Below are 57671 nucleotides of genomic sequence, written 5' to 3' on the forward strand. Positions count from 1 at the left end.
GCGATCGGCCTGTTCGCCGCCATCCCGGCGGTGGTTGCCTACAATCGCTACGCACACGACATCGATCGCCTCGCGATCCGCTTCGAGACCTTCATCGAAGAGTTTTCGAACATTCTGCAGCGCCAGGCGCATTAAGGAGTACTCGATGGCCGGCTCCACCAACCGTTCCAGCATGCGCGGCGGCCGCTCGCGCCGTGCGATGTCCGACATCAACGTCGTGCCGTATATCGACGTCATGCTGGTGCTGCTCGTCATCTTCATGGTGACGGCCCCGCTCGTCGCGCCTTCCATTGTCAATCTGCCGACCGTCGGCGGCGCGGCGCCGCAGCAGCAAACGCCGCCTGTCGTGGTCAACATCCGCGCGGACGGCAAGATGAGCGTCAAATACAAGGACGACTCGGGCGCGACGCAGCAGGAAGACATGACCCGGGCCGATCTGAACAGCTTCGTCACGGATCGCGAGCAGTCGCACCCCGACCAGCCGGTCGTGATCGCGGCCGATAAAACCGTGCAGTACGAAACCGTCATGAACGTGATGTCGGACCTGAAGGCGCGGGGCGTCAAGCGCGTAGGCTTGCTGGTCAAATCGCAATGAACCGGAAGAAGTCCGTTTATCCGTTTCGACCGCCGAAAGAGCGGGGCACGTGGCGAGCGTTCGGGCTCGCTGCGCTGATGCATGTCCTGCTCGGGCTGTTCCTGTATCACGGCATCCATTGGCAGAACAGCACGCCGGCCGGCGCCGAGGCCGAGCTTTGGACCGATGTCCCGAATACGCCCGCGCCCACGCCGGTTGTGACGCCACCGGTGCAGGTCGCGCCTACCCCGCCCGTCAAGGACGAGGAAGCCGACATCGCGCTGCAAGAGAAAAAACGCAAGCAGCAGGAGGAAGCGGCAGCCAAGGCTGCGCTCCTCGCCGAGCAGCAGCGCCAGAAGCTCCAGGCCCAGCAGGAAGCGGAGGCCAAGCGCCAGCAGCAGCTCGCCGAACAGCAGGCGGCGCAGTTGGCCGCGCAGAAAGCGGCCGCGGAAAAGCTGAAGCAGCAACAGGCGCAGGCCGAGAAGCTCAAGCAGCAGCAACTGGCCGACCAGGAAAAGCTGAAACAGCAGCAGCTCGAGCAGCAGAAGGCCCAGCAGCAAGCACAGCTCGAAGCGCAGCAGAAGGCTGACGCGGAAAAGGCCGCGAAGGCGAAGCAGCTGGCTCAGCAGCAAGCGGCCAAAAAACAGCTCGATCAGGAACGGCGAGCGCGCCTCGCGCAAATGCAAGGCATGGCCGGCGGCGAAAGTTCGACCGGCAACGGCCTGGCCAAGAGCGGCACCGGCAGCGGCGCGGGCGGTACGGCGACATCGCCGGGCTACGCGGAGAAGGTACAGCGCCGGGTGCGTCCGAACATCGTGTGGGCAGGTGACACACAAGGTCTGGAAACTGTGATTTCGGTACGCTGCGCGCCGACCGGCACGCTGCTGTCCGCGACGGTCCAGCGCTCCAGCGGCAACCCGCAGTGGGACGACGCGGCGTTGCGCGCCGTCCAGCGCTCGGACCCGATGCCGCTCGACACCGACGGCCGCGCGCCTGCAACGTTCTTGATCACGATGCGTCCGGCGGCCTGACCCGAGTCCCCTGCCCCGCTCCGGCAGGGGTCGTACGGGAACGAATCGACGGTTTGCCGGTCTCTTTGCTGTTATGCAGTGGTTGTTACATATCGTTATTCGGGAATATTTAAAGCATGAGTTTGATGACGAAGCTAGGCCTGAGAACACTCGTGGCGTCGTGCCTGATTACGGCGGGCGCCGCCGCCCATGCCCAACTCAACGTCCTCGTGACGGGCGTCGGTTCTACCCAGTTTCCGATTGCTACGGCGAATTTCGCCAACGAAGTGAATTCCCCTCAGCAGATCAGCACGATCGTGCGCCAGGATCTGGCCCGCAGCGGCAAGTTCACGAATATCGACGCCGGCAGCGCGCCGGTATCTGAAACCGATTCCGTCGACCTCGGTGCCTGGAAGGCCAAGGGTGCGGATGCGTTCGTCTCGGGCAGCGTCACGCGCCTTGCGAACGGCCAATACGAAGTGCGCTTCAAGCTCTACGACACGGTCAAGCAGCAAAGCCTCGGCGGCCTGTCGCTCGTGAGCCCGGAAAGCGGGCTGCGGATGAGCGCGCACAAGATCGCCGACTACATCTATCAGCAGCTGCTCGGTTCGCGCGGCGTATTCGCGACGCGCCTGTCGTACGTGATCAAGAGCGGCAACAAGTATCTGCTGCAGATTTCCGACTCCGACGGCCAGAACGCACAATCCGCGCTGACGAGCCCGGAGCCGATCATCTCGCCCGCCTGGTCGCCCGACGGTACGAAAGTCGCGTATGTGTCGTTCGAAAAGAAAAAGCCGATCGTCTACATTCACGATCTGCCGACCGGCCGCCGCGTGATCGTCTCCGACCAGAAGGGCAACAACAGCGCGCCGGCCTGGTCGCCTGACGGCCGCACGGTGGCGGTCGCCCTCTCGAAGACCGGCAATACGCAGATTTTTGCCGTCAACGCCGACGGAACCGGCTTGCGTCGCCTCACGCAAGGCAGCTCCATCGACACCGAACCTTGTTACTCTCCCGATGGGCAGTGGATTTACTTCACCAGCGACCGCGGCGGCCAGCCTCAGATCTACAAGATGCCGGCCCAGGGCGAAAGCGCCGGCGCCGCGCAGCGCGTGACGTTCAACGGCAACTACAATACGAGCCCGCGCATCAGCCCCGACGGCAAGACGCTTGCCTACATCTCCCGTGTGGGCGGCGCCTTCAAGCTGTACGTTCAGGATCTATCGAGCGGCGTGGCCACGGCGCTCACCGACACGACACATGACGAATCGCCGAGCTTCGCGGCGAATGGTCAGTACATTCTTTACGCCACTCAGGTGAACGGCCGTGGCGTGTTGGCCGCTGTATCGACCGATGGTCGGACGCGGCAGGTCCTGTCCGTTCAGGGCGGCATCGTGCGCGAGCCGTCCTGGGGCCCGTTTATGCAATGACACACAAGGAGAGTCAAAAAATGATGTCCAAATTTCGTATGGCGTTTGCCGTGTTGCTGGTTGGTGCTTTGGCTGCTTGCAGCTCTGGCGTGAAGAAGACCGAGAACGCGAATCAAGGCGCGGTCAGCACCCAGCCCAACCCGAATGCGGTGGCGCCGGTGGTGGTCGACGAGCTGAACAACCCGAACAGCCCGCTCGCCAAGCGCAGCGTGTACTTCGACTTCGACAGCTATTCGGTCAAGGACGAGTACCAGTCGCTGCTGCAAGTCCACGCGAACTACCTGAAGAGCCATCCGGAACGTCACGTCCTGATCCAAGGCAACACCGACGAGCGCGGCACGAGCGAGTACAACCTGGCACTGGGCCAGAAGCGTGCTGAAGCCGTCCGTCGCGCCCTGTCGCTGCTCGGCGTGCCGGATTCGCAAATGGAAGCCGTGAGCCTCGGTAAAGAAAAGCCGCTGGCAACCGGTCATGACGAAGCGTCGTGGGCACAAAACCGCCGCGCCGACCTCGTCTATCAATAACGGATGATTAGGCGTATGACGTACCGTTTCTCCTGGCTGCGGATTGCCGCAGCCGCCTGTGTGGCCGGGTCGGCGCTCGTTGCGGCGCCAGCGCACGCCGGCCTGTTCGACGACGATCAGGCGCGCCAGGCGATCCTCGATCTGCGCACCAAGACAGACAGTCTCACTAGCCAGCTCGCGGCCGCCCAGCGCACGATCCTCGATCAGTCCAACCGGCTCGACCAGCTCAACCAGCAGGTCGCCACGCTGCGCGGACAGAACGAGGACCTGACGAACCAGGTCGCCACCCTGCAGAAGCAGCAAAAGGACTACTACACCGACCTCGATACGCGGCTCAAGAAGTTCGAGCCGCAGCAGCAGACGGTGGATGGCGTCCAGGGCACGGTGCAGCCGGGTGAGACGGAGGCGTTCAACGCCGCGTCGCAGCAGTTCCGCAACGGCGATTTCAAGAACGCGGCGGCTTCGTTCCGCGATTTCATCCAGAAGTATCCGCAGAGCCCTTATCAGCCGACCGCGCAGTACTGGCTCGGCAACGCGCTATATGCACTGCGCGACTACAAGGGCTCGACGGCCACCTGGCAGGGCGTCGTGAAGAACTATCCGCAGCATCCGCGCGCACCGGAAGCGCTGCTGGCGATTGCGAACAATCAACTGGAACAAGGTCAGAAGGCAGCTGCCCGCAAGACCTTGCAGCAGATCGTCGACCAATACGGCTCGTCGGAAGTTGCACAGACGGCACAAAACAAGCTCTCGCAGATCAAATAGACGGAGCCGTCACGCGCATGTGGATCCAGTAGCACAAGGCGCGCCTCTCGCTGGAAAGCCCGGAGCATTGACGCTCCGGGCTTTCTTTTTTTTGGCGGGCGAAACTCGCGCCGACAAGCCGTTGACAGACGCAACAATCCGTCGCTATAATTTTCCCTCTTTGGGTCGTTAGCTCAGCTGGTAGAGCAGCGGACTTTTAATCCGTTGGTCACAGGTTCGAATCCCGTACGGCCTACCAAAGACATCAAAGGGTTACATGCAAGCTTGCATGTAACCCTTTTTCGTTTCCGGCGACGTGTCAATCACGCTCGCTCGTCGTCTTGCTTGCTCGCAGGCAGCAGGCCGATTCTCGTCATCGACGGTCACGGCATTCCGGCGCTCGCGGCACCTCCCCCTCATCCCTTCGTGCACAATATCCCGGCCGCCGCTTAAACCGAAAACACATGAATTCGTCGAAAGGGATTTTGCGAAAACTGGGCCTACGCGATTCGATCCAGCGCTTCGTCCGTCGCGCATTCGCACCTGCGCTGCGAAACATGCAATATGCCGAGAAGCGTTTGCGCCCGTTCGCCATTCTGGCGATCGTCGGCTTTCCGCTTTACTACTATGTCTGGCATAACGTTTTTCCGCAGCACTACGAGAACTTGACGCTGCGGCTCGTCGGGTCCGTGCTCTTCGTTCCGATCTTGCTCCACCGCCATTGGCCGGCTGCGGCAAGACGCTATCTTCCCCACTATTGGTACGCCGTCGTTTTGTACGCGCTGCCTTTCTTTTTCACCTTCATGCTGCTGAAGAACGACGGCTCCGAAGTGTGGGTGGAGAGCGCTTTGATTGCGGCCTTCGTGATGGTGCTGCTGCTCGATTGGCTCATGCTCGTTCTCAGCTTCATGGCGGGCGTCGGTATCGCCGTGCTCGCCTATTGCTTGACCGCCGACCCCGTCAATCTCGGATCGCCCTACCTCGCGCATCTCGCCATTTTTTCGTTCGCGATCGCCATCGGCGCAATCGCAAACTACGACACAGCACGAATCCAGGTCGAGCAGGAGCGGGCCATGCTGGCCACGGCGGGCAGCGTCGCGCATGAGTTGCGCACGCCGATGCTTGCGATCCGCGCGGGCGCAGCGGGACTGAGCCGCTTCCTCCCTGTGCTGCTGGACAGCTACGATCTCGCGAAGCGCAGCGGTCTCGACGTTCCTAAAATCCGTCTTGCGCATCTGTACTCCATGCACGGCGCTCTCGAGCGCATCGAGCACGAAGCGTTGCTTTCGAATTCGGTGATCGACATGCTGCTGGTGAACGCACGCTTCACGGGCGGATATACCCAGCATCCCGAACAATGCTCGATGGCACACTGTGTCAACGTGGCGCTTCAGCGGTACCCGTTCAGAGAACTCGAGCGAAGCCGCATTCAATGCGATCTCGCCGACGACTTCCCGTTTCAGGGTTCCGACACGCTGATGGTCCACGTCCTGTTCAACTTGATCAAGAATGCGCTGCGTTTCATGCGCAGCATCGACGACGCGCAGATTTCGATTCGCCTCGCGCGCTCCGGCAAAGCCAACCGCTTGTTCTTCCGGGACAACGGCGCCGGCATCGAACCTGACGCCCTTCCCCATATCTTCACTCGCTTCTATACTTCCTCGGCGATCACTGACGATATCTCGCTCGGTGCCGGAATCGGGCTGGCGTTTTGCCGCGACGTCTTGCGCGAGATGGGCGGTACGATCGAATGCACATCAACGAAGAACTCGCACACCGAGTTCGTATTGACTTTCCCGTTGCCATGACAAGCGCCATGATCCAGCCGTTCTCGTTTCCCACGACCGTAGGCTTCGTCGACGACAGCGCAGCCTTTCTGGCCAATCTGAGCCTGCAGCTCGACTCTCAGCTCGCGTTCCGCTTCTTCAGCTCCGCCGAACGCGCGCTCAGCACGATCAATCAGGAAGAGAGCCACGCATCGATGACTGAACGCTTCTTCTGCCGCTATCGCGACCGCGGAGAGGAAAGCGATGCCCAGGAAGTCATCGCGATGAGTCTCGACGTCATTTGGCGACAGGTCCACAACGAACGGCGCTTCGAACACACGTCGGTCGTCGTCGTCGACTACGACATGCCAGGACTGAACGGTCTGGAAATGTGCCGGCGCATTGCGAACCCGGCGATCAAAAAAATCGTTCTGACGGGGAAGGCGGACGAACACCTCGCGGTACAGGGCTTCAACGAAGGCATCATCGACCGCTTCATCCGCAAGCAGGATGTAGGCGCCATACCGGCACTCAATCAGGCGATCGGTGAAATGCAGCAGGCGTACTTCAAGCAGACTCAGCACAGTGTCGTCGATACGCTCACGCTTTCCACATTCCAGTTCCTTGCCGATCCGGCGTTCGCAGCAAAAGCCTCTGAGATCTTTCGTACGCTCGGCATCGTCGAGCACTATCTGTGGTCTCGTCCAGGTGGCCTGCTCATGCTCGACAGCGCGGGCACACCCTATTTGCTGCTCGTCTTCTCTGAGGAAGCGCTGCGCGCCACGCGCGAGATCGCTGTCTTGCAAGACGCGCCCGCTGACTTTCTCGCCGAGTTCGACAGCCACGGCAGCGTCCCTTATTTCTGGGATTCGGAGGGCTACTACCCGTCCGGGTGCTTGTCGTGGCAGCGTTACATGCATCCGGCAACGGCAATACACGGCAAGGACACCTATCTTTACTCGGTCATCAAGAACCCGCCTGGTCTAGAGCTCGATCCCATCGTCTCCTATGACGACTATCTGGAGCGTCTCGACCAGGACTTGCACGCGACGTGGGGTTCACGACCGTGAACCCCACGGTGACCGGAAGCTACCCGGTCACGCCGCCCGCTTCACGACACTCAGGTCATCGGCCGCCTGCGGATCGCGCTGCATTCGCCGTGTCGACGGCCAGTTTCCGAGATCGACTCGCTCGCGAATCGCACCGCAAACATCGGCGATTCTCTCGATCTGGATGTCAGTTAGCGACGCGTTGATGGACAAGCGAATCAACGCACGGTTCTTAGCCGTAGCCGGCGCACAAAAGACCGAACCGAAGATACCGTGCGATTCAAGCGCATCGCGCAACTCGATCGTGCGTTGTTCCGTTCCCGATTCCAGCGCGATGATCTGGCTGCCGCTGCCGTTCAAGTTGTAGCCCAGACTGCTCAACCGGGTACGAAGGAATTGCGCATTCGCGGCGACCCGCGTGCGACGCCAGCCCTCCTTTTCGATCACACGAACGGTGGTATCGAGCGCCGCCACTTCATACGGCAGCAGAGTCGAACTGAAGATCGCCGGCAGCGACTCGAACTTGAAATACTCCTGAAATCGCCTGGAGCAACTGATCAAACCGGCACGACCCGCAAATGCTTTCGCGAGACTCGCCGTCCGGAAGTGCACCCGATCGGTCAATCCCAGCTCGACAACCAGCCCCGCGCCTCCCGGGCCATGCGTGCCCAAAGAGTGAGACTCGTCGACGACCAGCACGCAACCCGTAGCTGTTCCGATGTCCACCACCTCTGTCAGCGGACATAGGCTGCCGTTGGTGCTGTAGATGGAATCCACGACGATGACGCCTGGCCCATGACGGCGAATCTGCCGCTCGAGATGGTCGACGTCGTTATGGGAAAAAGCGATCGCCTTCGCGCCGGCGCTGCGAATCCCCTCCCAAAGCGACATATGCGCCATCATGTCCGCGTACACGGGCGTTTCCGGAGAGGCGATCGATTGAATCAGGCCCGTATTGGCCGCATATCCGGACTGACACAGCACGCTCGCTTCCGAGTGCATGAAGCGCGCGAAACGCTCTTCGAGTTCGAGCTGCGGGCACTCGCCATGCAGAAAGATGCCGGACATCAGCATGCCGTTTCCTTCCGAGCGAATGCTCGTGCCCATCGCTTCCAGAATCTCCGGATGCCGCGCAATCGAGAGGTAATCGTTACTCGACAAATGCAGCGCGTCCGGTCCGGGAGATCGCCCTTTCATGATGTGTCCGCCGTTCCAAGTTTCCTGGACGCGCTCGCGATAATAGCGGTCGACGCGCGCGGCCAGAAAATCCGGCAAATGGGCGTCAGGCATCTTCCAATCGGTTTTCCGATCGATGGTTTCGTACATTATTGGCTCCTTATGAATTGCTGCGACTCCCCGCAGCATTTCGATAATGAGCTACGCGTTTGGCATGAGCGAAATTATGGTTTTGCCTTTATCGGTAAGGACTTCGCAAAGACGATCAATCTCGCCGTAAGGCACGGCGAAAAGTCGGGCAACCGCGCCGCGATGCCACTCCGCGTTTGTTTACAAGCGGCCGAAGGCGAAATTCGAAATCCGCCAAAATCGGACAAAATCGATTACATCGTGGCGTTTAATGGCTATAAATCGGGCATATTACGAATCTTAAAAATCGCCGGATTATCGGGTCAGCAATTGAAACAGCCGTTCCGACAACCGTTTAATAGAGACACGCGAATCAAGCATCACGTCTGTGATCCTGCGGGTGTTCGTATCCGAGATGGTCCCGGGGTTCGATCTGTATGCGCTGGTGATCGAGGACGTGACGTCTTGATCGAAGCGGCTCGACGCGTCTGGACTCGAGCCCGGCCTGCTGCCCCTTGCAACACGGAAGAGGACTCCGCCCCCATTAATCCGCCCCTGCCAGCCACGCATTTGAAATGCCTTTGCAAGCTAACAAATGCTTGCATTGTGCGTCGCACCATACATGCCGTTTTCCGCTAATATGGGAGACAGGACTTCAATCCTCCAGATCGCAACGGGCACCTCAAGAGGCATGTTCATGGGATCTGCTGCCCGCGCGCCAAACGGCGCCCAGACAAGGAGAGATCCCAATGTTCGACGCCGAAATCGCAGCCACACTTCTCAACCGTTGGATAGGCCAATCATCGACCACCGACCTCGAGACCTACCTTGATTTGTTGCGCGAGGGCAACCTCGAATTCTTTCGCCAATCGGGCCGCGTAGTCGAAGCGGTCGATGGCGGCACGTTCCATGTCGAGTCGCTGGTGTTCGTCGACGGCTCGCGCACGTTGCGCGTCAAAGCGCCCGATCTCGCGCCGCATTGGACGCGCTGGACGGCCGTCGAGCCGCCCCAAGCGTTCAACCCGGACGCCGTGGAGTCACGCTTGCCGTTCACATCGTGCTGAGCACGTCCCGCCCCACGCACCGTCAACCGTGTGACGGCGCTTCACACCCGCGCGTCGGCGCTCAGGCACCGCGCCGCACATCCACGCGATAGCGGGTCACCTGCCGGTATCGCGTACCGGGACGCACGATCACGCGCTCCTGATCGTCCATATTGACTTCGTTCGGAAACGCGCCCGCTTCGAGACACATCCCGGCGTGACGCTGGTATTTCACGCCGTTGCGGCCGACGACTCCCTCTAGATAGTTCCCCGTGTAGAACTGCAGGCCGCGCTGATCGGTGAAAACCGTCAGTTGCCGTCCGCTTGCCGGATCGTAGGCGCAGGCCACCTGCCTGACGTTCGGCTGCGGGGAAGCCTCATCTGCCGCAGCCGTCGTTGAGTTCAGCACGTAGCAGTGGTCGAAGCCCCTTGCCTGCACGAGCTGAGCGTGAGGCCAGTCGAGCCGTGCGCCGATCGGCGCGCTTTGGCGGAAATCGAACGCGTTGCCCGCGACTTCCGCAAGCCGGGTCGGAATCAGCGACGCATCGACTTCGAGAAACGCGTCAGCATCGATCTCCATCATGTGGCCGCGAATGTCGGTACCCGCTTCGCCCATCAGGTTGAAGTACGCGTGGTTCGTGAGGTTGATCGGCGTCGGCGCGTCGGCGAGCGCTTCATAGTCGATCGACAGCGTGCCGTCGTCATCGAGCGTGTAGCGCACTTGCACCGAAACATTGCCTGGAAAACCCGCGTCGCCCTCGGGTGAATCGAGCGTCAACACCAGCGCACCGTTCTCTTCGGCCGCGTTCCAGATCGCGCGATGAAAGCCGCTCGCGCCGCCGTGCAGCAGGTTCGCACCCTCGTTCCGATCGAGCGTGTACTCGATGCCGTCGAGCACGAAGCGAGCCTCCTCGATGCGGTTCGCCCAGCGGCCCACTATCGCGCCCATGTACGCCGTCGCCGCGAGGTATTCGGCGGGCGTGTCGTGGCCGAGCAGAATGTCGCCGAGACGGCCGGCGCGATCCGGCGCGTGCCACGAGACGAGCGTCGCGCCCAGGTCGCTGATCGCGACCTTCATCCCTTGCGCGTTGCGCAACGTGAAAAGGCGGACCGCGTCGCCGCCCGGCAACGTGCCCCAGGGTTCGCAAGACAGTCGTGCGGTAGTGATCATGTCGTCCAAAAGCAAAAAAGATGGGGAAGCGGCGGTCATTGCCGAGACGTCGAGGGGCTCACGCGCTCCTGATACTCGCGCGGCGTGCAGCCGAGTTCCCGCTTGAACACCGCGTACATGTATTGCAGCGATGTGAAGCCGCAGCGGATCGCAACCTCCGCGCTCGCCGCGTCGCGCTTCGCGAGCAGCGCCTTCGCCGCATCGAGCTTATGGCGCAGTATCTCCTGATGCACGGTGCACTGCAGTTCGCGCCGGAAATACTCTTCGAGCGACGAACGGGACACGCCGACATAATCGGCGACCTGCTCGGTCTTGATCCCCTGGCACGCGTACTGGCGGATGAAGTGGCGCGCGCGCATCACATACGGGCTCGCGAGCGGCTCGTGCTTGGTCGACTCGAGCACGTTGATGCCGACCGGCGGCACGAGAATGCGCCGCCCCGGAAAGCGCGCCCCGCGCAACATCTGATGCAGCAAGTGCGCCGCCGTGCGCCCCATCTCCTCGGTTCCCTGAATCACCGACGACAGCGGGATGCGCGTCAGCGTACGCGTGAGCGGGTCGTTGTCGATGCCGATGATCGCCACCTGCTCCGGCACCGGCGTGCCCGAGGTCAGGCACGCCTGCAGCAGCTGCCGCGCACGGGCGTCGGTGACCGCGATGATGCCGACGGGCTTCGGCAGCGTTGCGAGCCACGCGGTGAGTTTCTCGATCGCTTCGTTCCAGGCGGGCGCGCTCGTCGGCAGGCCCCGGTAGATTTCGGCTTCATGGCCATCCGCGGCGCGCAGGCGCGTGAACGCGAGTTCGCGCTGCTGCGCCCAGCGATTTTCCGGCGCTTCGGGCAGGCTGTAGAGCGCAAAGTGTTCCAAGCCCGCGCCGATGAGGTGCGTATAGGCGAGCGAGACGAGCTTCGCGTTGTCGGTGGCGATGTAAGGCAGATCCGGCGGATAGTCGGCCAGGTCCTCATACGACGAGCCCACTGCGACCACCGGCAGCGGACAATCGGAAAGCGCTTCGCAGACGGCCGGATCGTCGAAGTCGGCAATGATGCCGTCGCCGGCGAAGCGTTCGATGCCGGCCAGGCGGCAGCGGAAATCCTCTTCGAGAAACAGGTCCCAGGCGACGCGCGTCGACAGCAGATAGTTGCCGATGCCGGTAATGATTTCGCGGTCGTACACCTTGTTCGCGTTGAACAAGAGCGCGATTCGATGCGGCGTGAACGGCATGGCTGGCGTAGGCGGCATAGGGGCGCGGGTCATCGCAACGGTGGGCACGCGGCCGACGAACCAGCCGCGCGTTTCTTAAGCGTCCGATTATTTTAGGCCGCGAATCCACCCGACGTGTCTATGCTTTCACGCAGGCGGTGAGAAACATCACGACCACTGCGCAATTTCGCAATTGCCGGTGTCCGCCCTGCGCTGGCAGCATGGCTTCACCTTGCGGACCTGTGCACAAGAAGCTGCGCGGGTTGCGTCGCAGCATAAATCACGAAATTGGAGACAACCATGTCCTACTTCGAACACATCCCGGCGATCCGCTACGAGGGTCCGCAATCGGACAACGCGCTTGCGTTCCGTCACTACGACAAGACCCGGCGCGTGCTCGGCAAGACGCTCGAAGACCATCTGCGCATCGCCGTCTGCTATTGGCACACGTTCTGCTGGCCGGGCAGCGACATCTTCGGACAAGGCACGTTCCACCGTCCGTGGCATCAGCCCGGCGACGCGATGGAGCGCGCGCACATGAAAGCCGACGCCGCATTCGAATTCTTCTCGAAGCTCGGCACGCCCTACTACACGTTCCACGACACCGACGTCGCGCCGGAAGGCACGAGCCTCAAGCACTACAGCGAGAACTTCGCGCGCATGACCGACTATCTCGCGAAGAAGCAGCAGGATACGGGCGTCAAGCTTCTGTGGGGCACGGCGAACCTGTTCTCGAATCCGCGCTATGCGGCCGGCGCCGCGACCAATCCGAATCCTGAAGTGTTCGCTTACGCGGCAACGCAGGTGCGCCACGCGCTCGACGCGACGCAGCGGCTCGGCGGCGAAAACTATGTGCTGTGGGGCGGCCGCGAAGGCTACGAGACGCTGCTCAACACCGACCTCTCCCGCGAACGCGAGCAGCTCGCGCGCTTTTTGCACATGGTGGCCGAGCACAAGCACAAGATCGGCTTCAACGGCACGCTCTTGATCGAACCGAAGCCGCAGGAACCGACCAAGCATCAATACGACTACGACGTCGCGACCGTGCACGGCTTTCTCACCCAATACGGCCTGCAGAACGAGTTCCGCGTCAACATCGAAGCGAATCACGCGACGCTCGCCGGGCACTCGTTCCATCACGAGATCGCGACGGCATTCGCGCTCGGCATCTTCGGCAGCGTCGATGCGAACCGCGGCGACCCGCAAAACGGCTGGGATACCGATCAGTTCCCGAACAGCGTCGAGGAATTGACGCTCGCGTTCTACGAAATCCTGCGTCACGGCGGCTTCACGACCGGCGGCATGAACTTCGATGCGAAGGTGCGGCGGCAGAGCATCGATCCCGAAGATCTGTTCTACGGGCACGTCGGCGCGATCGACAACCTCGCGCTCGCGCTCGAGCGCGCCGCCGCGCTCGTCGAGAACGACCGGCTCGAGCAGTTCAAGCAGCAGCGCTATTCGGGCTGGGATTCGGAGTTCGGTCGCAAGATTCTGTCGGCCGGCTACACGCTCGAGACACTCGCCGCCGACGCCGCCGCGCGCGGCCTGAATCCGCAGCATGTCAGCGGCCAGCAGGAACGGCTCGAAAACGTCGTGAATCAGACGATCTACGGCGCGCGCTAAAAAACCGCGTTCGGCGGCGCGCGCGCCAAACCGCGCCGCCGTTGACCGCAGAAAACGCGAACACGCGAACCATAGGACGCAAGACATGTTCATCGGTATCGACCTCGGCACGTCGGGCGTGAAAGCCGTGCTGCTCGATCGCAGCGGCCGCGTGCGCGGCAGCGCTTCGCGCGCGCTGTCGGTGAGCCGGCCGCAGCCGCGCTGGTCCGAGCAGGCGCCCGAAGACTGGTGGATGGCAGCCACGGGCGCGCTCGCCGCGTTGCTCGCCGAGGCCCGCAAGGAAGACATCGCCGCCACGCAGATCGAAGCGATCGGGCTCACCGGCCAGATGCACGGGGCGACGCTCCTCGATGCGAAAGGCGACGTATTGCGCGCCGCCATTCTCTGGAACGACGGACGTTGCGATCTCGAATGCCGCGAGCTCGAAAGCGCCGCGCCGCAATTACGCGAGGTGGCCGGCAATCTCGCGATGCCGGGGTTCACCGCGCCGAAGTTGCTGTGGATCCGCAAGCACGAGCCGGAGATCTTCGCGCGCGTCGCTCAGGTGCTATTGCCGAAGGACTACCTGCGCTACCGATTGACCGGCGGCTTCGCGACCGACCCATCGGATGCGGCCGGCACGCTCTGGCTCGATGTCGCCAAGCGCGACTACAGCGACGCGCTGCTCGCGGCGTGCGGATTGTCGCGCGAGCAAATGCCGGCGGTCTTCGAAGGCAATCGCGTAACCGGCACGCTCAAGCCGGAACTCGCGCGCGAATGGGGATTGCGCGAGATACCGGTCGTCGCGGGCGGCGGCGACAACGCGGCGGGCGCGGTCGGCGTCGGCATCGTGCGCCCGAAGCAGGCCATGCTGTCGCTCGGCACCTCCGGCGTCTATTTCGCGGTCTCGGATGGCTTCCTCGCGAACCCGGCGTCCGCCGTGCACAGCTTCTGCCATGCGTTGCCAGAGACGTGGCATCTGATGTCGGTGATGCTCAACGCGGCGGGCTGCATCGACTTCACGGCGCAGCTCACCGGTTACGCGGATGTCCCGGCGCTGCTCGCCGACGCCGAAGCTCACTCGGCCCGCACTGATCGCCCGTGGTTCCTGCCGTATCTCTCGGGCGAGCGCACGCCGCACAACAACGTGAACGCGAAGGGCGTCTTCCACGGCCTCGCACCCGATACGATCCGTCCCGATCTCGCGAATGCGACGCTCGAAGGCGTCGGCTTCGCGCTCGCCGACGGCATGGATGCGCTGCACGCGGCCGGCCTCGTGCCCGACGATATCTCGCTGATCGGCGGCGGCTCCCGCAGCGCGTACTGGACTCAGATGCTCGCCGACATCTTCGGCCGGCCGCTGACGCTGCGCGCGGGCGGCGAAGTCGGTCCCGCGCTGGGCGCGGCAAGGCTTGCGCATCTCGCGCTCGAGCCCGCGGCCCCGCTCGATGCGATCTGCCCGACGCCCGAGATCGTCGCCGTGCGCGAGCCCGACAACGCACGCCATGCGTGGTATCGCGACGCGCGGCGCCCGACGTTCCAGGCGCTGTATCGCGCGCTCGAACCGGTGTTCGCCGCAAGCGCCTAGACGCGGCAATCTGCCGGAAAAAAATAACGACACAGCGGCCATCAGATCCGCGCCGTATATCAGTAGTCCTTTGCAGTCTGCTTATATTTTTTGCGTGGAGGCCGGCATGTCTCGCCATGCCGACTTTCGCCAATCCGGCTGTCCAACCATACAAGAGGAGTGAGACATGAAGACATTCACAACGCGCCGTTCGATCCTGAGTTCGCTCGTCTGCGGGGCGATGCTCGCCACGCTGTCGCTTGCCGCGCCGCTCGCGCATGCGAGCAAGGATCACCCTGAAATCGGCTTCTGCATCGACGACCTGCGCGTCGAACGCTGGTCGCGCGACCGCGACTACTTCGTCGCCGCGGCGGAAAAACTCGGCGCGAAGGTCTCCGTGCAATCGGCGGACGCCAGCGAGGCGCGCCAGATTTCGCAGATCGAGAACCTGATTTCGCGCGGCGTCGACGTGATCGTCATCGTGCCGTTCAACTCGAAGACGCTCGGCAACGTCATCGCCGAAGCGAAGAAGGCCGGCATCAAGGTGATTTCCTACGACCGCCTGATTCTCGATGCCGACGTCGACGCCTATATCTCGTTCGACAACAAGAAGGTCGGCGAGCTGCAAGCGCAAGGCGTCTATAACGCGCAGCCGAAGGGCAACTACTTCCTGCTCGGCGGCGCGCCGACCGACAACAACGCGAAGATGCTGCGCGAAGGCCAGATGGAAGTGCTCAAGCCCGCGATCGACCGCGGCGACATCAAGATCGTCGGTCAGCAGTGGGTGCCGGAATGGAGTGCATCGACCGCGCTGCGCATCGTCGAAGACGCGCTGACGGCGAACAACAACAAGATCGACGCGATCGTCGCCTCGAACGACGGCACCGCCGGCGGCGCGATCCAGGCGCTCGCCGCGCAACACCTGGCGGGCAAGGTGCCGGTGTCGGGCCAGGACGCGGACCTCGCCGCCGTGAAGCGCGTGGTGGCCGGCACGCAGACGATGACCGTCTACAAGCCGCTCAAGCTGATCGCGGGCGAAGCCGCGAACCTCGCCGTGCAACTCGCGAAGGGCGAGAAGCCCGCCTACAACGCGCAGTACGACAACGGCAAGAAGAAGGTCGACACGGTGCTCCTGCAGCCGACGCTCTTGACGAAGAGCAACGTCGACATCGTCGTCAAGGATGGCTTCTATACGCAGGCGCAGCTCGCGAGCCAATAAGCGACTCCGCGCGGCGAGGTTCTTCGCGCGCAACGCAGCACCGCGCAGCGCACGAAGGGCCTCGCCGCGCCTTTGCAACGAGGCATGAGCGAATGACGCAACCTCTGCTGGCGATGCGCGGCATCGTCAAGGCATTTTCCGGTGTGAAGGCGCTCGACGGCATCGACCTCTCGGTCGCGCCCGGCGAGTGCGTCGGCCTCTGCGGCGAAAACGGCGCGGGCAAGTCGACGCTGATGAAGGTGCTCTCGGGCGTGTACCCGCACGGCACCTGGGACGGCGAAATCCTGTGGGACGGCGCGTCGCTGAAAGCGTCGAGCGTGCGCGACACCGAACGCGCCGGCATCGTCATCATCCATCAGGAGCTGATGCTGGTGCCGGAGCTGTCGGTGGCCGAGAACATCTTTCTCGGCAACGAAATCACGCTGCCCGGCGGACGCATGAACTACGCGGCGATGTATCAGCGCGCCGATGCACTCCTGCGCGAGCTCGGCATCACCGGCATCAACGTCGCGCAGCCCGTGATGAACTATGGCGGCGGGCATCAGCAGCTGATCGAGATCGCGAAGGCGCTCAACAAGCGCGCGAAGCTGCTGCTGCTCGACGAGCCGTCGTCGTCGCTGACGGAAAGCGAAACGCGCATCCTGCTCGATATCGTGCGCGATTTGAAACGGCGCGGCGTGGCGTGCGTGTATGTCTCGCACAAGCTCGACGAAGTCGAGGCGGTGTGCGACACGATCACCGTGATTCGCGACGGCCGCCATGTCGCAACCGAGCCGATGCGCGCGCTCACCACCGACAAGATCATCGCGATGATGGTCGGCCGCGAGATCAAGAACCTGTTTCCGCGCGAGCCGCACGAAATCGGCGACGTGGTGTTCGAGGCGCGCAACGTGACCTGCTTCGACGTCTCCAATCCGCGCCGCAAGCGCGTGGACAACGTGTCGTTCACGCTGAGGCGCGGCGAGATTCTCGGCGTGGCGGGGCTCGTCGGCGCGGGCCGTACGGAACTCATGCAGGCGATCTTCGGCGCGTATCCCGGCGCGAGCGAGGCGACGGTGCTGCTCAACGGCAAGCCGCTCAAGATCCGCGCGCCCATCGACGCCATCCGCTCCGGCATCGCGATGGTGCCCGAGGACCGCAAGCGGCACGGCATCGTGCCGCAGCTGGGCGTCGGCCACAACATCACGCTCGCGGTGCTGCAACGCTTCGCGAAGGCGGGCCGCATCGATACCGCTGCCGAACTCGACACGATCCGCACCGAGATGACGCGGCTCTCGGTGCGCGCCGCGCACCCGATGCTGTCGATCGCGAGCCTCTCCGGGGGCAATCAGCAAAAGGCCGTGCTGACGCGCATGCTCCTGACCGACCCGCAGGTGCTGATCCTCGACGAGCCGACGCGCGGCGTCGATGTCGGCGCGAAGTACGAAATCTACAAGCTCATCAATCAGCTCGCGCAGCGCGGCGTTGCGATCGTGATGGTGTCGTCGGAGTTGCCGGAAGTGCTCGGCATCAGCGACCGCGTGCTCGTGATCGGCGAAGGCGAGGTGCGCGGCGACTTCGTCAACGACGGTCTCACGCAAGAGCACATTCTCACCGCCGCGATCAGTCCCGTAGAGCGTCCCACGATCCCAAACGGAGCATATGCATGACTCCCGATGTCACCTCTTCCAGCGCGCAGGATGCCGCATCGCGCGGCTCGGTCGCCGCAGCCGAACGTTTTCGGCAACTGTTCGCACGCTACAAGATCCTCGCACTCTTGATCGCCGTCGCCGCGATCTGGCTCTTCTTCTCCTTTCTCACCGACGGCGCGTTCATCACACCGCGCAACCTGTCGAACCTGCTGCGGCAGATGGCGATCACCGGCATGCTCGCGTGCGGCATGGTGTTCGTGATCATCGCGGGCGAGATCGATTTGTCGGTGGGCTCGCTGCTGGGCCTGCTCGGCGGCGTGGCCGCGATTCTCGACGTCACCTTGCATTGGCCGATCGCCGCCACGGTCCCCGTCGTCATGCTGCTCGGCGTGCTGGTCGGGATGGCCAACGGGTGGCTCTCGGCCTATCGCGGCGTGCCGTCGTTCATCGTCGGGCTCGGCGGGATGCTGGCCTATCGCGGCGTTCTGCTCGGCGTCACCGGCGGCTCGACGATCGCCCCCGTCTCCGACAGCTTCGTGTTCATCGGCCAGGGTTATCTGCCGCGCGTCGCGGGCGACACGCTCGCGGTCGCGCTGTTCGCGCTCTTGGCGCTGCTCACCGTGCGCCAGCGCAAGAACCGTCAGCATTACCGGCTGCCTGTGGTGCCGGTGTGGCAGGACGTCGTGAAGATCGTCGGTGCCGGCGTCATTCTGCTGGCGTTCGTCGCAACGCTCGACCGCTACGGCGGCATCCCCGTGCCCGTCCTGCTGCTGCTCGCGCTGCTCGGCGTGTTCACGTGGATCGCGACGCAAACGGTGTTTGGGCGCCGCATCTATGCCGTCGGCTCGAATCTGGAAGCGACGCGTCTGTCGGGCGTCAATACGAACCGCGTCAAGCTCGCGATCTTCGCGCTGATGGGGCTGATGTGCGCGTTCGCCGGCATCGTCAACACCGCTCGGCTCGCGGCGGGGTCGCCGTCGGCGGGCACCATGGGCGAGCTCGATGCGATCGCCGCGTGCTTCATCGGCGGCACGTCGATGCGCGGCGGCTCGGGGACGGTCTACGGCGCACTGATCGGCGCGCTCGTCATGGCGAGCCTCGACAACGGCATGTCGATGCTCGATGTCGATGCGTACTGGCAGATGATCGTGAAAGGCGGGATTCTCGTGCTGGCCGTATGGATCGACGTGGTATCGGGGTCGAACCGGCGCTGAGGCTCATATCATGCGCCGCAGCGTGTTGTCCTTGAAGACGACGTGGTGCCCGATCGCAGCGAGCGCATGCAGGCCGATCACCCAATAGAACAGGTTCCCGATCAGTTCGTGCGCGTCCTTGATGACGGGGCGCGCCAGCTGATCGGCCTGGAATACCGTTCGGTACGCGCACTAGCAAGCATAAGGGACTCCTGTGATCAGGCTTTTGTGGTTTTTGTCAGTCCCCGATGATAAGCGACCGAACCTGATGCGAACATTCATGCACCGCCAGCACGGCCACGTTCAGCGTATTTCGATTTTTCCGGACCAACCCGGCAAATAGCGCGCCTCCTGCTCGTGCGCGTACGCCAGCGCATTTTTCAGGGCCTTCGCGAAATCCTTCTTGATGAGCTTCGCCGGAATTTTCGGGCGCAGGTAGTCGGCCCAGAGGAATTCGCTGAACGGCGTGGCATCTTTCGCGTAGCCGCCCGCGCGGCGCAGCTCGCCCGCGAGACTGCGATACGGGTCGTCGACCAACTCGTTGAGCGTCTTGGGCAGATGCTCGTACTCGTATCGCGAGCCATCGGCGCCGAACGGATGCACCCATTGGTTGTGCTCCATCATCCGCCAGAAAATCACCGGATCGAGCCACGACAAGTCCCGCAGCACCATCACCTTGACTTCCTTGACGCTCTCTTCGATCAGCGCGAGGCCGAGATGGTGATGGTCGACCACGAAGTAGTCTTTCTGCGGACCGAGCACGGCGGGAAACCAGTGTGTCGCGATCGTGCTGGCGCGGGCCTTCTTGTCGAGGGTCTTCCAATGCTCGCGCTTCGCGGCGACCTCGTTATAGCCGACGGTCATCTGCGTAGGCCGCAGGCTTTCGAGTTCGGCCGAGATCAAGTGAACGTCTGAGTTCGGAACGGTCATCGTTGCCCCTTTCGTTAATGTCGTTAACGGTTGTTGCCCGGCTTTTGCACCGCGCCCGCCGAGCCTTTGCCGCGCAGCAGCTTCCAAAGCGCGCCGATCAGGATCGGCACGATGGCCGCGCCGATGCCGACCAGCACGATCACGTTCAGATACTGGCGGATGAACGGGATGTTGCCGAAGAAGTAGCCCAGCAGCACGAGCAGCAGCACCCAGAGGAGCGCGCCCGCGATGTTGAAGAATTGAAAGCGCGCAAAGCGCATCGACGACACCCCTGCGACGAACGGCGCGAAGGTCCGCACGACGGGGATGAAGCGCGCGAGCACGAGCGTCTTGCCGCCGTGCTTTTCATAGAAGTCGTGGGTTTTCTGCAGCGCGGCGCGATCGAGGAAGCGTTCGAGGATCGGAATGCGCGAGTTGAACACTTTCGGTCCGATCGCCGTGCCGATCGCGTAGTTCAGGCTGTTGCCGGTGACCGATGCCAGCAGCAGCAGAAAGATCAGCGCGCCCAGACCCATCTCGCCGGTCGCGCAGAACGCGCCGCCGATGAAGAGCAGCGAATCGCCCGGCAGGAACGGCAGGACCACGAGCCCGGTTTCGCAGAAAACGATCAAGAACAGCACCGCATACACCCACGCGCCGTATTGATGAATGAAGACGCCGAGAAACTTGTCGATGTGCAAGACAAGCTCGGCAAACTGCAGCAACGTGTTCAAATGCGTCCCTTTCGAAGTAGTGCGTTGTTGGCGTCGTGTAATTGGCTTGGCATTCGCGCCGGTCGGCCCGTCAATTTAGCGCATTGACGGCGCCTGCTAACTGACCGCGCCATGATACCGAAAGTGCCCCGCGGATTTCTCAAAATAGGCGGGCAACGCGCCCACAAAACCCAGAGCGGCAAGTTGGCATCGGGTGGCATCGCTATAATTCCGCCATGTCCGAATTCTCCGATCAGCCGGCCGGCGCCTCGAAGGAAATCCCTCGCCCCGCGGGAAGTCCCCTTGCGGGATTGGGGGACGCCGCACCGAATACGCCCGAAACGTCGCCTCGCCAGGCGGCGCCCTCCCCGCGCCCGTTGCGCTCGATTCAACCCTTGCCCGACCAGCTGATCAGTCAGATCGCGGCTGGCGAAGTGGTCGAGCGGCCGGCGTCGGTCGTCAAGGAATTGCTCGAAAACGCCCTCGACGCGGGCGCGAAGACGCTGCGCATCGTGCTCGACGAGGGCGGCGTCAAACGCATCTCGATCGCCGACGACGGCTGCGGCATTCCCGAAGCCGAGCTGCCGCTCGCGCTGATGCGGCATGCGACCAGCAAGATCCGCTCGCTCGCCGAGCTCGAATCGGTCGCGACCCTCGGGTTTCGCGGCGAAGCGCTGGCGTCGATTGCGTCGGTGGCGGAGATGTTCATCACGAGCCGCACCGCCGAGGCCCCGCACGCCACACGCATCGACGCGCAAACCGGCGCATTGACCCCGGCCGCCGGCACCACCGGCACGACGATCGAAGTGCGCGAGCTGTACTTCAACACGCCGGCGCGCCGCAAATTCCTGAAGAGCGAGCAGACCGAACTCGGCCATTGCCTCGAGATGATCCGGCGCTCGGCGCTGGCGCGGCCGGACGTCGCGATCTCGGTGCTCCACAACGGACGGGCGATCGAGCACTGGAACGCCAGCGATCCCGCGACGCGCGTCGCGAAGATTCTCGGCGAGACGTTCGCGACCGCTCACCTGCCGCTCGAAGAAGCGGCCGGGCCGCTCGCGGTCTACGGCTGCGCCGGTCTGCCGACCGCCAGCCGCGGCCGCGCCGATCAGCAGTATTTCTTCGTCAACGGCCGCTTCGTGCGCGACAAGCTGCTCACGCACGCGGTGCGCGCCGCCTACGAGGACGTGCTGCACGGCGAGCGATTCCCGTCGTACGTGCTGTTTCTCGATCTGCCGCCGGAAGCAGTCGACGTGAACGTGCACCCGTCGAAGATCGAAGTCCGATTTCGCGATTCGCGTTCGATTCACCAGTTCGTGTTCCATGGGGTGCAGCGCGCGCTCGCGCGGCACGCGGGCGCGTCGCCGGAAACGACGGCGGGCGGCCACGCGGCGCATATCGAGCCGATGACACCCGCGTCGTTCGGGTCGACGCCGCTCGGCGGCTCGCCGGGCGCGGGCGGCGCATTCGGCGGCGGCAGCGGCAACGCGAGCCGCGGCGGCGAGCCGGGCAATACCTGGCTGCGGCAGGCGCGCATGACGCAAGGCACGCTGCCCGTCGCTCAGCCGCTCGCGCTGTATGACGCGCTCTTCGGCCGCAAGGACGTGGGCGCGGGCACCGCGCTTGGCACCACCGCGGCTTACGAAGTGCGCGATTCGGCGGCGGATCTCACGGCGCCGCCGGCACCTCCTGCAATCGCCGCCGATGCGAACAACGCATCGGCCGCCGGCATGCCTTACCCCGGCGCCCCATCGTTCGCCGCCGGCGACGACCACCCGCTCGGCTTCGCCCTGGGCCAGATCCACGGCATCTACGTGCTCGCGCAAAACACGCGCGGCCTTGTGATCGTCGACATGCACGCGGCGCACGAGCGCATCCTGTACGAGCAGTTCAAAAACGCGCTCGCCGACCGTTCGATCGCGGTCCAGCCGCTTTTGATCCCGATCTCGATGCAAGCCGACGCCGTCGAGATCGGCGTGGTCGAAGAAGAGCGCGAGACGCTCGATGCACTCGGCTTCGATCTCGCGGTGCTGTCGCCGACCACGCTCGCGATCCGCGCGGTGCCCGCGCTGCTGAAGGACGCCGACCTGCAAGCGCTCGCACGCGCGGTGCTCGCCGATCTGCACGCATACGGCGGCTCGCGCGTGTTGACCGAGCGCCAGCACGAGCTGCTCGGCACGCTCGCGTGCCACCACGCGGTGCGCGCGAACCGGCGCCTGACGCTCGACGAGATGAATGCGCTCCTGCGCCAGATGGAAGCGACCGAGCGCGCGGACCAGTGCAACCACGGGCGGCCGACCTGGTATCAGCTGACGCTCGCGGACCTCGACCGCCTCTTCATGCGCGGGCAGTAGCCACGTGGGCGACGCAGACAACGTGACTCACGCCAGCTCGACGCCGGCTAACGCGCGGCCGATCGCCTGCCTGCTCGGGCCGACGGCCTCGGGCAAGACCGCCGCCGCGCTCGCTTTCGCGGCGCGGCGGCCGGTGGAAATCGTGAGCGTCGACTCGGCGCTCGTCTACCGCGAGATGGACATCGGCACCGCGAAGCCGACACTCGCCGAGCGCGCGATCGCGCCGCATCATCTGATCGACATCATCGATCCCGCCGCGAACTACTCCGCCGCCGATTTCCGCGCCGACGCGCTGCGCCTCGCCGGCGACATCCTCGCGCGCGGCAACGAGCCGCTCCTGGTCGGCGGCACGATGCTCTATTACAAAGCGCTCACGCAAGGCTTGAATGACTTGCCGTCCGCGAATGCCGAGGTGCGTGCCCAGCTCGACGCCGACGCCGTCCGCGACGGCTGGCCCGCTCTGCACGCGCGCCTCGCGCAAGTCGATCCGGCGACCGCCGCGCGTCTTGCTCCGAACGATTCGCAGCGCATCCAGCGCGCGCTCGAAGTGTTCATGCTGACGGGCGTGCCGATGTCGGCGCTGCACGCGGCGCCTGCGCGCGAGACGCAAGCGCCCTATCGCTTCGTGCCGATCGCGCTCGAACCGTCGGAGCGCGGCGTGCTGCACGAACGCATCGCGCACCGCTTCGACGCGATGCTGGCAGCCGGCTTCATCGACGAAGTGAAGCGCCTGCGATCGCGTGGCGACCTGCATCTCGGCTTGGCGTCGATGCGCTGCGTCGGCTACCGGCAGGCGTGGGAATACCTCGACGGCGCGACCGACTACGCAACGATGCGCGACAAAGGCGTGTTCGCGACGCGCCAGCTCTGCAAGCGGCAGCTGACGTGGCTGAGGGCGATGCCGGAGCGGATCGTCGTGGATTGCTGCGCGGCCGATGCGACGGCGCAGGCCGTCAGCGCGATCGAGCGAGTGCTGCAAGCGGCGGATTGATTCGACAGCGGTAAAAAAACGGCGCCTGGTCGCCCCTTGCGGGGCTTCCAGACGCCGTTTCATGCGCTCTTGGATGACTAGATCGCGCGCGCCGCGCTCATCGGCCTCACACCACCACCGTCTGCGCCTCGCCTTCGCGGCTGGCACGCACCGTGCCGATCTTCCAGACCTGCTCGCCGGCAGCCGTCAATTGGCGCACCGCTTCGTCGGCATCCGCCGCCGAGACGATCACCGCCATGCCGATCCCGCAGTTGAACACGCGGTGCATTTCGGCATCGGCGACGCCGCCATGCTCCTGCAGCCACGCGAACAGCGGCGGCAGCGGCCACGCGCTCTTGTCGAGCTCGGCGGTGAGACCCTCGCGCAGCACGCGCGGAATGTTCTCGACGAGACCGCCGCCCGTGATGTGCGCCATGCCCTTCACGGCGAGGCTCTGCATCAGCGCGAGGAGCGGCTTCACATAGATGCGCGTCGGCGCCATCAGCGTGTCGGCAAGCGAGCGGCCGTGGAAATCGGCCGACAGGTCCGGGTTCGCGCGCTCGATGATCTTGCGCACGAGCGAAAAGCCGTTCGAATGGATGCCGCTCGACGCCAGGCCGAGCACCACGTCGCCCGAGCCGATCGTGCTGCCGTCGATGATCTTGCTCTTCTCGACCGCGCCGACTGCGAAGCCCGCGAGGTCGTACTCGCCGTCCGGGTACATGCCCGGCATTTCCGCCGTCTCGCCGCCGATCAGCGCGCAGCCCGCCAGCTCACAGCCTTGCGCGATGCCCTTCACGACGGTGGCCGCCGTGCCGACGTCGAGCTTGCCGCACGCGAAGTAGTCGAGGAAGAAGAGCGGCTCGGCGCCTTGCACGAGGATGTCGTTGACGCTCATCGCGACGAGATCCTGGCCGACCGTATCGTGTTTGTTCAGGTGAAACGCGAGCTTGAGCTTGGTGCCCACGCCGTCGGTGCCCGACACGAGCACCGGCTCCTTGTACTTCTTCGGCACCTCGAACAGCGCGCCGAACCCGCCGATGCCGCCGAGCACCCCGTCGCGCAGGGTTTTCTTGGCAAAGGGCTTGATCGCGTCGACGAGTGCGTCGCCCGCATCGATGTCCACGCCCGCGTCGCGATACGACAGGCCTTGGGATTCGCTGTTCGGGGCGGATTTCGGTTGGTTCATGGGGGAAGGGCGAGAAGGTCGGTAAAATGCGATTTTACCCGATGTCGATCCAGGGTTAGCGCTTTGGCGCTCATCCAGATCCCATACGAGGTTGCGGACCGGAGCTAGCGATTTAGCGCTGACTCCGGCCCCATACAAAGTACCGGTCCCGAGTTAGCGATTTAGCTGTCGACCAACGTTCGCGCCTTGGTGCGTGAATCTGATCCCATACACACAGGGAAAACCACTTGTCGCAGAACTCTCCCCTAATCACGCCGTACCAGCGCCAGGCCTTCTTCTGGTTTTCCTTCGCGCTCGGAATCGGCATTCTGCTTTGGGTGCTGAGCCCCGTTCTCACCCCGTTCCTGCTCGGCGCGATTCTCGCTTACATGCTGCAGCCGGGCGTCGATTGGCTCGTGCGGCGCCGCGTGCCGCGCAGCCTTGCGGCGCTGCTCATGATGCTGGTCTTCGCGTGCATGATCACGGTGCTCGTGCTGCTCGTGCTCGCCGTGATCCAGAAGGAAGGCCCGCAGCTCAAGCAGCAGATCCCCGTCTTCATCGCCAAGCTGAACGTCTGGCTGCAGCCGAAGCTCTCGCTCCTCGGGCTCGGCGATTCACTCGATTTCGCGAGCATCCGCGACATGCTCACGAGCCAGCTCGAAGGCAGCGCGCAACAGATCGCGCTCACGGCATGGAAGTCGATCCGCACGAGCGGCAACGTGGCAATCACCTTGATCGGCAACGTCGTGATGGTGCCGCTCGTGCTGTTCTACCTGCTGTACGACTGGCACAGCATGCTCGCGCGTCTGCAGAGCTTCATTCCGCGCCGCTGGCTCGACAAAACGCTTTATCTCGTCAAGGAAATGGATCAGGTGCTGTCGCAATACCTGCGCGGCCAGTTGCTCGTGATGGGCGTGCTCGCTGCCTTCTACGCCATCGCGCTGATGATCGCCGGTTTCGAGATCGCGCTGCCCGTCGGCATCTTCACGGGTCTTGCCGTGTTCATCCCGTACATCGGCTACGCGACCGGCCTCGCGCTTGCGCTCGTCGCCGCGCTGCTCCAATTCGGCGACTGGTATGGCTTCGGCGCGGTCGCCGTGGTGTATGGCGTCGGCCAGATCCTCGAAGGATTCTTTTTGACGCCGCGGCTCGTCGGCGAGCGCATCGGCCTGCATCCGCTCGCCGTGATCTTCGCGCTGCTCGCGTTCGGCCAGCTGTTCGGCTTTTTCGGCGTGTTGATGGCGCTCCCGGTCAGCGCCATCATTTCGACGGCGCTGCGCGAGTTGAAGCGTGGCTATCTGGCGAGCTCGCTCTACAAGAACTGATTCGTTTTTATTGTGACCGTCCAACGTCAACTGACGCTCGATCTCGGCACCCCGCCGCCTTCGACTTTCGACAACTTCTTCGCCGGCGCGAACGCAGAACTGGTCACGCGCCTGCGCGAACTCGACGGCGCGCTCGCCGCCGGACCGCTCGCGGACCGCACGTTCTACATCTGGGGCGAGCCCGGCTGCGGACGCAGCCACTTGCTGCAAGCCGTCGTGCACGAAGCCGCCCCGGGCCAGGCGCGCTTTCTGAGCCCGCCAAGCGCGCTCGCCGCGTTCTCGTTCGATCCGCGCGTCTCGCTCTATGCGGTCGACGACTGCGACCGGCTCTCGGGCGCGCAGCAGATCGCGCTCTTCAATCTCTTCAACGAGGTGCGCGCGCATCCGACGAGCGCGCTCGTCGCCACCGGCAACGCTGCGCCGATCGGGCTCTCCGTGCGCGAAGACTTGCGCACGCGCCTCGGCTGGGGCCTCGTCTTCCACTTGGCGCCCTTGCCCGACGAAGGCAAAGCCGCCGTGCTCAAGCACGCTGCGAAGGAACGTGGCATCGCGCTCGCCGACGATGTCCCCGCCTACCTGCTCACGCATTTCCGGCGCGACATGCCGAGCCTGATGGCGCTGCTCGACGCCCTCGACCGCTTTTCGCTCGAACAAAAACGCGCGGTCACGCTGCCGCTGTTGCGCACGATGCTCGCATCGCCCGACGCTTCGGCGGGCGCAATCGCCGCCGCGCCCGAACCGGGCGAGGCCGCCGCCCGGCCGAACGCCCGGTTCAAATAGTCCGCTTCAAGTAAAATGCGCCCTCATGACGAATCTCGCCCTTTTTGACCTAGATCACACGCTCATCCCCACTGACAGCGACCACGAATGGGGTCGCTTCATGGTGAAGCTCGGCATCGTCGATGCCGAGAGCTTCGCGCGGGAGAACGACACCTTCTTCGCCGACTACAAGGCCGGCAAGCTCGACATCCACGCGTACCTGACCGCGATGCTCACGCCGCTCGCGAAATACTCGCGCGCGCAACTGGCGCAATGGCACGAGCAGTTCATGCACGAAGTCATCAAGCCCGCGCTGATCCCGGCGGCGGTCGAGCTCGTGCGCGGACACCAGGACGACGGCGACCTCTGCTGCATCGTCACCGCGACCAACGAATTCATCACGCGGCCGATCGCGAGCGCGTTCGGCGTCGATGCGCTGATCGCCTGCGAAGTGGAAACCGTCGACGGCCAGCCGCACTCGGCATTCACGGGCCGCGGCACCGGCACGCCGAGCTACCGCGAAGGCAAGATCGTGCGCACCGAGGCATGGCTCGCCTCGCTCGGCAAGACGTGGAGCGATTTCGAGCGCAGCTATTTCTACAGCGATTCGCACAACGACATTCCGCTGCTCGAAAAAGTCACCGACCCGATCGCGACCAATCCCGACGCCACGCTGCGGGCCCATGCACAATCGAAGGGCTGGCGCATCCTCGATCTCTTTGAACCGTCGTGATCAAGAAACTCATCCGCAAGCTGTTCGGACAAGAGCCGGCGGCACAAAGCGACACTGACGGCGCAACGGCCCACACCGCAGCCGACAGCGACTACGCGCCCGAAACGCGCACCGAAGAGGTCGCGAAACAGCGCCGCAAGACGACGAAGAGCGCGGCCAAAACCGCCCGCGCCGTCGCGCGCGATCCGGACGCACCCGTCATCCTGTCGGCCGACGTTCACGGCATCGACCCCGATCTGATCTCGCGCAACGCCGTGCGCGTCACCGATACGCTGCAGCAGGCGGGGCATCGGGCGTTCATCGTCGGCGGCGCGGTGCGCGACCTGCTGCTCGGCGTCGCGCCGAAAGACTTCGATGTCGCAACCGACGCCACGCCCGACGAAGTGCAACGCCTCTTCCGGCGCGCGCGCCTGATCGGCCGGCGCTTCACGATCGTGCACGTGCAGTTCGGGCAGGAGATCATCGAAGTGTCGACGTTCCGCGCGCTCGTCGATCCGCCGCCGGCAGACGCCCCGAAGGAAGCCCCCTTGGGTGGCACGCCGCCGCCGAAGCGCTTGAAGCGCGACGAGCTCGACCGCCGCACGCACGCCGTCGACGCGAGCGGCCGCGTGCTGCGCGACAACGTCTGGGGCGAGCAGCACGAAGACGCCACGCGGCGCGACTTCACGATCAACGCGATGTACTACGACCCGGCCACGCAGACGGTGCTCGACTACCACAACGGTCTCGCCGACGTGCGCGCCCGCGTGCTGCGCATGATCGGCGACCCTGTCACGCGCTATCGCGAAGACCCGGTGCGGATGCTGCGTGTCGTGCGCTTCGCCGCGAAGCTCGGCTTCGAGATCGAAGACGCGACGCGCGCGCCGATCAAGAAGCTCGCCGACATCATCAACAATGTGCCCGCCGCGCGCCTCTTCGACGAGATGCTGAAGCTGCTGCTCTCGGGCCACGCGCTCGCATGTCTGAAGCAGCTTCGCAAGGAAGGGCTGCACCACGGCCTGCTGCCGCTGCTCGACGTCGTGCTCGAACAGCCGCATGGCGAGAAGTTCATCACGCTCGCGCTGAACAACACCGACGACCGCGTACGCGCGGGCAAACCCGTCTCGCCGGGCTTCCTGTTCGCGACGCTCCTGTGGCACGACATGCAGCAGCGCTGGCAGCAGTACGAGGCCAACGGCGAATACCCGGTGCCCGCGCTGCATCGCGCGATGGACGACGTGCTCGACATGCAGACCGAAAAGCTCGCGATCCACAAGCGCTTTTCGGCCGACATGCGCGAGATCTGGGGCTTGCAGCTGCGCCTCGAAAAACGCTCGGGCCGCAGCGCGCTGAAGCTGCTGGAACACCAAAGATTTAGAGCGGGGTATGATTTCCTCCTGTTGCGCTGCGAATCCGGCGAGCTGGACTCGTCGATCGGGCAGTGGTGGACAGAATTCATCGACGCAGACCCCGCCGGGCGTGAAGCATTGCTTTCGCAAGGCGGCAAGGACCGGGCACCCAAAAAACGACGGCGGCGCAGCAGTGGCGCGAGAAGCCGCAAGACGGGCGAGCGGATGGAGGGGGGCGATTCGGCGAGCAAGTCGGCCGACGCCAGGCAGTCGAACGACGCGAGCCGCGACGGCGCACACGAAGACTGATACGGTCGCTGCACTCGCTGTCGTACGAATTTCGCAGGAAGTTATGCCATGACGGTTGCTTATCTCGGCCTCGGCGCGAATCTCGGGGACGCGCGCCAGACCCTGAAAGACGCGGTGGTGTGCCTAGCACAGCAGCACACCATCACCGTGCTCGGAAAGTCGAGCCTGTATCGCACTGCCCCGATCGACGCGGGCGGCGATGACTATTTCAACCTCGCCGTGAAGCTCGAGACGACGCTCGGCGCGCACCATCTGCTCGCGCTGTGTCACAAGATCGAGCAGCACTTCGGCCGCGAACGTCCCTTTCGCAATGCGCCCCGCACGCTCGACATCGACATCCTGATCTACGGCGACGCGTGCATCGACGAGCCCGAGCTGATCGTGCCGCACCCGCGCCTCACCGAACGCGCATTCGTGCTGGTGCCGCTCGTCGAAATCGATCCGGCGCTCGAAATTCCGCGGCTCGGCCGGGCCGATGCGTTTCTACCGGCCGTCGACGGCCAGCGCATCGAGAAAGTGAAGTCGCCCTGCCAGTGCCTGCTCGAAGCGCTCCGCGGCGGCAACGAAGCCGCCGCCAAACCGGCCAAGGGCAGTGGCTGCCGATGACGACCAACCCGCTCACCGTCACTGCGCCGCATTTGCGCCCGCCCTATCCGTACATCGCCATCGAAGGGCCGATTGGCGTCGGCAAGACCTCGCTTGCACGCATCTTCAGCGAACGCTGGTCGATGCAGCCGCTCTTCGAACGCCCCGACGACAACCCGTTCCTCGAACGCTTCTATCGCGACTCCGCCCGCTACGCGCTCGCGACGCAACTGCAGTTCGCGCTGCAACGCGCTCAGGAAGCACGCGACGTCATCGCGGCACGCACGGCGGGCACATCGCTGATCGCCGATTTCATCGCGCAGAAGAACGACATCTTCGCGCGCCTCACGCTGCCCGACGACGAGTATCAGCTCTATCGCACGCTCGCCGCGCATATCGACACGGCCGCGGCGCCGCAGCCCGATCTCGTCGTGTACTTGCAGGCCAGTCCCGAAGTGCTGTTCGCGCGCATTCAGAAGCGCGCGCGGCCATCGGAGCTGCAAATCTCGGACGCCTACCTGCGCGCGCTCTGCGACGCGTACAACGAGTTCTTCTATTACTACGACGGCGCACCCGTGCTGACCGTCAACGCCGAACACCTGAATCCGCTCGAATCGGCGGACGATCTTGCGCTGTTGGTCGACCGCATCGAGACGATGCGCGGGCGCAAGGAATTCTTCGTCAAAGGCACGTCGCTGTAATCGGCGGCGCGGTCCTCCTCTTTCTTCACCAACGGAACTCCCCATGACTTATTTGCAGGAAACGAGCCGGCAAGCCATTACGGTGCCGAAACTGCAAACGATGCGTGATGCCGGCGAAAAGATCGCGATGCTCACCTGCTACGACGCGAGCTTTGCGTCGCTGCTCGATCGCGCGGGCGTCGACGTGCTCTTGATCGGCGATTCGCTCGGCAACGTGCTGCAGGGCCAGACGACGACACTGCCCGTCACGCTCGACGACATCGCGTATCACACCGCCTGCGTCGCGCGCGCGCAGCCGGGCGCGCTCATCGTCGCCGACATGCCGTTCGGCACCTACGGCACGCCCGCCGATGCGTTCGCAAGCGCCGTGAAGCTGATGCGTGCCGGCGCGCAGATGGTCAAGCTCGAAGGCGGCGAATGGCTCGCCGAGACCGTGCGCTTTCTCGTGGAACGCTCGGTGCCGGTGTGCGCGCACGTCGGTCTCACGCCGCAATCGGTGCATGCGTTCGGCGGCTTCAAGGTGCAGGGCAAGACGGAAGCCGGCGCGAACCAGCTCATCCGCGATTCGCTCGCCGTGCAGCACGCCGGCGCGCAATTGATCGTGCTGGAGGCAGTCCCGACGCTCGTCGGCGCCGAAGTGACGAAGCAATTGAACATTCCGACGATCGGAATCGGCGCGGGCGTCGATTGCTCGGGGCAGGTGCTGGTGCTGCACGACATGCTCGGAATCTTCCCCGGGAAGCGGCCGCGCTTCGTCAAGGATTTCATGAATGGACAGCCGAGCATCTTGGCCGCTGTCGAAGCGTACGTCCGCGCGGTGAAGGACGGTTCGTTCCCCGGACCGGAGCACACTTTCTGAGTCAGGATGCGGCCGGAATCGGAAGTTTCGGCCGTTGTACGATGCGACACGGGTAGCCAAACGCGTTGCCGGCGCGAGAGCACGAGCGACCAACGCGACGCCGGAGCGGCTCCCCTCCGGCATTTTCAGACGGGACACTTATCGACAGATACCCGCTGATAAACAGATTTCCAGACTATTTAATAGGTTTTTCAGACCTGTCCGATAGCCCACGGAAGCTCGGTCGACTATCTTGGTCTCTCCACCTGCGGCAACGCCGCTTAATTTATGAGAGACCACCATGAGCCCTTTTTGCCTGATTGACGTGGCGCAACTTCGCAAAGACGCCACCGCACCGACCCCGAATCGTTTCCACGTATTGTGCGTCCGCATTGCCGGCTGGATGCTGCGCCTTCGCGCTAATCGCCTCGCCTGATCACACGCCGGGCGCCACTGCGCCACGGCATGTCCAGCGCGGCTAGTTCCGTATGACCCGCGCCTGCAACGCACCGCGAAGCGCATTGCAAACGATCAACGCTTCCGCATTCAGCAGATCCGCCCGAACGAGCACCCGCTCGGCCGCTTGAAAGCTGGCATCGGCCAGCAGAACACGGCGCATCACACCGGGCAGCACGCCCGACGACAGCGGCGGCGTCCACCAGCGCCCGTCCCGCTTGACGAAGACATTCGATCGGCCGCCTTCGGTCAGCTCGCCACGCTCGTTGAAAAACAGCATGTCGAAGCCGCCGTGCGCCTCCGCTTCCCGCCAGCCGCGGTCGTATTCCGCGCGGTGCGTGGTCTTGTGGGCAAGCAACGGATCGGCGGCCTGCGTCGGCGCGAAGCCGTGATCCGGAGCGAGCATCACGCCGGCCACATCGCCGGCAAGCGGCGCGAGCGGCGCCGCGACGATCTCGATGTGCCCTGCCTTGGCGAGCGCCACACGAAACCGGTGTTCGACGCCGGCGGGCAACGCCGCGCAACGTTCGGCAATCCGCACACGCACGCCGGCCTCGTCAAACGCAAAGCCGAGTTGACGAGCGCTCGAGCCAAGCCGCTCCAGATGGAGGTCGAGGTAACGCACCCACTCTTCGCGGGTCGCGTGCATCGTTTCGAACAACTGAAGGCCGGGATCGGCTCCCGTCAGGAATCGCGCTTTCAAACGACACTCCGCATATTCATCGGCGGCGACGCTGTCGAGCACGATGCCGCCGCCGACGCCCATCCTCCCGCGACGCGCTCCCGACGCCGACGAAGCAGCGAGCTCCAATGTCCGAATCGCGACAGACAGGCAAAAGTCGCCGCAAACAGGCGCCTCGCTGGAAGCAGCAGTCTGCGGCGGCGCATCCAGCCAACCGATCGCGCCCGTGTAGAGGCCACGAGGCGACGTCTCGATCTCGCCGATCAATTGCATGGTCCGATACTTCGGCGCGCCGGTAATCGAGCCGCACGGAAAGAGCGCGCGGAGCACGTCCGCAAACGTCACACCGCTGCGCACCGTGGCTTCGACGGTCGATGTCATCTGCCAGACGGACGGATAGGGCTCGACCGAAAACAGCGCCGGCACGCTGACCGAACCGGTCGCGGCAATGCGCGAGAGATCGTTGCGCAGCAAGTCGACGATCATCACGTTTTCGGCGCGGTTCTTCGGGTCGTTGGCGAGGAAGGCCGCGGCGCGCGCATCGTCGGCGGGGTCGGTCGCGCGTGCGGTCGTCCCCTTCATGGGCCGCGCGCGCAAACACTCGCCCGCCTTCTCGACGAAAAGCTCCGGCGAGCAAGACACGACCCAGGCACCCTCCGGGAGCGCGACGAGCGCGCCATATCGCACCGGCTGACGCAGGCGCAGCCGCCGATACAGCGCGAGGGGCGAGCCGAAGACATCGAAGCCGAGCCGATAGGTGTAGTTGATCTGATACGACTCGCCCTCGCGCAACGCGTTGTGAACGGCGGCGATCGCCGCGTTGAACTCGTCCTCGGTCACGCTCTCGGTGACGTTCATCGCACCCGCCACCGACGGCTCCTGCCCACCGCCGTCCAGACCGGAGAGCCACGCGTCGGTCTCGTCGCGCGAAAGCTTTTCGCAACGCGAGAACATTAAAAAACGCAGCGAGGCTGAGCCAGGCTGCGTCGTTTGCGTCGCTTGTGTCTTGAAGCTGCCCCGATCGTTCGATAGGACAAGATTGCGGCCGAATTCATAGTCGGCAAGCACCACGGCATGCAGGCCGCGGCGAGTATCATCGGCTGCGGCAGCGCAGATCTCGTCAAGCCTGGCTCCGTCGCCGCACACGTGCTCATGCACAAAGCCGGTGTACAAACGACTCGACCGCACGGCGGCGGTCGAGTCGCAATCGTCGAGCAGCGCAAACACCGCGCCGCCCGCACTCACTTCATCTGCTGTCATTTAGGGCCTGTGAACCAGCCTCATGCGCCGAGCTTCCTGCTCCGCAATGTCGATCAATCGAAGAAGCTCTTCACGCGGTCGAACCAGCTCTTGCTCTGCGGGCTGTGACGCGGACCACCTTCAACGAGCGATTTCTCGAACTGCTTGAGCAGATCGCGCTGCTGTTCGGTCAGCTTCACGGGCGTCTCAACCTGCACGTGCACGTAGAGATCGCCTGCGATGCTCGAACGCAGCCCCTTGATGCCCTTGCCGCGCAGACGGAACGTCTTGCCCGACTGCGTGCCTTCCGCCACCGAGAAGCTCGCGCGGCCCGCCAGCGTCGGCACTTCGATCTCGCCGCCGAGCGCCGCCGTGGTGAACGGAATCGGCATCTGGCAATGGAGATCGTCGCCGTCGCGCTCGAACACCGAGTGCGGCTTGATGTGAATCTCGACGTACAAATCGCCCGACGGCCCGCCGTTGATGCCTGGCTCGCCATTGCCGGCCGAGCGGATGCGCATGCCGTCGTCGATGCCCGCGGGGATCTTCACTTCGAGCGTCTTCGTTTCCTTCACCTTGCCCGCGCCGTGGCAATGCGCGCACGGCTCGGGGATGTAGGAGCCGCTGCCGTGACACTTCGGGCAGGTCTGCTGGATGCTGAAAAAGCCTTGCGACATCCGGACCGCGCCGGCGCCGTGACAGGTCGGGCAGGTTTCGGGTTTCGTACCGGGCTTCGCGCCGGAGCCGTGACAGACTTCGCACGACACCCAGCTCGGCACGCGAATCTGCGTGTCGTAGCCGTGCGCGGCCTGCTCGAGCGTGATCTCCATGCTGTAGCGCAGGTCCGCGCCGCGATAGACCTGCGGGCCGCCCCGGCCGCCGCGCGCAGCGCCGCCGGCGGCCTGGCCGAAGATGTCGCCGAAGATATCGCCGAACGCGTCGGCAAATCCGCCGAAGCCCTGTGCGCCCGCCGCTCCCATGTTCGGGTCGACCCCGGCATGGCCGTACTGGTCGTAAGCCGTGCGCTTTTGCGAGTCCGACAGCATTTCATAGGCTTCCTTCACCTCTTTGAAATGCTCTTCCGCACCCTTGTTGTCCGGATTGCGGTCGGGGTGGTACTTCATCGCGAGCTTGCGATAAGCCTTCTTGATCTCGTCGTCGCTCGCGTTCTTCGCGACGCCCAGAACCTCGTAGTAATCCCGTTTCGCCATGTCGGTTCAACGCCGGCCGCACACCTCGCGCGGCCGCTCCTTTCGCATGCTGTGGAGTCTCGCGACTCGTCTGACGGCTCTCTCGTTACCGGCCCATCCGGCAAAAAAGCGCCGCCCTCCATAAAACAAATGTGCCCGGCGAACCCAAAAGGTTCGCCAGGCGCGATCATCGCGGCCGGAAACTCGCTCGAGCGCCGGCCGCCATCTTGATGTGACTGATGCCTCAGTCCTTCTTCACTTCCTTGAACTCGGCATCGACCACGTCGTCTTCCGGCTGAGCCGAAGCACCGCCGTTGCCCGCGCCGGCCGATGCGCCTGCCGCACCCGCCGCGCCTGCTGCCGCGCCTTGAGCCGCTTGCATGTCGGCGTACATCTTTTCGCCGAGCTTCTGCGAAGCCGTCGCCACCGCTTCGATCTTGGCTTCGATCGCCGCCTTGTCGCTGGTGTTGCTCTTGAGCGTCTCTTCGAGCTCCTTCAACGCAGCTTCGATCTTTTCCTTGTCCGACGCGTCGATCTTGTCGCCGTACTCGGTCAGCGCCTTCTTCGTGCTGTGCACGAGCGCATCGCCCTGGTTGCGCGCGTCAGCCAGCTCACGCAGCTTGTGATCTTCTTCCGCGTTCGCCTCGGCGTCCTTCACCATCTTCTCGATCTCGGCTTCCGACAAGCCCGAGTTCGCCTTGATGGTGATGCGGTTTTCCTTGCCGGTCGCCTTGTCCTTCGCGCCGACGTGCAGAATGCCGTTTGCGTCGATGTCGAAGGTCACTTCGATCTGCGGCACGCCGCGCGGTGCGGGCGGAATGCCTTCGAGGTTGAACTCGCCGAGCAGCTTGTTGCCAGCCGCCATCTCGCGCTCGCCCTGGAACACCTTGATCGTCACCGCGCCCTGGTTGTCGTCGGCGGTCGAATACACCTGCGAGTGCTTCGTCGGGATCGTGGTGTTCTTGTTGATCATCTTCGTCATCACGCCGCCGAGCGTTTCGATGCCGAGCGACAGCGGGGTCACGTCGAGCAGCAGCACGTCCTTGCGGTCGCCCGACAGCACCTGGCCCTGAATCGCGGCGCCCACGGCCACGGCTTCGTCCGGGTTCACGTCGCGGCGCGGCTCCTTGCCGAAGAACTCCTTCACCGTCTCCTGCACCTTCGGCATACGCGTCATGCCGCCGACCAGGATAACGTCATCGATCTCGCTGACCTTCACGCCCGCGTCCTTGATCGCGATCTTGCACGGCTCGACCGTGCGCGTGATCAGCTCTTCGACGAGCGCTTCGAGCTTGGCGCGCGTGATCTTCAGGTTCAAGTGCTTCGGACCCGACGCATCCGCCGTGATGTACGGCAGGTTGATTTCGGTCTGCTGGCTCGACGACAGCTCGATCTTTGCCTTTTCCGCCGCTTCCTTCAGGCGCTGCAGCGCGAGCACATCCTTGGAAAGATCGACGCCCTGCTCTTTCTTGAACTCGCCGATGATGTAATCGATGATGCGCTGGTCGAAGTCTTCACCGCCCAGGAACGTATCGCCGTTCGTCGACAGCACTTCGAACTGCATTTCGCCGTCCACGTCCGCGATTTCGATGATCGAAATGTCGAACGTGCCGCCGCCGAGGTCATACACCGCGATCTTGCGGTCGCCCTTTTCGGCCTTGTCGAGACCGAACGCGAGCGCTGCCGCCGTCGGCTCGTTGATGATCCGCTTCACTTCGAGACCGGCGATGCGGCCTGCATCCTTGGTGGCCTGGCGCTGGCTGTCGTTGAAGTACGCGGGAACCGTGATCACAGCTTCGGTGACCGGCTCGCCGAGGTAGTCTTCAGCGGTCTTCTTCATCTTGCGCAGCACTTCCGCCGAGATTTGCGGCGGCGCGAGCTTCTGGTCGTGCGCTTCGATCCAGGCGTCGCCGTTGTCAGCCTTGATGATCTTGTACGGCATCAGGCCGATGTCCTTCTGGACTTCCTTCTCTTCGAAACGGCGGCCGATCAGGCGCTTCACCGCGAACAGCGTGTTCTTCGGATTGGTCACCGACTGGCGTTTCGCAGGCGCGCCAACGAGGATTTCGTTGTCGTCCATGTAGGCGATGATCGACGGCGTCGTGCGAGCGCCTTCCGAGTTTTCGATCACCTTGACCTGATTGCCTTCCATCAGCGCCACGCAAGAGTTCGTGGTGCCGAGGTCGATACCGATGATTTTGCCCATTTTTTCCTAATCTCCTAACTTTTGATCGCTTTGGGGCGAGCCTTGTCTGGTAAGGCTCGCCGCCCGAAATTCAAACCTGCACTCAACATAAGTGCGCCTGCATCGTTTTCAAGACCCTGAATGCGATGCGGTCTTTAATTTTTTTCAATCGCTGACGGCAAGGGCGCGCATTTTCTCACGCCGGGCATCGACAGGGATCTGCCCCATGCGGAACCCATTCGCGACAAACGGGGACAGATGCACGAACGCCGCTTATTTCGGCTGCGCGACGGTCACGAGCGCCGGACGCAGGACGCGGTCAGCGATCACGTAACCCTTCTGCAGCACGGCGACGACGGTGTTCGGCTCCTGCTCGGCCGGCACCATCGAAATGGCCTGGTGGCGATGCGGATCGAACTTCTCGCCGACCGGGTTCACCACCACGACGCGCCCCTTTTCCATCGCGCTCGCCAGCTGGCGCAGCGTGAGATCGACGCCTTCGCGGACCTTCGTCAAATCGCCCGTCGAATCGGCGAGCGCGGCTTCGAGACTGTCCATCACCGGCAACAGGCGCTCGGCAAAGCTCTCGATGGCGAACTTGTGAGCCTTCTGCACTTCCTCGTGCGCACGGCGGCGCACGTTTTCGGTTTCCGCCTTGGCGCGCAGGAAGCTCTCCTGCAGTTCGACGATCTTGGCCTGGGCGTCCGCCAGCGCGGCCTCGGGGCTGGCCTGCGGCGCGGCCTGCTCGGCGGCGGTTTCAGGCGTCACGTTTTCGGCTGCCTCGTGCACGGCCTCGTCGGCCGTCTTGGAGTTCTGAGTCGATGGATTGTCTTGCGTGTTTTCCATGTCGCTGAAAGTCGTCTAGAAGAGTGAATCCGAGGCGCGACGGTGCGGGATCTGTCAGGCACCGTTTTGCCGCCATAGTGTGTTGTAAGGGCGCAACATGATCATTGCGTGTCGCGGCTGCAAATAAGGGCTGAGAGGACGATTTCAAGGGCTTCCCAGCAACTTTCTGCACCGGCGCCGGGCACCCGAAATAGGCCGTTACATTGATTTCCGGTTCGCTATCACATCCACATTGAGCACTATTCGGGTTTGCCCTAAACTTCCCAGAAGGATCGAGAAAAAGGCACGTTAACCCTAACCTGCCACAAGCCGTTAAACCGCTGAATCGCCCGTTTCCGAATCGCTTTCCCAGGGGGAGTACCGTGAAACTGACCTTTGCAATAGCGGTGGTCGCGTTGGTACTCATCGCGGGAACCACCACCATCTGTATGTCCGGGGCCGTCAACGACAACACGACCGAATATGGCAGCGCGCACGCCACGTTCGAACAGTTGTTCAATCCCCACCTGAAAATTTGTCGATGACACGGCGGTCGCGCTTCGTCGGCCTGCCGTGCAACGCGGCGGCCGGCTCCCGGAACGTCTTGCGCCGCTCGAGTTCGGCTGCGCGCTTTTCCTGGCTATCCGCCGTCTCCGCATAAAGCGTCTGCGCGACGCTCGCCGGCCCGCGCACTTCGCAGATCCCCAACACCTGAACCTGCCAAACGATCCGCTCGATGTCGATTTCGACGAGATCGCCTACCCGCACGTCCTTGGCCGGCTTGACGGACACGCCGCCGATACGGACTCGGCCCTTTTCCACGGCGTCCGCGGCGAGCGAACGCGTCTTGAAGAACCGCGCGGCCCAAAGCCACTTGTCGATGCGCAATCGTGCGCCGGGTTCGGTCGAGATCTTGTAGTTCATAAGACTCATCTGGGCGCCGCCGCGCCGGAAACAAGCCGGTGCGGCAATCCGCGCCGGCAAGGAAGTTCGATCGATGTGGACGGCCTGTCCGCTCCGCCGCTTTTCGACACGTCGCGCTACATCACCGCGCTCAACGGCGACGACGCGTAGACCGGCCACCCCTGGAGGTTCTGCGCAACAATCTCGCCAAGGGCGGCGATCCACGCCGGCGACGCATTCAGGCACGGAATACGGTGAAACTCCTTTCCGCCCGCGTGCAGGAATTCGTCGCGCACCTCGAGGCCGATCTCTTCGATCGTCTCGAGGCAATCGGCGGTGAAGCCCGGACAAAAGACGTCCGCGCGCCGCACGCCGGCGGCGCCCAATTCCTTCAGCGTCGGCGCCGTGTAGGGCTGCAGCCATTCGGCGCGGCCGAAACGCGATTGGAACGTCACCCGGCATTCCACCGGGGTCAGACCGAGTTCGGCCGTCAGCAGCGCCGCGGTTTGCTGGCATTGATCGTGGTACGGGTCGCCGAGATCGAGCGTGCGCTTCGGGACGCCATGAAAGCTCAACACCAGCTTGTCGCCGGCCGGGAAATCCGGACTGCCGTGCGCCGCCCAATATTGGCGCACCTGCTCGGCAAGCGAGCGGATGTACGCGGGATGATCGGCGTAGTGGCGCACCGTGCGAATTTCCGGCTGATTGCGCATGCGCTTCAGCGCGGCGAAGGCGTCGTCGAACGCCGTCGCCGTGGTGGACGACGAGTACTGCGGGTACATCGGCATCAAGAGCACGCGTTCGGCACCCGCGAGCTTGAGCTGGTTGAGCATGGCGGGAATACCCGGCGTGCCGTAGCGCATCGCGTATTCGACGATCACGTGATACTCGTTCACGTTCAGCAACTGGCGCAGCGCTTCCACCTGCTTTTCGGTATAAACGCGCAGCGGCGAACCTTCCGGCATCCAGACAGCCGCATATTTCTTCGCGGACGCACGCCCCCGCGACGGCAGGATGGCCAGACGCAGAATGGCTTGCCAGACGAGCGACGGGATTTCGACGACGCGCGGGTCGGACAGAAACTGCGCGAGATAGCGGCGCACCGCGGACGGCGTCGGCGCATCGGGCGTGCCGAGATTGATCAGCAGCACGGCGACACGGTGCGACGCGGCAGGCTGCGACGGCAGCTCGAGGTCAAAACGCATAGGCAACAAGCAAAGGCGCGCTCGGCCCGTTGAGGCTGGCGGCAAAGCATCGGTTCAGATCCGGACCATTATAGCGGCGAGGTTTGCCGCGCATACTCGGCCTTTCGGCCGATTGGCAGCGCGCCTCGGCGCGAGGACACTACTGCTGGCTGAGCGCCATCGAAAGCAGGCGCGCGGTGATGTCGACGATCGGAATCACGCGGTTATAGGCCATCCGCGTCGGCCCGATCACGCCGAGCGTGCCGACGATCTTGCCGTTCACCTCGTACGGAGCCGTCACGACGCTCATTTGCTCGATCGGCACGAGATTCGATTCGCCGCCGATGAAAATCTGCACGCCTTGCGCGTGGCTCGACACGTCGAGCAACTGAAGGAGGCTCGTCTTTTGATCGAAAACGTCGAACAGCTTGCGCAGCCGCGCCATGTCGGACGACAGGTCCGCCACTTCGAGCAGGTTGCGCTCGCCGGAAATCAGCACCGTCTCGCCGGTGTCCGTCTCGTCCGTGCTTGCGGTAACGGCCGCGTGCATCAGCGTCGTCATGTCGCCGCGCAGCTGGTCGATCTCTTCGCGCAGGCGCCGGCGCACGTCGTCGAACGAGAGGCCCGCGAAATGGGCGTTGATGTAATTGGACGCTTCCGTGAGCTGCGACGGCGAGTAGTCGCGCTGCGTCGCCATGATGCGGTTCTGCACGTCGCCTTCGGGCGTCACGATGATGAGCAAGATGCGCTTGTCGGACAAGCGCATGAACTCGATCTGCTTGAACACGTGGCTGCGCCGCGGCGTCAGCACGACACCCGCGAACTGCGACAGGTTCGACAGCACGCTCGCGGCGGCGGCGACCACCTTTTGCGGCTCGCCCGCCTGCAGCGTGGTCTTGACCGTCTGGGTGACGGCCTCTTCCTCGGCCGCCGACTCGATGGTCAGCATCGTGTCGACGAACAGGCGGTAGCCGCGCGGCGTCGGAATCCGGCCCGCCGAGGTGTGCGGGCTGATCACGAGACCCAGCTCCTCGAGGTCCGACATCACGTTGCGGATCGTCGCCGGGCTCAGCTCGAGCCCGGAATAGCGCGACAACGTGCGCGAGCCGACCGGCTGACCTTCGGCGATGTATCGCTCGACCAGCGTCTTGAGGAGGGTTTGTGCGCGTGGATCTAACATGACGCAAAATTTTAGCTTAACGGCGGCTGCCCCGCGAGCGCGTAGCCTCCGCGCCGTAACCGCTCGGACGCCTAAAATGTCATCAGGGCGTCACCATTCTAGCGACAAATCGATGCCGATCGCACACGCGACACGCATAACCGGCCCCCAAGAGACGCGCGACGACGGTTCTTTTCAATCCGCACCTATGGTGTAATGCCGGCATGGAAATTGGCAGCCAGTTCAAGACCGTTGCGCTCGTCGGGCGCAGCAACACACCGGCCATCAGCGAGCCGCTGATGGCGCTCGCCGCGTGCATCGCAAAGCGCGGGCTGGAGGTCGTCTTCGAAGCGGAGACGGCGCGCGATATCGGCGTGACAGGCTATCCGGCGCTCACCCCCGCGGAGATCGGCGCGCGCGCGGACGTGGCCGTCGTGCTCGGCGGCGACGGCACGATGCTGGGCCTCGGCCGGCAGCTGGCGCCGTACAGGACGCCGCTGATCGGCATCAACCATGGGCGGCTCGGCTTCATCACCGATATCGCCGCGGCCGACATGCAGCAAGTCGTCCCGCAGATGCTCGCAGGCAGCTTCGAGCGGGAAGAGCGCTCGCTGCTCGAGTCGAGGATCATGCGCAACGGCGAGCCGATCTACCACGCGCTCGCGTTCAACGACGTGGTCGTGAACCGCAGCGGCTTTTCCGGCATGGCGGAATTGCACGTCTCGGTGGACGGCCGCTTCATGTACAACCAGCGCTCGGACGGGCTGATCGTCGCAACGCCGACCGGTTCGACCGCCTACGCGCTGTCGTCGCAAGGGCCGATCCTGCATCCGCAGCTGGGCGGCATCGTGCTCGTGCCGATCGCGCCGCACGCGCTGTCCAACCGGCCGATCGTGCTGCCCGACGACAGCAAGGTCAGCATCCAGATCATCGCGGGTCGCGACGTCAACGTGAACTTCGACATGCAATCGTTCACCGCGCTCGAGCTCAACGATACGATCGACGTGCGCCGTTCGCGCCATACCGTGCCAGTCCTGCATCCGGTCGGCTACAGCTACTACGCGACGCTCAGAAAGAAGCTGCACTGGAACGAGCACCCGTCGCTCGACAACGACTCGCTCGAGTAACTCCACGACCCTCCATGCTCCGCCACCTCTCGATACGCGACTTCGTCATCGTCGCCGCGCTCGATCTCGAATTCGATCGCGGTTTTACTGTTTTCTCAGGTGAAACGGGCGCCGGCAAATCGATCCTGATCGACGCGCTCGCGCTGACGCTCGGCGCCCGCGCCGACGCGAGCGTCGTGCGCACCGGCCAGAGCCGCGCCGACATCACCGCCGAATTCGCCACCCACGAGCAGGTCGAGCGCTGGCTCGAAGAGCAAGCGCTCAGCGATAGCGGCGACGGCGACAGCGAGGACTGCGTGCTGCTGCGCCGGGTCGTCGATGCGAATGGACGCTCGCGCGCCTTCATCAACGGCACGCCGGCCACGCTCACGCAGTTGCGCGAAGTCGGCGAAATGCTCGTCGATATTCATGGCCAGCACGCGCATCAGTTGCTGATGCGTCCGGACGCGCAGCGCGACTTGTTCGACACCCACGCCGGGCTCACCGCCGCGGCAGCCGGCGTCATGCGCGCACACCGGGGATGGCGCGACGCCGCGCACGCGGTCGAACTGGCGCAAACGCGCGACCGCGAACTGCAACTGGAGCGTGAGCGGCTCGCGTGGCAGCTCGCCGAACTCGACAAGCTCGCGCCGCAGCCGGGCGAATGGGAAGAGATCGGCGCCGAACACCGCCGGCTATCGCATTCGGCGAACCTGATCGAAGGCGTTCAGGGCGCGCTCAACGCGCTGTCCGAATCGGACGATGCGATGGTCGCCCAGCTCGGCTCGATCGTGTCGAAGCTGCGCGATCTCGCCGAGATCGATCCGGCGCTCAACGACGCCCTGGCGTCGCTCGAACCGGCCGAAATCCAATTGCGGGAGGCGGCCTACTCGCTCACGCACTACGCGCAAAGGCTGGAGCTCGATCCGGACCGCCTCGCGCAAGTCGACAAGCGGCTCGACGCGCTGCATTCGATCGCGCGTAAATTCCGCCTGCAGCCCGAGACGCTGCCTGAAGAACACGAAGCCCGCCGCGCGCAGTTGGCGGCGCTCGACGCCGCCGCCGATCTGGACGGACTGCGCGCTTCCGAAGCCAAGGCGAAGGAAGCCTATCTCGTCGAAGCGAAGGCGTTGTCGAAAGCACGCGCGAAGGCGGCGAAGGCGCTCGGCGCGGCAGTGACGACGGGGATGCAGGAATTGTCGATGGCCGGCGGCAGCTTCGAGGTCGCGCTCGTGGCGCTGACCGAAGGCGGCGCCCATGGCCTGGAGCAAATCGAGTTTCGCGTCGCCGGCCACGCGGGCGTGCCGCTGAGGCCGCTCGCGAAAGTGGCGTCCGGCGGCGAACTGGCGCGTATCAGTCTCGCGCTCGCGGTGATCGCGAGCACCGCGAGCCCAACGCCGACGCTGATTTTCGACGAAGTCGATACCGGCATCGGCGGAGGCGTCGCCGAAGTGGTCGGACGCCTATTGCATCAGCTCGGCCACGACCGGCAGGTCCTGTGCGTCACGCACTTGCCGCAAGTCGCGGCGCGCGGCGACCATCATTTCCAAGTGGCCAAGGCCGCCGATAGCAACGGCGGCACGGTCAGCACCGTCTCGCCGCTCGACAAAGCCAGCCGCATCGAGGAAGTCGCGCGGATGCTCGGCGGCCTAGAAATCACCGCCACGACGCGCAAGCACGCGAAGGAAATGCTGACGGCTTAGTACAACCTAGAGGCGTCGCGCTCGCAAAGACCGCGCGCCGCCCCGTTCAGCCAAACACCCGCTGCCAAAGCCGCAACACCGCCGCCTTCTCGTCGGCGACGCGCTCCGGCACGACCCGCGCAGTCTCCATCCCGTCCAGACGCAGCTTGTGCTGCATCTTCCGATACGTCCGGTACGCGCCGCCCACGGTCTCCGCCTCTTCCGGGCTCATCAGCCCAAAGCGCGACACCTCGCGCAATAGCGCGATATTGCCGGTGTTGCGGATCATCTCCGGATGCCGTTGCGCGTGCAGCAGCACCCAGTACTGGACGATGAACTCGATATCGACCATCCCGCCGCGATCGTGCTTCAGGTCGAACAATTCGGTGCGGTTCGGGTGACCTGCATGCACCCGTTCGCGCATCGCGACGATCTCCGCGGAGAGCGGCGCGGCTTCGCGCGGCGTCGTCAGCACCTGCTCGCGGATCGCCTCGAATTGCGCGCCGATTTCGGCATCGCCCGCGCAAAAGCGCGCGCGCGTCAGCGCTTGATGCTCCCAGACCCACGCGGTGTTCGCCGCGTCGCCCTCGCGCAATTGGTAGCGGCGGAACGCGTCGAGGTCGGTGATCAGGAGGCCCGATTCGCCGTTCGGCCGCAAGCGCAGGTCGACGTCGAACAGCGTGCCCGCGCCGGTCGCCGTCGTGAGCCACGTGATGAGGCGTCGCGTGAAGGTGGCATAGACGTCGGCGGCTGCGTCGTCCGGGTCGTCGTAGAGGAAGATCAGATCGAGATCGGACGCGTAGCCCAGTTCCTTGCCGCCGAGCTTGCCGTAGGCGATCACGGCGAAGCGCGGCACCTCGCGATGGCGCTTCGCCAAGTGCTTCCAGACGGCTTCGATCGTCACGTCGAGCACCGAATCGGCGAGCTCCGACAAGCGATCGCTGACATGCTCGACCGACAGCTTCCCGGCCAAATCGATCAGCAGGATACGGAACACCTCGGCCTGGTGCGCGTGGCGCAGCAGGTCCATCTGCTGCTCGACATCGGCCGCCGCTGCGAGCCGCGCGCGCAGCGACGTCTTGAACTCCGCCCAGTCGAACGGGCTCGCGATCGCTTCGTCGTCGAGCAGTTCGTCGAGCAGCTGCGGATGGCGGATCAGATAGCCCGCCGCCCAGCGCGACGCGCCGAGCACCGCGAGCACGCGATCGAGCGCCGCCGGATATTCATTGAGCAGCGCCAGATAGGCCCCGCGCCGGCCGATCGCTTCGAGCAAATCGAACAGGCGCGCGATCGTTTGGCCGCGCTTTTCGGCGGGCTCGAGCGAGGAAGCGGCTTCGAGCGCGCGCTTCGCGATCGTGTCGAAGCGTTGGCGGCTCTTCTCCGGCAGCCCCGCATAGCGCGACGATTGCCAGACCGCGCGCATGCGCGTGAGCAAATCGGCGGGTTCGCCGAAGCCGAGTTCGGCGAGGCGTTCGAGCAGCGTGCCCTCGGCGCTGTCGTCGTCGAGCGCGCTGCTCCAGACCCAGGCGGCCGTGCCGTCCTCCGCCACGCCGCAGCCGCCGTCGCCGCTCACCTTATCGGCGAAGATCTGATCGAACTGCGCTTCGACCATTTCCCGGTAACCGTCGAGTTGCGCCATCAACGCCGCGTAGTCGGAGAAACCGAGCGACGCGGCGAGGCGCGCGCGCTCGTCGGGGTCGACAGGCATCGCGTGAGTCTGCGCGTCATTGCGGTACTGGAGCCGGTGCTCGAGCACGCGCAAAAACTTATAGGCATGCGTGAGATCCGCGCAAACCTTAGGCGCGATCAGACCGCGCGCCGCCGCATGGCGCAGCACGGCAAGCGTCGGACGAATCCGGAAGCCGGCATCCTGTCCGCCGCGGATCAGCTGGAACACTTGCGCGCTGAACTCGATCTCGCGAATGCCGCCGCGGCCGAGCTTGATGTCGTCGGCCTTGTCGGGGCGCATCGTCGCGCGGCGCTGCGCTTCCTGGCGAATCTGCAAATGCAGCGCGCGGATCGCGCCGATCACGCCGAAGTCCAGATAGCGCCGGTAGACGAACGGCTTGACGAGCGCGTCGAGCTGCGTCGCGAGCCGTTTGGCGGCGGCGCTCTCGTGCTCGGAGACGAGCCGCCCCTTGATCCACGCATAGCGCTCCCATTCGCGGCCCTGCACGTAGAAATATTCTTCGAGCATCCCCAGGCTGCATACGAGCGGGCCCGAATCGCCGTTCGGGCGCAGCCGCATATCGACGCGGAACACGTATCCGTCGGACGTCACTTCAGCGAGCGCACCGATGAGCCGCCGCCCGAGCCGCGTGAAGAATTCCTGCGTCGCGATGGCCGAACGCGTGCCGCCCGCGGTCTCGCCGTCGTCCTCGTAGACAAAGATCAGATCGATGTCGGACGACGCGTTCAGCTCGCGCCCGCCGAGCTTGCCCATCCCCACGACGCCCAGCGAGAGCCGCTCGCCGCCGGGTCCGCGCGGCTCGCCATAGAGCGCTTCGAGCTCCGCCGACAGCACTGCGAGCGCGCGTTGGATGGTCGCTTCGGCCAGGTCCGTCATCGTGCCGGTGACTTCGGCGACATCCCCATGCCCCGCGAGATCGCGCTCCATCACCGCGCAGAACACCTCCGTGCGCAACTGGCGCAGCACGCGGCGCAACGCGTCTTCGGCGAGCGGGGCATCAGCCGTGCCGCCTTGCTCGGCGATGAGCGCATCGAGCCGCGCGTCGATGCGCTCCCGGGTAAGCGGCTCCTTGGCCCAAGCCGCGATGCGCGAGGCCAATTCCGGACGGGCCGCAATCGCCCGCGCCGCATAGTTCGAATAGCTGGAACTCAGGAGGGAGACATCAGTCATGAATTACTCGGAAGCGCTTGTTGATTCACGCATCAGACGGACCGGTTTAGCGTTGCGCCCGCCTCTTGCGACGATTTGAAATCGTGGTGAAACTGGGTAAGCAATCAGGTTCGCAATGTCCGTGTAACAAGGCGTAGCCGGTAGTTTGAGCGGCTTGCCCGTGTGTTACATTTCGTGGTTAAGACCGCAAAACTACCATATTGCCGATTCGCCGCAGCATGTCCGCCCGCAAGGAAGCCGTCGATCCGGCCGAAGCCGCCCTCCCGCGGCACGACCACGCACTGCTCAGGCATGCGTTGCGGACGATTTTGACTCTCGCGCTCGTCCTCTACTTCATCGCGATCGGCGCCCTCGTCGGGCTGCGCTACGTGCTCCTGCCGCGCATCGACGACTTCCGTCCGCGGATCGAAACCCTCGTTTCCGAAAAGCTCCACGCACAACTGCGGATCGGCAAGCTCGCGCCGCACTGGTCCGGCTTCCAGCCGGGCATCGACGTGACCGATCTCACGATCCGCGGCCGCGACGGCAAGCTCGCGCTCGACATCCCGCATGCGACAGCAGCCGTGTCATGGCGCTCGCTCGTGCACTTCAAGCCGACGCTGTCGAGCCTCGTCGTGGACCAGCCGGACGTGCTCGTCGAGCGCTCGGCAGACGGGTCGTTATCGGTCGCGGGCGTGCAGGTGCCGACCGCCCACAAAGGCAACGACACGTTCTCGACCTGGCTCCTCGAGCAGCAGGCGATCGTGCTGCGCGGCGGCACGCTGCGCTGGCGGGACGCCGAGCACGACGCGCCGGAACTCGCGTTGCGCGACATCCGCCTGGCGATCCTGAACCGCGGCGCCGATCACCGCATCGCACTGCAGGCGCCCGCCAACGGCACGGTGCTGCAAGGCCCGCTCGACTTCCGCGCGCAGTTCCGCCACGCGCACCTTCACGCGATCGGCAAGCCGGTGAACTGGACCGGGCAGGCTTACATCTCGACGGGGCTCGTCGATCTGCCGGCGCTCGCGCGCTACATGAGCTTCCCGATTCAAACCTACGCCGGGCGCGTTGCAAACTCAATCTGGATAAATTTCTCGGGCGGCCATATCCGCTCGGCGAGCGGCGACCTGCAAGGCTATGACGTCGCGCTCCAGGTGCACCCGACGCAGCCGAAGCTCGACGTGCCAACCGCCGACTTCTCGTGGTCCGTCGATATCGATCCGCAGCGCGACTACACGCTGCGGCTGTCAAACCTGCGCGCCGAGCTCGGCCAGCCGCCGCTGCCGGACGGCACGCCGATCTGGCGCACGCTCGCGTTCAATACGCTCGTCGGCCACTACCGCGCGCCGAGTATCGAGCGCGGGCAATTCATGAGCGTCACCGGCGACCGCGTGGACCTCGGCATCCTCGCCGAATTCAGCCGCGCGCTGCCGTTCCCGCGGCGCTTCCTCAACGAGCTCGTGCGCTTCGATCCGCGCGGGCTCGTCGCCAACTACGACATGTCGTTCGAGCGCGCAAAGCCCGAGAACGACGAGGCGGCGAGCGAGCAGCGCGTGAGCGGCGCCGCGCCGATCATCCACTACCGCTTCAAGGCCGACCTGCAAGGCATCAGCCTCGCCGCGCAGGAACCGCCGCCGGGCCTCACGCCGAAGGGCCACCCCCGCGCGGGCATCCCGGGCTTCGAGAATCTGTGGGGCGCCATCGATGCGGACGAAACGCACGGCACCGTGGCGCTCGATACCGTCAACGCGGCGGTCACGGTCCCCGGCGCATTCGACAACCCGCGCCTCACATTCGACCGTCTGAGCGGGCACGGCAACTGGACAGTCCTGCCGGCCGAGCCCGGCGAAAAGCATAAGCCGTTCGTAATCACGGTATCCGACCTCAACGTCGCGAACGCCGACACAGCCGGCCGCGTGGTCGCGAACTACTCGAATCCCGGCCACGGCCGCGGCACGCTGGACCTGACGGCCAACATCGACCACGCGCTCGTCACGCGCATCACGCGCTACCTGCCGACCAGCATCAGCGAACACCTGCGCGACTATCTCGGCCACGGGCTGCAAGCCGGCATGGCTCGCCACGGCGTGATCGAAGTGCACGGCAACCTCGACAAATTCCCCTATTCGATCGATCCGAAGGCCGGCATCTTCCGCATCACCGCGCCGTTCTCGGGCGGCAAGTTCGACCCGTCGCCGTTTCCTCCGAAGAAACTGAAGAACGGCACGCCTGACATCTGGCCGGCCTTCGACGATATCGACGGCGTCTTCACGCTCAAGGAAAACGTGCTGCGCTTCGATATCGACAAGGGGCGCTATAAAGGCGTGCGCGTCACCAAGGTGGCCGGACATATCGACGACCTCGGCCACAAAGAAAGCTCGCCGCTCATCATCGAAGGCCAAGCGCGGGGCCCGCTCGCCGACCTGCTGGACTACGCGAACAACAGCGCGCTTGCCGGCATGACCAACCACGCCGCCGATAAAGTGCGCGGCAGCGGCCCGGCGACGCTCGCGCTCACGCTCACGATTCCGCGCCATCCGAAGCCGCATGTGGCTGTCGAAGGGTCGATCGGTTTTCTCGGCAACGAACTCGCGGCCAACAATGCGCCGCCGCTCTCGCGGCTCACCGGCAAGGTCAGCTTCACCGAACACTCGGTTACGCTGAACGGGATCAACGGACGCTGGCTCGGCGGCGACGTGCGCGCCGACGGCGCGCTCAGCCCGAGCGGCACCTATGCGTTCAACGTCGCGGGACGCGTCGCCGTCGACGCCGCGCGCGACCTCAATCTGCACGGTACGGCCGCCGAGCTACTGACACACGTTTCCGGCAGCGCGCCTTACTCGATCAACGTGCGCGGCGCGAAGGGCCGCCAGCCGGAAGTCACGGCGAGCTCGGACCTGACCGGCCTCGCGCTCGATCTGCCGGCGCCGTACAACAAGCCGCTCGGCACGCCGATGCCGCTCTCGTTCACCTTCAAGCCGCTCGACGCGAGCGACGGCGCCAACCTGCAGCGCGCCGACCTGATCTTCGGTCCGCTCGCGGCCGCCTACGTGCTGCACCACCCGCCGCATGAGGAGCCGACGGTCGTGCGCGGCGCGATCGGCTTCAACCGGCCTGCGGACCTGCCCGACGAGGGCGTGATCGCCAATATCGACATCCAGGAGTTCGATGCCGACGCCTGGCGCGCTTTCTATAGCGGGCTGCATGCCACCAAGGAAACCCTATCGACGGATGCCGCCAGCGCGAGCCCAGCCAGTTCGAGCGCAGGCGGCGGCACCCGCCCCGCCGCCCAATACCTGCCGAGCCGCTTCGCGCTGCACGTCGATACGCTGAAGCTCCTGCATCGCAATTGGGAAAACGTGGTCGTCGACGCGTCGCGCGCCGGCCCCAACTGGCAGGCGAATATCGCGTCCGATCAGGTCTCGGGCGAGCTGTCTTGGCAGCCCGGCGGCGGACGCAACAACGAAGGACTGCTGCAAGCGCGCCTCGCCAAAGTCGTGATCCCGGGCACGGTGGAAAATGAGCTGGTCAACCAGGTCGCCCACGCGCCCACAACGAAAATGCCGGCGATCGATCTCGTCGTCGACGACCTCACCGTGCGCAATCGCGACATCGGCAGGCTCGAAGTCGACGCCCACAATCTCGACGACAACGGCGTGCCGGTCTGGCAGCTCGACAAGTTCGAAGTGAGCAATCCGGCCGCCAAGCTCTCGGCCACCGCCAACTGGCGCACCTCGCGCCGCCTCGGCGCCGACGCGCCGGACGACTCGCCGCGGCGCACCGTCATCGACTTCAAGCTCGACATCGCCGACGCCGGCGCGCTGCTCGAACGCTTCGGCCTGCCGCGCACAGTGAAAAAGGGCAGCGGATCGCTCTCGGGCAAGATCGGCTGGCGCGGCGGCCCGACTGCGATCGACTACCCGACGCTCACCGGCAACGTCGCGGTCGATTTGCATCATGGGCAGATCCTGAAGGTCGACCCGGGCGTCGCGAAGCTGCTCGGCGTGCTGAGCCTGCAAAGCCTCTCGCGCGTCTTGACACTCAATTTCAAGGACGTGATCGGCGAGGGTCTTCCGTTCGAGAGCGTGACGGGCACCGGCCAGATCAAGAACGGCATCGGCCGCACCGACGATTTCCGGATCGTGACCGCACCGGCCCGCGCGAGCATGAAGGGCACCGTCGATCTCGCGCACGAGACGCAGAACCTGAACGTCGACGTGACGCCGACCGTGAACGCCGGCTCGGCAGTGATCGCCGCGACGATCATCAATCCGCTCCTCGGGCTGGGCGCGCTCGCCGCGAACTTCGCGCTGTCGGAATCGCTCGCGCACGCGTTCGCGATTCATTACGCGATCAGCGGATCGTGGGCGCATCCGCACATCGAGCGGGTCCACGGCGATCGCGGTAAGATGGTCGCTCCGGTCGAGGCGGCTCCGGCCACGGCCCCCGCCGAGTCAACGGGCGAGTGACGCGCCGCAGGGCGCCCGCCCTGACAGGGCCGGATCAGTCGCCGCCACGGCGCCGTTTCTTCGACGCTTCCGAGATTCGGGCGAATGCCACAGTTCACGACATGAGCGAGCCACACCCTAGTTCCACGCCGTACCGCGTCGCCGCGCTGCAAATGGTCAGCACGCCCGATCGCGAACGCAATCTCGACGCCGCCGGCCAGTTGATCGCCGACGCGGCCGCCAGCGGCGCGAAGCTCGTGCTGCTTCCCGAGTACTTCTGCTTCATGGGATTCAAGGACACCGACAAGCTCACGGTGCGCGAGCCCCACGGCGACGGCCCGATCCAGCGCTTTCTCGCCGACGCGGCGCGTCGGCACGGCGTCTGGGTGATCGGCGGGACGCTGCCGCTCGTGGCGCCGGAAGCGTCGCGGGTGCTGAACACGACGCTCGTGTTCTCGCCCGAAGGCGACGAAGCGGCGCGCTACGACAAAATCCACCTCTTCAACTTCGAGAAAGGCAGCGAGTCGTTCGATGAAGCGCGCACGATCCGGCCGGGTGACACGGTCCGCACGTTCGACGCGCCGTTCGGGCGGGTCGGCCTGTCGGTCTGCTACGATCTGCGCTTTCCGGAGCTGTATCGCCAAATGGGCGACTGCGCGTTGATCGTCGTGCCCTCGGCGTTCACCTACACGACGGGCCGCGCGCATTGGGAGATGCTGCTGCGTGCCCGGGCGGTCGAAAACCAGTGCTACGTGCTCGCCGCGGCCCAAGGCGGCACGCATGAGAACGGCCGCCGCACCTGGGGACACAGCATGCTGGTCGACCCGTGGGGCGAGATCGTCGCGGTCCGCGACGAAGGCGCGGGTGTCGTCGCGGGCGATATCGACCTCGCGCGCATCGCCGGAGTGCGCCAGAGCCTGCCCGCGTGGCGGCATCGCGTATTGGCATGATTCAACTCCCCTTGCGAAGCCGCCGTTAAACCCTTATCTCTCCCACGTATCAGCGCCGCGACCCAACCGTTTTTGGAATCCACCCACACACGCATGAACATCATCGAACCCGGCATCCGCAACCTCGCGACCGCGAAAGACGTCCTCCTCACGCCCTACGGGCTCGACGAAGCGCTGCTCACCCGCACGCTCGCCGACATCTTCACGCATCGCGTCGACTACGCCGACCTGTACTTCCAGGCGACGCGCAGCGAAGCGTGGAGCCTCGAGGAAGGCATCGTGAAATCGGGCAGCTTCAGCATCGACCAGGGCGTCGGCGTGCGCGCCGTGTCCGGCGACCGCACCGCGTTCGCGTACTCCGATGACCTCTCGCCGCAAGCCCTCGCGCAAGCCGCCGAGGCGACGCGCGCGATCGCCAAGGCAGGCGGCGGCAAGCAGAAGGTGAAAGTGGCGTCGTCGCTCACGGGCGTGGCCGGGCGCGATCTGTACCTGCCGGCCGATCCGCTCGCCTCGCTCGACGCCACCGCCAAGGTGAAGCTGCTCGAGCGCGTCGAGAAGATGGCGCGCAGCCGCGATCCGCGCGTCACGCAGGTGATGGCGGGCCTTGCCGGCGAATACGACGTCGTGCTCGTCGCACGCAGCGACGGCGCGCTCGCGGCGGACATCCGCCCGCTCGTGCGCGTCTCGGTGACGGTGATCGCCGAGCAGAACGGCCGGCGCGAGATCGGCTCGGGCGGCGGCGGCGGCCGCTTCGACTACGGCTACTTCACCGATGCCGTGCTGGAGAGCTACGTCGACGACGCCGTGAAGGCGGCGCTCGTGAACCTCGAAGCGCGTCCGGCGCCGGCCGGCGCGATGACCGTCGTGCTCGGCCCGGGCTGGCCCGGCGTGCTGCTGCACGAAGCGATCGGCCACGGCCTCGAAGGCGACTTCAACCGCAAGGGCTCGTCGGCCTTTGCCGGCCGCATCGGCGAGCAGGTCGCCGCGAAGGGCGTGACGGTCGTCGACGACGGCACGCTGCCGAATCGCCGCGGTTCGCTCAACATCGACGACGAAGGCAACCCGACGCAGTGCACGACGCTGATCGAAGACGGCATCTTGAAGGGCTACATCCAGGACACGCTGAACGCGCGCCTGATGAAGATGCCGGTGACGGGCAACGCGCGCCGCGAATCGTACGCCGCGCTGCCGATGCCGCGCATGACCAACACCTACATGCTCAACGGCAACAAGGACCCGCAGGAGATCATCGCATCGGTGAAGAACGGCCTCTACGCGGTGAACTTCGGCGGCGGCCAGGTCGACATCACGAACGGCAAGTTTGTGTTCTCGGCGTCCGAGGCGTACATGATCGAAGACGGCAAGATCACCTACCCGGTCAAGGGCGCCACGTTGATCGGCAGCGGGCCGGAATCGCTCAAGTATGTGAGCATGATCGGCAACGACATGTCGCTCGACACGGGCGTCGGCGTGTGCGGCAAGGAAGGCCAGAGCGTGCCGGTCGGCGTCGGCCAGCCGACACTGCGCATCGACAAGATGACGGTCGGCGGCACGGTTTGACGCGGGACTGACGCACACATTGCCGCAGTCAGGCGCGCAGATTTCTTGCGCGCCATGACCAAACGATGCGGGAAATCCGCATTTTTTGGGGTCATGGGTTGTCAGCCACGCCCCGCCGGGTTATAAAGCCAAGTACCTTTTTTGACGAGCCGCTTCCTTTCCAAGCCATGCTGTCCGCCAAGTTTTACTTTTACTTCTTTTGGTATCTCAGACCGCTGGCGGATCGAGAGGAGTAACAGTGCACTAAAGGCACCCGGAATTCCCGAAAAAACCGCCAGCGAGTCTGGCGGTTTTTTTTCGCCCCGTGACTTGGCCTCGATCGACGACTCGTTTAACCGCTACGAATTTTTGAACGCTTTTTGAATACCGTCCGCTTCGGCATCGCTTTCCCAGAAACGCGTGCTTCGAGCGAACCACACCGCAATGGAGAGTCAGAATGCCCCCGCACAATACCGATGACGTCCGAATTCGAGAACTGAAAGAACTCACGCCGCCCGCGCACCTGATCCGCGAGTTCCCGTGCACGGAACCGATGTCCGACCTGATCTTCAATGCCCGCCGGTCGATGCACCGCATCCTGCATGGCATGGAAGACCGCCTGATCGTCATCATCGGGCCGTGCTCGATCCATGACACGAAAGCGGCGATGGAATACGCCGGACGGCTCGTCGAAGAGCGCAAGCGCTTCGCCGGCGAGCTCGAAATCGTGATGCGCGTGTACTTCGAAAAGCCGCGCACGACGGTGGGCTGGAAGGGCCTCATCAACGACCCGTACCTCGACAACAGCTTCAAGATCAACGACGGCCTGCGCACGGCGCGCGAGCTGCTCGTCAACATCAACGAGCTTGGGCTGCCGGCCGGCACCGAATACCTCGACATGATCAGCCCGCAATACATCGCCGATCTGATCTCGTGGGGCGCGATCGGTGCGCGCACCACGGAATCGCAAGTGCACCGCGAGCTGGCCTCGGGTCTCTCCTGCCCGGTCGGCTTCAAGAACGGCACCGACGGCAACGTGAAGATCGCGGTCGACGCGATCAAGGCCGCATCGCAGCCGCACCATTTCCTGTCGGTGACGAAGGGCGGGCACTCGGCGATCGTGTCGACGGCCGGCAACGAGGACTGCCACATCATCCTGCGCGGCGGCAAGGTGCCGAACTACGATGCGGCGAGCGTCGATGCGGCCTGCACCGACATCAGCAAGGCCGGCCTCGCCGCGCGCCTGATGATCGACGCGAGCCACGCGAACAGCTCGAAGAAGCACGAGAACCAGATCCCGGTGTGCGCCGATATCGGCCGCCAGATCGCCTCGGGCGACGAGCGGATCGTCGGCGTGATGATCGAGTCGCATCTCGTGGCGGGCCGGCAGGACCTCAAGGAAGGCTGCGAGCTGACCTACGGCCAGAGCATCACCGACGCGTGCATCGACTGGGACGCCAGCATTGGCGTGCTCGAAGGGCTCGCGCAAAGCGTCAGGCAGCGGCGCGTCGCGCGCGGCAGCGGGAATTGATGACCTGATCGATCGAGCTTATTGAGGGAAATTAGCGGCCGCGATCGTGCTGCCACAGCACGTCGCTGCCGCCGTCGGCCCGATTGAGCACGCGCGCCAGCACGAACAGCAGGTCGGACAAACGATTCACATAGCGCCGCGGCGCTTCGTTGACCGCCTGCGTCTCGCCCAGCGCCACGATCGAGCGCTCCGCGCGGCGGCACACCGTCCGGCAAACATGCGCAAGCGCCGCCGAGCGCGAGCCGCCCGGCAGAATGAATTCCTCGAGCGGCGGCAGATCCGCGTTGCACTGTGCAAGCCATCCGTCGAGCTGCGCCAGATGCGCGTCCGTGATCATCGTGTGACCGGGAATGCACAGCTCGCCGCCCAAATCGAACAAATCGTGTTGAATCGCCGTCAGCATGTCGCGCACGTCGGCAGGGAGCGGCTCGCATAGCAGCACGCCGATGTGCGAGTTCAACTCGTCGGCGTCGCCCATCGCGGCGATGCGGGCGTCGTCCTTGCGGACGCGGCTGCCGTCGCCGAGACCGGTGGTGCCGTCGTCGCCCGTGCGGGTGGCGATTTTGCTCAAACGGTGACCCATTTCGGCTCCTTATCGATGGCGGGATGCCCTTGATCCGCGGCGCCGGCCAGGCCGCCGCATAGCGGCCACCATTATAGGTTCTCGGGATATCTCGGGGGCCGGGTCCGGCGAAGACGTTCAGCGTAGAATGGACCGTCTCACATGCAAGCGCCGGTTCCCAGTATTTGCCGCTCTTTTTACCGTCTCTTGCCGCTGCGGACCGTCAAGGCCGCGGCCGGAGACTCGCCAAGGCCCGCAGAGGTCCGCGCGCTGCAAACCCTCTTCGCCATAACACGCCGCACCCCGCTGCCTGGAGACATCCGTGAATCATCCCGCGCCGCCGGCCTCCGTTCGCCGCCCCGTCCCCGCTGAATTGCTCGAGGCGCTGAAAGCCGCCTTCGGCGAGCGCGTCTCGACTTCGGATGCCGTGCGCGCGCATCACGGCCGCGACGAATCGCCGTTCGATCCGCAATTACCCGACGCCGTCGTCTTCGCCCGCTCCACCGAGGACGTGCAGACCGCCGTGAAGCTCTGCGGCCAATACAACGTGCCGATCATTCCGTACGGCAACGGCTCGTCGCTCGAAGGGCATCTCCTCGCGGTCGAAGGGGGCGTGTCGATCGACTTGTCCGAGATGAACCAGGTGCTGTCGATCGCCGCCGAAGACCTCACCGCCACCGTCCAGGCAGGCGTCTCTCGCAAGGCGCTCAACGAGGCGCTGCGCGACACCGGCCTGTTCTTCCCGATCGACCCGGGCGCGGATGCGAGCATCGGCGGGATGTCGGCAACGCGCGCGTCCGGCACCAACGCCGTGCGCTACGGCACGATGCGCGAGAACGTGCTCGGCCTGACCGTCGTGCTCGCCGACGGCCGCATCGTCAAGACCGGCACGCGCGCACGCAAATCGTCGGCGGGCTACGACCTGACGCGGCTTTTCGTCGGCTCGGAAGGCACGCTCGGCGTCATCACCGAAATCACCGTGCGCATCTATCCGCAGCCGGAGGCGGTGTCGGCGGCGGTCTGCACGTTCCCGTCGATGGGCGCAGCGGTGAAGAGCGTCATCGAAACGATCCAGCTCGGCGTGCCGATCGCGCGCGTCGAGTTCGTCGATTCGCTCGCGATCCGCGCGATCAATCGTCATTCGAACCTCACGCTGCCCGAGTCGCCGACGCTCTTCTTCGAATTCCACGGCACCGAGGCCGGCGTCAAGGAGCAGGCGGAAACGGTCCAGCAGATCACCGCCGACAACGCGGGCAGCGGCTTCGAATGGGCCACTCGGCCGGAAGACCGCAGCCGCCTGTGGAACGCCCGGCACAGCGCCTATTTCGCGATGCTGCAGTTGAAGCCGGGCTGCCGCGCGGTCACGACCGACGTCTGCGTGCCGATTTCGCGGCTCGCAGAATGCGTGGTCGAAACCGAGCAGGACCTGAAGGGCTCGCCGCTGCCGTGCCCGATCGTCGGCCACG

46 protein-coding genes, 1 tRNA gene and 1 pseudogene (2 of these 48 running past the window's edge) are annotated in these 57671 nt (G+C 64.7%); 32 read left to right on the forward strand and 16 right to left on the reverse strand.

Annotated features, from left to right (window positions below):
• From tolQ to FAZ95_RS18295, 9 genes are all read left to right on the forward strand, one after another.
• Window positions 1–135 carry the 3' end of a protein TolQ gene (gene tolQ, locus FAZ95_RS18255; protein WP_137333729.1) on the forward strand. It extends 543 nt beyond the left edge of the window, so the window shows 135 of its 678 coding nt (coding positions 544–678); its start codon lies off the left edge, out of view; the stop codon is at window positions 133–135.
• A 10-nt stretch (window positions 136–145) separates the two neighbouring features.
• Entirely contained in the window at window positions 146–595 is a 450-nt protein-coding gene (gene tolR / locus FAZ95_RS18260; protein WP_137333730.1) for a protein TolR, read from the forward strand.
• Window positions 592–1605: a cell envelope integrity protein TolA gene (gene tolA, locus FAZ95_RS18265; protein WP_137333731.1), complete on the forward strand. Its 1014-nt coding sequence runs from the start codon at window positions 592–594 to the stop codon at window positions 1603–1605. The genes tolR and tolA overlap by 4 nt, the downstream gene beginning before the upstream one ends.
• Before the next feature lie 116 nt (window positions 1606–1721).
• Entirely contained in the window at window positions 1722–3014 is a 1293-nt protein-coding gene (gene tolB, locus FAZ95_RS18270; protein WP_137333732.1) for a Tol-Pal system beta propeller repeat protein TolB, read from the forward strand.
• A gap of 20 nt (window positions 3015–3034) precedes the next feature.
• Window positions 3035–3538, forward strand: a complete 504-nt coding sequence (gene pal / locus FAZ95_RS18275; protein ID WP_137333733.1) for a peptidoglycan-associated lipoprotein Pal — start codon at window positions 3035–3037, stop codon at window positions 3536–3538.
• Between the two features lie 15 nt (window positions 3539–3553).
• On the forward strand, window positions 3554–4303 hold the full coding sequence (gene ybgF, locus FAZ95_RS18280; protein ID WP_137333734.1) for a tol-pal system protein YbgF: 750 nt from the start codon (window positions 3554–3556) through the stop codon (window positions 4301–4303).
• Between the two features lie 162 nt (window positions 4304–4465).
• A tRNA-Lys gene (locus FAZ95_RS18285) sits at window positions 4466–4541 on the forward strand.
• 205 nt (window positions 4542–4746) lie between these two features.
• A complete protein-coding gene (locus tag FAZ95_RS18290; protein WP_254699748.1) occupies window positions 4747–6090 on the forward strand; it encodes a sensor histidine kinase in 1344 nt (447 codons plus the stop codon).
• Window positions 6091–6098: 8 nt separating this feature from the next.
• Window positions 6099–7118 carry a response regulator gene (locus FAZ95_RS18295; RefSeq protein ID WP_254699749.1) on the forward strand — a complete coding sequence of 340 codons (1020 nt, stop codon included), beginning with the start codon at window positions 6099–6101 and terminating at the stop codon, window positions 7116–7118.
• Window positions 7119–7145: 27 nt separating this feature from the next.
• On the opposite strand, the gene cqsA is transcribed toward FAZ95_RS18295, so the two are convergent.
• On the reverse strand, window positions 7146–8423 hold the full coding sequence (gene cqsA / locus FAZ95_RS18300; RefSeq protein WP_217497412.1) for an alpha-hydroxyketone-type quorum-sensing autoinducer synthase: 1278 nt from the start codon (window positions 8421–8423) through the stop codon (window positions 7146–7148).
• Window positions 8424–9151: 728 nt separating this feature from the next.
• Here cqsA and FAZ95_RS18305 point away from each other — a divergent pair.
• Window positions 9152–9466: a hypothetical protein gene (locus tag FAZ95_RS18305; RefSeq protein ID WP_137333737.1), complete on the forward strand. Its 315-nt coding sequence runs from the start codon at window positions 9152–9154 to the stop codon at window positions 9464–9466.
• A 61-nt stretch (window positions 9467–9527) separates the two neighbouring features.
• Here the strand turns inward: FAZ95_RS18305 and FAZ95_RS18310 are convergent, their stop codons facing one another.
• Both FAZ95_RS18310 and FAZ95_RS18315 read right to left on the reverse strand, forming a co-directional pair.
• On the reverse strand, window positions 9528–10616 hold the full coding sequence (locus FAZ95_RS18310) for an aldose epimerase family protein (RefSeq protein WP_137333738.1): 1089 nt from the start codon (window positions 10614–10616) through the stop codon (window positions 9528–9530).
• A gap of 35 nt (window positions 10617–10651) precedes the next feature.
• Window positions 10652–11872 (reverse strand): XylR family transcriptional regulator, encoded by a 1221-nt coding sequence (locus tag FAZ95_RS18315; RefSeq protein ID WP_254699750.1) that lies wholly within the window; start codon window positions 11870–11872, stop codon window positions 10652–10654.
• A 246-nt stretch (window positions 11873–12118) separates the two neighbouring features.
• Here FAZ95_RS18315 and xylA point away from each other — a divergent pair, with 246 nt between their 5' ends.
• The 5 genes from xylA to FAZ95_RS18340 all read left to right on the forward strand — a co-directional run bounded on the left by xylA (window position 12119) and on the right by FAZ95_RS18340 (window position 19051).
• Window positions 12119–13441, forward strand: coding sequence for a xylose isomerase (gene xylA, locus FAZ95_RS18320; protein WP_137333739.1), 1323 nt, complete (start codon window positions 12119–12121; stop codon window positions 13439–13441).
• A gap of 85 nt (window positions 13442–13526) precedes the next feature.
• Window positions 13527–15008, forward strand: a complete 1482-nt coding sequence (gene xylB, locus FAZ95_RS18325) for a xylulokinase (protein WP_137333740.1) — start codon at window positions 13527–13529, stop codon at window positions 15006–15008.
• A gap of 166 nt (window positions 15009–15174) precedes the next feature.
• The gene (gene xylF, locus FAZ95_RS18330) at window positions 15175–16206 is read left to right on the forward strand and encodes a D-xylose ABC transporter substrate-binding protein (protein WP_137333741.1); all 1032 of its coding nucleotides are present in this window, start codon (window positions 15175–15177) and stop codon (window positions 16204–16206) included.
• A gap of 92 nt (window positions 16207–16298) precedes the next feature.
• Entirely contained in the window at window positions 16299–17855 is a 1557-nt protein-coding gene (xylG, locus tag FAZ95_RS18335; RefSeq protein ID WP_137333742.1) for a D-xylose ABC transporter ATP-binding protein, read from the forward strand.
• Complete coding sequence (locus FAZ95_RS18340; RefSeq protein WP_137333743.1) at window positions 17852–19051, forward strand: sugar ABC transporter permease; 1200 nt, start codon at window positions 17852–17854, stop codon at window positions 19049–19051. Before xylG ends, FAZ95_RS18340 begins: the two co-directional genes overlap by 4 nt.
• A gap of 3 nt (window positions 19052–19054) precedes the next feature.
• On the opposite strand, the pseudogene FAZ95_RS18345 reads toward FAZ95_RS18340, so the two are convergent.
• The 3 genes and pseudogenes from FAZ95_RS18345 to FAZ95_RS18355 form a co-directional block, all read right to left on the reverse strand.
• Window positions 19055–19198, reverse strand: a pseudogene (locus tag FAZ95_RS18345) (cytochrome b/b6 domain-containing protein); the annotation flags it as partial.
• A gap of 135 nt (window positions 19199–19333) precedes the next feature.
• Window positions 19334–19960, reverse strand: a complete 627-nt coding sequence (locus FAZ95_RS18350; RefSeq protein WP_137333744.1) for a ParB-like protein — start codon at window positions 19958–19960, stop codon at window positions 19334–19336.
• A 23-nt stretch (window positions 19961–19983) separates the two neighbouring features.
• Entirely contained in the window at window positions 19984–20673 is a 690-nt protein-coding gene (locus FAZ95_RS18355) for a VTT domain-containing protein (RefSeq protein ID WP_137333745.1), read from the reverse strand.
• Window positions 20674–20963: 290 nt separating this feature from the next.
• Here FAZ95_RS18355 and mutL point away from each other — a divergent pair, with 290 nt between their 5' ends.
• Together mutL and miaA are read left to right on the forward strand one after the other, a co-directional pair.
• Complete coding sequence (gene mutL, locus FAZ95_RS18360; RefSeq protein ID WP_496543833.1) at window positions 20964–23006, forward strand: DNA mismatch repair endonuclease MutL; 2043 nt, start codon at window positions 20964–20966, stop codon at window positions 23004–23006.
• A gap of 22 nt (window positions 23007–23028) precedes the next feature.
• Window positions 23029–23997 (forward strand): tRNA (adenosine(37)-N6)-dimethylallyltransferase MiaA, encoded by a 969-nt coding sequence (miaA, locus tag FAZ95_RS18365; protein ID WP_137333747.1) that lies wholly within the window; start codon window positions 23029–23031, stop codon window positions 23995–23997.
• 106 nt (window positions 23998–24103) lie between these two features.
• On the opposite strand, the gene purM is transcribed toward miaA, so the two are convergent.
• Entirely contained in the window at window positions 24104–25165 is a 1062-nt protein-coding gene (gene purM, locus FAZ95_RS18370) for a phosphoribosylformylglycinamidine cyclo-ligase (RefSeq protein ID WP_137333748.1), read from the reverse strand.
• A 227-nt stretch (window positions 25166–25392) separates the two neighbouring features.
• Between purM and FAZ95_RS18375 the strand changes: the two genes are divergently transcribed.
• The 7 genes from FAZ95_RS18375 to panB are packed head-to-tail and all read left to right on the forward strand — an operon-like array spanning window position 25393 to window position 31743.
• Window positions 25393–26469 carry an AI-2E family transporter gene (locus FAZ95_RS18375; RefSeq protein WP_137333749.1) on the forward strand — a complete coding sequence of 359 codons (1077 nt, stop codon included), beginning with the start codon at window positions 25393–25395 and terminating at the stop codon, window positions 26467–26469.
• Window positions 26470–26481: 12 nt separating this feature from the next.
• On the forward strand, window positions 26482–27249 hold the full coding sequence (gene hda / locus FAZ95_RS18380) for a DnaA regulatory inactivator Hda (protein ID WP_137333750.1): 768 nt from the start codon (window positions 26482–26484) through the stop codon (window positions 27247–27249).
• Window positions 27250–27274: 25 nt separating this feature from the next.
• Window positions 27275–27961 carry a histidinol-phosphatase gene (locus FAZ95_RS18385; protein WP_137333751.1) on the forward strand — a complete coding sequence of 229 codons (687 nt, stop codon included), beginning with the start codon at window positions 27275–27277 and terminating at the stop codon, window positions 27959–27961.
• Window positions 27958–29598, forward strand: coding sequence for a polynucleotide adenylyltransferase PcnB (gene pcnB / locus FAZ95_RS18390; protein ID WP_137333752.1), 1641 nt, complete (start codon window positions 27958–27960; stop codon window positions 29596–29598). The genes FAZ95_RS18385 and pcnB overlap by 4 nt, the downstream gene beginning before the upstream one ends.
• A gap of 48 nt (window positions 29599–29646) precedes the next feature.
• Window positions 29647–30204 carry a 2-amino-4-hydroxy-6-hydroxymethyldihydropteridine diphosphokinase gene (gene folK / locus FAZ95_RS18395; protein WP_137333753.1) on the forward strand — a complete coding sequence of 186 codons (558 nt, stop codon included), beginning with the start codon at window positions 29647–29649 and terminating at the stop codon, window positions 30202–30204.
• Window positions 30201–30884, forward strand: a complete 684-nt coding sequence (locus tag FAZ95_RS18400; protein ID WP_137333754.1) for a deoxynucleoside kinase — start codon at window positions 30201–30203, stop codon at window positions 30882–30884. Before folK ends, FAZ95_RS18400 begins: the two co-directional genes overlap by 4 nt.
• A gap of 43 nt (window positions 30885–30927) precedes the next feature.
• Window positions 30928–31743, forward strand: a complete 816-nt coding sequence (gene panB / locus FAZ95_RS18405) for a 3-methyl-2-oxobutanoate hydroxymethyltransferase (protein WP_137333755.1) — start codon at window positions 30928–30930, stop codon at window positions 31741–31743.
• Window positions 31744–32200: 457 nt separating this feature from the next.
• Here panB and pabB read toward each other — a convergent pair whose 3' ends face one another.
• From pabB to grpE, 4 genes are all read right to left on the reverse strand, one after another.
• Window positions 32201–34120: an aminodeoxychorismate synthase component I gene (gene pabB / locus FAZ95_RS18410; protein WP_137333756.1), complete on the reverse strand. Its 1920-nt coding sequence runs from the start codon at window positions 34118–34120 to the stop codon at window positions 32201–32203.
• A 53-nt stretch (window positions 34121–34173) separates the two neighbouring features.
• The gene (dnaJ, locus tag FAZ95_RS18415; protein WP_137333757.1) at window positions 34174–35310 is read right to left on the reverse strand and encodes a molecular chaperone DnaJ; all 1137 of its coding nucleotides are present in this window, start codon (window positions 35308–35310) and stop codon (window positions 34174–34176) included.
• A gap of 223 nt (window positions 35311–35533) precedes the next feature.
• Window positions 35534–37495 carry a molecular chaperone DnaK gene (gene dnaK, locus FAZ95_RS18420; protein ID WP_137333758.1) on the reverse strand — a complete coding sequence of 654 codons (1962 nt, stop codon included), beginning with the start codon at window positions 37493–37495 and terminating at the stop codon, window positions 35534–35536.
• Window positions 37496–37747: 252 nt separating this feature from the next.
• Complete coding sequence (gene grpE, locus FAZ95_RS18425; protein ID WP_137333759.1) at window positions 37748–38320, reverse strand: nucleotide exchange factor GrpE; 573 nt, start codon at window positions 38318–38320, stop codon at window positions 37748–37750.
• A gap of 362 nt (window positions 38321–38682) precedes the next feature.
• Between grpE and FAZ95_RS39380 the strand changes: the two genes are divergently transcribed.
• Complete coding sequence (locus tag FAZ95_RS39380) at window positions 38683–38844, forward strand: hypothetical protein (protein WP_175425640.1); 162 nt, start codon at window positions 38683–38685, stop codon at window positions 38842–38844.
• Here FAZ95_RS39380 and FAZ95_RS18430 read toward each other — a convergent pair.
• The 3 genes from FAZ95_RS18430 to hrcA form a co-directional block, all read right to left on the reverse strand.
• Complete coding sequence (locus FAZ95_RS18430) at window positions 38816–39223, reverse strand: RNA-binding S4 domain-containing protein (RefSeq protein WP_137334629.1); 408 nt, start codon at window positions 39221–39223, stop codon at window positions 38816–38818. The genes FAZ95_RS39380 and FAZ95_RS18430 overlap by 29 nt on opposite strands.
• 116 nt (window positions 39224–39339) lie before the next feature.
• Window positions 39340–40407: a ferrochelatase gene (gene hemH, locus FAZ95_RS18435; protein WP_137333760.1), complete on the reverse strand. Its 1068-nt coding sequence runs from the start codon at window positions 40405–40407 to the stop codon at window positions 39340–39342.
• Window positions 40408–40546: 139 nt separating this feature from the next.
• Entirely contained in the window at window positions 40547–41566 is a 1020-nt protein-coding gene (gene hrcA / locus FAZ95_RS18440) for a heat-inducible transcriptional repressor HrcA (protein WP_137333761.1), read from the reverse strand.
• A gap of 203 nt (window positions 41567–41769) precedes the next feature.
• On the opposite strand from hrcA, the gene FAZ95_RS18445 reads away from it, so the two are divergent.
• Together FAZ95_RS18445 and recN are read left to right on the forward strand one after the other, a co-directional pair.
• The gene (locus FAZ95_RS18445; protein ID WP_137333762.1) at window positions 41770–42672 is read left to right on the forward strand and encodes an NAD kinase; all 903 of its coding nucleotides are present in this window, start codon (window positions 41770–41772) and stop codon (window positions 42670–42672) included.
• Between the two features lie 14 nt (window positions 42673–42686).
• Window positions 42687–44354 carry a DNA repair protein RecN gene (recN, locus tag FAZ95_RS18450; RefSeq protein ID WP_137333763.1) on the forward strand — a complete coding sequence of 556 codons (1668 nt, stop codon included), beginning with the start codon at window positions 42687–42689 and terminating at the stop codon, window positions 44352–44354.
• Between the two features lie 46 nt (window positions 44355–44400).
• Here recN and glnE read toward each other — a convergent pair whose 3' ends face one another.
• The gene (gene glnE / locus FAZ95_RS18455; RefSeq protein WP_137333764.1) at window positions 44401–47193 is read right to left on the reverse strand and encodes a bifunctional [glutamate--ammonia ligase]-adenylyl-L-tyrosine phosphorylase/[glutamate--ammonia-ligase] adenylyltransferase; all 2793 of its coding nucleotides are present in this window, start codon (window positions 47191–47193) and stop codon (window positions 44401–44403) included.
• A 218-nt stretch (window positions 47194–47411) separates the two neighbouring features.
• Between glnE and FAZ95_RS18460 the strand changes: the two genes are divergently transcribed.
• From FAZ95_RS18460 to aroG, 4 genes are all read left to right on the forward strand, one after another.
• Window positions 47412–51644, forward strand: coding sequence for a YhdP family protein (locus FAZ95_RS18460; RefSeq protein WP_137333765.1), 4233 nt, complete (start codon window positions 47412–47414; stop codon window positions 51642–51644).
• 101 nt (window positions 51645–51745) lie between these two features.
• Window positions 51746–52573 (forward strand): carbon-nitrogen hydrolase family protein, encoded by an 828-nt coding sequence (locus tag FAZ95_RS18465; RefSeq protein ID WP_137333766.1) that lies wholly within the window; start codon window positions 51746–51748, stop codon window positions 52571–52573.
• Between the two features lie 93 nt (window positions 52574–52666).
• Window positions 52667–54133 carry a metalloprotease TldD gene (gene tldD / locus FAZ95_RS18470; RefSeq protein ID WP_137333767.1) on the forward strand — a complete coding sequence of 489 codons (1467 nt, stop codon included), beginning with the start codon at window positions 52667–52669 and terminating at the stop codon, window positions 54131–54133.
• 436 nt (window positions 54134–54569) lie between these two features.
• A complete protein-coding gene (gene aroG / locus FAZ95_RS18475; protein WP_137333768.1) occupies window positions 54570–55643 on the forward strand; it encodes a 3-deoxy-7-phosphoheptulonate synthase AroG in 1074 nt (357 codons plus the stop codon).
• Window positions 55644–55674: 31 nt separating this feature from the next.
• Here aroG and FAZ95_RS18480 read toward each other — a convergent pair whose 3' ends face one another.
• The gene (locus FAZ95_RS18480) at window positions 55675–56226 is read right to left on the reverse strand and encodes a cob(I)yrinic acid a,c-diamide adenosyltransferase (RefSeq protein WP_137333769.1); all 552 of its coding nucleotides are present in this window, start codon (window positions 56224–56226) and stop codon (window positions 55675–55677) included.
• 301 nt (window positions 56227–56527) lie between these two features.
• Between FAZ95_RS18480 and FAZ95_RS18485 the strand changes: the two genes are divergently transcribed.
• Window positions 56528–57671, forward strand: partial view of an FAD-binding oxidoreductase gene (locus FAZ95_RS18485; RefSeq protein WP_137333770.1) — the 5' portion only. Its footprint extends 272 nt past the window's final position; 1144 of the gene's 1416 nt are visible here — the first part of the coding sequence; its start codon is at window positions 56528–56530; its stop codon lies beyond the right edge, outside the window.

Source organism: Trinickia violacea (genome assembly GCF_005280735.1).
Classification (GTDB): domain Bacteria; phylum Pseudomonadota; class Gammaproteobacteria; order Burkholderiales; family Burkholderiaceae; genus Trinickia_A; species Trinickia_A violacea.

What these genes read in the sequence shown, in the direction of transcription:
- tolR (WP_137333730.1), top strand. Translation starts at nt 146, where the DNA reads ATGGCCGGCTCCACCAACCGTTCCAGCATGCGCGGCGGCCGCTCGCGC.
- tolA (WP_137333731.1), top strand. Translation starts at nt 592, where the DNA reads ATGAACCGGAAGAAGTCCGTTTATCCGTTTCGACCGCCGAAAGAGCGG.
- tolB (WP_137333732.1), top strand. Translation starts at nt 1,722, where the DNA reads ATGAGTTTGATGACGAAGCTAGGCCTGAGAACACTCGTGGCGTCGTGC.
- pal (WP_137333733.1), top strand. Translation starts at nt 3,035, where the DNA reads ATGATGTCCAAATTTCGTATGGCGTTTGCCGTGTTGCTGGTTGGTGCT.
- ybgF (WP_137333734.1), top strand. Translation starts at nt 3,554, where the DNA reads ATGACGTACCGTTTCTCCTGGCTGCGGATTGCCGCAGCCGCCTGTGTG.
- FAZ95_RS18290 (WP_254699748.1), top strand. Translation starts at nt 4,747, where the DNA reads ATGAATTCGTCGAAAGGGATTTTGCGAAAACTGGGCCTACGCGATTCG.
- FAZ95_RS18295 (WP_254699749.1), top strand. Translation starts at nt 6,099, where the DNA reads ATGATCCAGCCGTTCTCGTTTCCCACGACCGTAGGCTTCGTCGACGAC.
- cqsA (WP_217497412.1), bottom strand. Translation starts at nt 8,423, where the DNA reads ATGTACGAAACCATCGATCGGAAAACCGATTGGAAGATGCCTGACGCC.
- FAZ95_RS18305 (WP_137333737.1), top strand. Translation starts at nt 9,152, where the DNA reads ATGTTCGACGCCGAAATCGCAGCCACACTTCTCAACCGTTGGATAGGC.
- FAZ95_RS18310 (WP_137333738.1), bottom strand. Translation starts at nt 10,616, where the DNA reads ATGATCACTACCGCACGACTGTCTTGCGAACCCTGGGGCACGTTGCCG.
- FAZ95_RS18315 (WP_254699750.1), bottom strand. Translation starts at nt 11,872, where the DNA reads ATGACCCGCGCCCCTATGCCGCCTACGCCAGCCATGCCGTTCACGCCG.
- xylA (WP_137333739.1), top strand. Translation starts at nt 12,119, where the DNA reads ATGTCCTACTTCGAACACATCCCGGCGATCCGCTACGAGGGTCCGCAA.
- xylB (WP_137333740.1), top strand. Translation starts at nt 13,527, where the DNA reads ATGTTCATCGGTATCGACCTCGGCACGTCGGGCGTGAAAGCCGTGCTG.
- xylF (WP_137333741.1), top strand. Translation starts at nt 15,175, where the DNA reads ATGAAGACATTCACAACGCGCCGTTCGATCCTGAGTTCGCTCGTCTGC.
- xylG (WP_137333742.1), top strand. Translation starts at nt 16,299, where the DNA reads ATGACGCAACCTCTGCTGGCGATGCGCGGCATCGTCAAGGCATTTTCC.
- FAZ95_RS18340 (WP_137333743.1), top strand. Translation starts at nt 17,852, where the DNA reads ATGACTCCCGATGTCACCTCTTCCAGCGCGCAGGATGCCGCATCGCGC.
- FAZ95_RS18350 (WP_137333744.1), bottom strand. Translation starts at nt 19,960, where the DNA reads ATGACCGTTCCGAACTCAGACGTTCACTTGATCTCGGCCGAACTCGAA.
- purM (WP_137333748.1), bottom strand. Translation starts at nt 25,165, where the DNA reads ATGAACCAACCGAAATCCGCCCCGAACAGCGAATCCCAAGGCCTGTCG.
- FAZ95_RS18385 (WP_137333751.1), top strand. Translation starts at nt 27,275, where the DNA reads ATGACGAATCTCGCCCTTTTTGACCTAGATCACACGCTCATCCCCACT.
- folK (WP_137333753.1), top strand. Translation starts at nt 29,647, where the DNA reads ATGACGGTTGCTTATCTCGGCCTCGGCGCGAATCTCGGGGACGCGCGC.
- FAZ95_RS18400 (WP_137333754.1), top strand. Translation starts at nt 30,201, where the DNA reads ATGACGACCAACCCGCTCACCGTCACTGCGCCGCATTTGCGCCCGCCC.
- panB (WP_137333755.1), top strand. Translation starts at nt 30,928, where the DNA reads ATGACTTATTTGCAGGAAACGAGCCGGCAAGCCATTACGGTGCCGAAA.
- pabB (WP_137333756.1), bottom strand. Translation starts at nt 34,120, where the DNA reads ATGACAGCAGATGAAGTGAGTGCGGGCGGCGCGGTGTTTGCGCTGCTC.
- dnaJ (WP_137333757.1), bottom strand. Translation starts at nt 35,310, where the DNA reads ATGGCGAAACGGGATTACTACGAGGTTCTGGGCGTCGCGAAGAACGCG.
- dnaK (WP_137333758.1), bottom strand. Translation starts at nt 37,495, where the DNA reads ATGGGCAAAATCATCGGTATCGACCTCGGCACCACGAACTCTTGCGTG.
- grpE (WP_137333759.1), bottom strand. Translation starts at nt 38,320, where the DNA reads ATGGAAAACACGCAAGACAATCCATCGACTCAGAACTCCAAGACGGCC.
- FAZ95_RS18430 (WP_137334629.1), bottom strand. Translation starts at nt 39,223, where the DNA reads ATGAACTACAAGATCTCGACCGAACCCGGCGCACGATTGCGCATCGAC.
- hemH (WP_137333760.1), bottom strand. Translation starts at nt 40,407, where the DNA reads ATGCGTTTTGACCTCGAGCTGCCGTCGCAGCCTGCCGCGTCGCACCGT.
- hrcA (WP_137333761.1), bottom strand. Translation starts at nt 41,566, where the DNA reads ATGTTAGATCCACGCGCACAAACCCTCCTCAAGACGCTGGTCGAGCGA.
- FAZ95_RS18445 (WP_137333762.1), top strand. Translation starts at nt 41,770, where the DNA reads ATGGAAATTGGCAGCCAGTTCAAGACCGTTGCGCTCGTCGGGCGCAGC.
- recN (WP_137333763.1), top strand. Translation starts at nt 42,687, where the DNA reads ATGCTCCGCCACCTCTCGATACGCGACTTCGTCATCGTCGCCGCGCTC.
- glnE (WP_137333764.1), bottom strand. Translation starts at nt 47,193, where the DNA reads ATGACTGATGTCTCCCTCCTGAGTTCCAGCTATTCGAACTATGCGGCG.
- FAZ95_RS18460 (WP_137333765.1), top strand. Translation starts at nt 47,412, where the DNA reads ATGTCCGCCCGCAAGGAAGCCGTCGATCCGGCCGAAGCCGCCCTCCCG.
- FAZ95_RS18465 (WP_137333766.1), top strand. Translation starts at nt 51,746, where the DNA reads ATGAGCGAGCCACACCCTAGTTCCACGCCGTACCGCGTCGCCGCGCTG.
- tldD (WP_137333767.1), top strand. Translation starts at nt 52,667, where the DNA reads ATGAACATCATCGAACCCGGCATCCGCAACCTCGCGACCGCGAAAGAC.
- aroG (WP_137333768.1), top strand. Translation starts at nt 54,570, where the DNA reads ATGCCCCCGCACAATACCGATGACGTCCGAATTCGAGAACTGAAAGAA.
- FAZ95_RS18480 (WP_137333769.1), bottom strand. Translation starts at nt 56,226, where the DNA reads ATGGGTCACCGTTTGAGCAAAATCGCCACCCGCACGGGCGACGACGGC.